A 54,983-nucleotide genomic window follows, 5' to 3' on the forward strand; every position below is an offset into this window, starting at 1 on the left:
GGTCCGCCCCGCGGCCCACGGCACCGACCGGCGGACGCGCGCCGTGTGGACCGGCCGCACCGCGCCTCCCGGCCCGCAGGCGCGAGCGCGCGACGTCCGGTTACGTCCGCGGAACCGGCGCAACGTGTCCGTCACCTGGTTGGGGTATCGTTCCCGGTACGCAAGCGCTCCGGGGTCGGTGCAAGTCCGAACCGGTGGTGACAGTCCACGAACTGATGACGGGTGCGAACCCGGCAGAGGTTGACCCGGTGGGATTCCGGGACCGACGGTGAAAGTCCGGATGGGAGGCGCGCTGGCGGACGACACGTGACCACGCAGGTGGTGCGTCCGTCCGTCGATGCCGACGATCGTCGAACACCCCCGGAGTCCCGTTGAGAGGACACCAGTGTTCACCGGCATCATCGAGGAACTCGGCACCGTCACCGCCGTCGAGCAGCACGGCGACTCCGTCGCGCTCACCGTCCGCGGGCCCATCGTGGTCCAGGACGCCCGACACGGCGACTCCATCGCGACGAGCGGCGTCTGCCTGACCGTCGTCGAGCAGACCCCGGAGACCTTCACGGCCTTCGTGATGAAGCAGACGCTCGACATGAGCGCGCACGGGGCGCTCGCCGTCGGCGACCGGCTCAACCTCGAGCGTGCTGCCTCGGTCGGCGACCGGCTCGGCGGGCACATCGTGCAGGGGCACGTCGACGGCACCGCCACCGTCCTCGAGACCGCGGACGGCGACGGCTGGCGGCGCGTCCGGTTCTCGCTCGCGCCGGACCTCAGCCCCCTGGTCGTCGACAAGGGCTCGATCGCGATCGACGGCGTCTCGCTGACGGTCAGCGCCGTGTCCACCGAGGACACCCCGGCCGCGGACGCCTGGTTCGAGGTCAGCCTCATCCCCGAGACGCTCGAGGCCACGACCCTCGGCGCGCGCGTCCCGGGGGACCGCGTGAACATCGAGACCGACGTCCTCGCCCGGCACGTCCGGCGGATGCTGCGGCTCGACGCCGCGGTGCGGCCGCTCGAGACGGCTGCGCTCGGCCAGGAGGCACGGTGATGGTCGCCGGGGCACGTCCGGTCCCGCAGGCGGCCACGCCCGGCGCCCTCGGGCTGTCGACCGTGGACGAGGCGATCGCCGCCGTCGCGGCCGGGCGTCCGGTGATCGTCGCCGACGACGAGGACCGTGAGAACGAGGGCGACGTCATCCTCTCCGCCGAGCTCGCCACCCCCGAGTGGATCGCCTGGACCGTGGCGCACTCGTCCGGCTTCATCTGCGCGCCGGTGAGCGTCGAGATCGCCGACGCCCTCGACCTCCCCCCGATGGTCGTCCACAACGAGGACGTCCGCGGGACCGCCTACACCGTCACCGTCGACGCCGCGGTCGGCGTCACGACCGGCATCAGCGCGCACGACCGTGCCCGCACGTTGCGTGTCCTCGCCGACCCGGCGTCCGTCCGCGACGACCTGCACCGCCCCGGGCACGTCGTCCCGCTGCGGGCGCGGCCGGGCGGCGTCCGCGAGCGTGCGGGGCACACCGAAGCAGCGATCGACCTCGTCACCGCCGCGGGGCTGCGTCCCGCCGCGGCGATCTGCGAGATCGTCGACGAGGACGGCAGCATGATGCGCCTGCCGGGACTCCTCGGACTCGGGGCACGCGCCGGCGTGCCCGTCATCACCATCGCCGCACTCGCCGAGTGGCTGGACGCGGCAGACCGGGCGGCGGCGGAGTCCGCACCCACGGAAGGAACAGCACGATGAGCGGAGCAGGCGCGGCGGAACGCGACCACGTCGACGGCAGCGGCATCCGGGTGGCGATCGTCGCCGGGCAGTGGCACGACGAGATCGCCGGCGGCCTCCTCGCCGGGGCGCAGCGCGAGGTCGAACGCCTCGGTGCCTCGGCAGAGGTCATCCCCGTCCCTGGCAGCTTCGAGCTGCCCGTCGTCGCCAAGGCCGCCCTCGAGGCCGGCTTCGACGCGGCGGTCGCCCTCGGCGTGATCATCCGCGGCGGCACCCCGCACTTCGAGTACGTCTCGGACGCGGCGACCAGCGGACTCACGCGCGTCGCGATCGACACCGGCAAGCCGGTCGGCTTCGGCGTGCTGACCCTCGACGACGAGCAGCAGGGCATCGACCGAGCCGGGCTGCCCGGCTCGAAGGAGGACAAGGGGGCCGAGGCCGTGCACGCCGCCGTGTCGACGGCGGTGACCCTGCGCCGGCTGCGCGTGCTCGCGTAGCCGACCCGCGCCTCCTGGCCCGCCGGGCCGGTGGGTGATCGAACCACGTTTCCGACATCGAACAGCGGGTCGCGCCCGGTGCGATGTCGGAAACCTGGTTCGACGCTGCACGCCTGGACGACGAACGGCCCCGCACCTCGAGAGGTGCGGGGCCGTTCGTCGTGCGGTGTCGGGTGACTACCGCTTGCCGAACACGTGGATCGGCAGGAAGAAGGAGAGGCACATGAGCAGGACGCCGCCCATGAAGATGAACGCCTGACCCGAGCTCACCTGGAACGCGAAGCCGAACAGGTACATCGAAACCAGCAGCAGCAGGATCGAGAAAACAGCGGCGATGACGCGGCCCACAGTGGTACCTCCGGAATCAGGCGGGTGGATCGGACCCAGTCTATCCCCAGGAGCGGGGATCGCGGTTCACGCGCCGGGGCGGGTGGCGATCAGCCGGTCGACGACGGCGAGGAGCGACTCCATGTCCACGGACGCGCGGTCCGGTCGCACGTCGCTCGCGGCCCCGAGCGACGCCGCGTGGTAGAGCCCGTCGCCGAGGAGCTTGATCGCCTGCGCGGTGGGTGCGTCCCCGAGCGAGTCGACGAGCGTCGCCAGCCAGGCGTTCTCGGTGTCGTCGAGGGTCCGGCCGGCCTCCTCGTAGCCGGCCTGCTGCAGGCGGCTCGCGGCGAGGAGGGCGAGGTCGAGCTCGCTGCCGACGAACTGGCAGTTCCGGACGAAGTAGCGGGCGGCCCCGTCCTCGGCGTCACGCATGCGGTCGACGTCGATGGCGGAGAGGTCGGACAGGCGCTCGCACAGGCCCTCGACCAGGGCGGCCTTCGAGCCGAAGTGGTAGAGCAGTCCACCCTTGGAGACCCCGGCCCGGGCGGCCACGGCGTCGAGGGTCGCCGGACGCTCTCCTTCCTCGCACACGATGGCGACGAAGCTGTCCAGGACACGATCGCGGGCGCTTGCCATGCCGGAAGTCTGCCATGGGACGCGCGCGACGCGTGTGCAGCGCACGGGTGCGCAGGCGCCGCGGGCCATCCTCCGCGGCGCCTGCGGGTCTGGTCAGCCCTTCAGCGCCCCCGCCGCGATGTTCGCGATGAAGTGCCTCGAGCCGATGATGAACACCCCGATGAGCGGGAACACGCTGATCACCGCGCCGGCCATCACCGAGCCGAGGTCGGTCGCGTTCACCGAACTCAGCGAGGCGAGGGCCACCTGCAGTGTCTGGCCCTTCGGGTCGATCAGCACGATGAGCGGCCACACGTAGTCGTTCCACGCCGTGATGAAGGTGAAGATGCCGAGGAAGGCCAGGCCGCCGCGGAGCATGGGTACCGCGATCGACCACCAGGTCCGGAAGAACCCGGCGCCGTCCACGCGGGCGGAGTCGATCACCTCGTTCGGGATGGACCCCGTCGCGAACTGGCGGAGCAGGAAGATGCCGAACGCGTTCGCCGCCCCGGGGACGATGAGCGCCTGGAGCCCGCCGATCCAGCCGAGGTTCGCCATGAGCACGAAGCTCGGCACGAGCGACAGGCTGCCGGGGACGAGGAACGTCGCCAGCATCACGGTGAACAGGGAGCGCTTGAACGGGAACTCGTACTTCGCGAACGCGAACGCCGCCAGCGAGTCGAACAGCATCACGAGGACCGCGGTGCTGCCGGCGACGACGACGGTGTTGCCGAGCGCCCGGAGCATGTCGACGCTGCTGAACACCGTGGCGAGGTTCTGCATGGTGTGGTCGCTGAACCACAGCGACGGCGGGTAGCCGAAGATCTGCGCGTTCGACGACGTCGACATGACGAGCAGCCAGTAGAAGGGGAAGATCGACAGCACGACGCCGACGACGAGGCACAGGTGCGTGACGAGCCGTCCGACCCAACCGTGCCGGAACCCACGGCGGTGGTCGTCGGGCCGGTCGGTGACCGTGTTCGGTCGCCCGAGGGCGGCGGCGGTGTTCGTGGTCCGGGGTGCGGTGTCGGCGCTCATGCGCGGGATCCCTTCGCGCTGGTCGTGACGGTGCGCGGGGTGCGCAGTCGCCGAGGGGTCTTGAGCCCGTCGCGTTCACTGAGCAGTCGCCAGTTGATGATCGCGAAGACCACGGAGAAGAAGAACAGCACCCAGGCGATCGCCGAGCCGTACCCGAAGTCGAACTGGTTGAACGCCTGGTCGTACTGGTAGAGCACGATCGTCATGCCGGCCTCGTCCGGTCCACCGACCGCCTGTCCGTTGAACAGGATCTGCGGCTCCGTGAAGAGGCCGAGCCCGCCGATCGTGGACGTGATCACCGTGAAGAGGATGACCGGCCGCAGCATCGGGATCGTGATCCGCGTGAAGATCTGCCACGTGTTCGCGCCGTCCACCTTCGCCGCGTCGTACAGCTCCGTCGAGATCGACTGCAGCCCGGCGAGGTAGATGATCGCGTTGTACCCGGTCCACCGCCAGATGACCATCACCGCGATGGTCACCTTGATGCCCCAGTACGACGAGAGCCAGCCGACCGGATCGGCACCGACGGCGCGGAGGGCGGCGTTCACGAGCCCGAACCCGTCCGAGAACACCGAGCCGAACACGATGGCCATCGCGACCATGCTCGTGACGTTCGGGATGAAGAACGCGACCCGGTAGAAGCCCTTCGCCCGGATGTTGCCGTGCAGCAGGAACGCGAGCACGAGCGCGAGGAACAGCATCGGGACGGTCGAGATGATCCAGATGATGAAGGTGTTCGCGACGGCGTTCCAGAAGCGCGGGTCGCTGACGAGGTACTGGTACTGCGCGAGCCCGACGAACGCGGGGGAGCCGACGCCGTCCCAGTCGGTGAACGACAGCACGATCGAGAAGACGATCGGGAACAGTCCGAACACGAGGAAGAGCACGTAGAACGGGGCGATCGCCACGTACTGCGGCCAGAAGCGGCGCAGGCTGAACCGGTGCCCGGTCGCCGCGGTGGAGATCGACGCGGTGGGGGCGCCCCCGACGACGGGGTTCGCGGTGGTGGCGGTCTGCTCGCGGATCGGGGCGCTCATGCGGCGACCCCGCGCTTCGCGAGGACGCGGTCGGTCTGGTCGAGCGCGTCCTTCCAGGCGCGCTCCGGGTCCTTGCCGGCGGACTCGACGTTCGTGATCTCGGTCGCGAAGGCGCCGATGAACCGCTCGGAGTTCGAGATGTACGTCACGGGGACCTCCGGGGCCGCCTCGCTGAAGAAGTCGAGCGGGTTCTGGTCCCCGAAGAACTCGCCGGGGTTCCGCATGATGCCATTCGCGAACGACGCGGGGGTCGACGGGAAGAGCTGGATGTCGTTGTAGGTGTGGGACTGGATGTCCGGCCGGGTGATCCACTTGGCGAACGCGACCGCGGCCTCGGGGTCCTTCGACGACTTCGGGACGGCCAGGAACGAGCCGCCGCTGTTCCCGGGTCGCTCGGGCTGGCGGGCGATCCGCCACTTGCCGGAGAGGTCCGGTGCAGTGTCGTGGATGATCTGCGTCCACCACGCGCCCTCGATCTGCCCGGCGACCCGGCCCGCGACCCATCCGGCGTTCTGGTCGGTACCGGACTGCAGGTTGGCGGTGATGCCGGCGTGGATCGACTCGACGGCGTTCTCCCACGCCTTCCGGATCGAGCTGTCGTCGTCGTGGTAGAGCGGCTGGTCGTCGCGGTCGAAGTACCGCGTCGGGCTCGCGGAGACGAACTGGTTGAAGAGCTGTGTCGCGGTGATGATCGTCGCGGCACCGGTCTGCTGCTTGATCTGCTTGCCGAAGGTCCGGAAGTCCGCCCAGGTCTGGATCGCCGCGCTCACCTCGTCCGGGTCGGTGGGGAGGTCGGCCTTCCGCAGGACCTCCTGGTTGTAGAAGAAGCCGGTGGGGCCGGTGTCGACCGGCCAGAAGCACTGCCGCCCGGACGGGGTCCGGCCGAGCGAGAGCTTCCAGTCGTAGTAGGCGGACTGCTCGGTGGCGGAGGGGGCGAAGTCGGTGAAGAGGTCCTCGTCGGGGAAGTAGAGCCAGCAGTTCGAGTTCACCATGAGGACGTCGGGGATGAACGCGTTGCCGGCGAGCGCGGTCCGGAACTTCGTGTCGTAGGACGCCCCGCCGATGAGGTCCGGCCGGAGCCGCATCGGTTCGTGGCCGCTGATGCCCCCGGCGGCCTGCTGCAGGAACTTCGGGTCGAGGGACCGGTTCCAGTACCAGAGGACGAGTTCGTCCGGGTCCTTGGAGATGGCGGTGCCGGTGGAACACCCGGCGAGGAGGGTCGCGGAGGCGAGTGCGCCGAGCGCGCCTGCGCCGGCGAGGAACCCCCTCCTGCTGAGCCTGTGCGTTGGTGCTGTCACTGGAGTACCTGCTCTCGTCGTTGAGATGGTGCAACCGTGGAGCGCTCGACCGTGAACGCTCACGAAGTGGTCAGAGCATGCCCCGGCCGACACGCCGTGTCAAGCATCCACATCGTTGCAGGGGCCGAGGCTGGAGGGTACGGTCGTCGGGACCGTGAAGGTTCACGAGACGATAGGGATCCGCATGTCAGCGCAGACCGCGACCACCGCCAGCAGCAGCTCCACGAGCGAGCACGACACCCCGGGCTGGGCCGTCCTCGGCCCCGGTGGGATCGCCCGCCGCTTCCTCTCCCAGCTGCCTGCGAGCGCGGTCGGCGCCACCCTCGTCGCCGCCGGCAGCTCGTCGACCGAGCGTGCGGGCGCGTTCGCGGCCGAGGCCGGCGACCACGGGTTCGCCGACGTCACCGCGGCGTCCTACGACGAGGTGCTCGCCGACCCGCGCGTCGACGCGGTCTACGTCTCGACCGTCCACACCGGCCACGCCGCCCTCGTCCTCGCGGCGCTGGCGGCGGGCAAGGCGGTCCTGTGCGAGAAGCCGCTCTCGCCGAACCACGGCACCTCGATGGCGCTCGCCGATGCCGCACGCCAGGCCGGGCTGCCCCTGGTCGAGGCGTACATGTACCGCTTCCACCCGCAGACCGCGGCCTTGCTCGACCTCGTCCGCCAGGGCGCGATCGGCACCGTGACGCACGTCGACGCCTCGTTCGCGTTCCGCGCGGGCACCCGGTCCGGCCGGCTGTTCGACGTCGACACGGCCGGCGGCGGGATCCTGGACGTCGGCGGGTACCCGGTCACCATGACGGCCGCGATCGTGCAGGCCGCGACCGGTGTGGCCGTCGCCGAGCCCGTCGAGTTCGTCGCCACCGGCACGCTCGGTCCGACCGGGGTCGACGAGTGGACGACGGCCGACGCCACCTACCGCGGGGTCGGCGACCGGCGGATCACGGCCCACCTCCGCACGGGTGTCCGCGTACAGGACGACAACGCCGTGGTCGTGCACGGCACCACCGGGAAGATCAGGCTGACCGATCCGTGGACCCTCGGCGACGACCCCACCATCGAGGTCAGCACGGTGGACGAGGACCCGCGCACGCTGTCCTTCGCCGGCGCGCACCCCTACGCGCTCGAGGCCGACGCGACGACGGCTGCCCTCGCGGCCGGTCGCGTCGACGCCCCCGAGTTCACGCTCGACGAGTCCCTCGCCACCGCGCGCACCCTCGACCGGTGGCGCGCGGCGATCGGCCTGCGCTTCCCGTTCGAGGCCGAGACCGCCGACATCCCCACCGTCAGCGGCCGTCCGCTCACGGTCGCCGCGCACGAGCCGGACCGCGCGGACAACCCGATGCGCTACGGCGACATCGCCGGTGTCGGCAAGCGGATGTCCCGCCTGGTCATGGGCGTCGACAACCAGCCCGACCTGGCGCACGCGAGCGCCATCTTCGACCTGTTCGTCGAGCAGGGCGGCAACGTCTTCGACACCGGGTACATCTACGGCGGTGGTGTGCTCGAGGGACGGCTCGGCAAGTGGATCCAGAACCGTGGTGTCCGCGAGGACGTCGTCGTGATCACCAAGGGTGCGCACACGCCGTTCTGCGACCCGGAGTCGCTCAGCCGCCAGCTGCTCGAGAGCCTCGAGCGTCAGGGCACCGACTACGCGGACATCTACATGATGCACCGCGACGACGAGGACATCCCGGTGGGGGAGTTCGTCGACGTCCTCGACGAGCACCGTCGCGCCGGACGCATCCGCGTGTACGGCGGGTCGAACTGGACACCCGCGCGCTTCGACGAGGCGAACGCCTACGCCCGGGCGAACGGCAAGCACGAGTTCGAGGTCCTGAGCAACCACTTCGGGCTGGCCGAGGCGTACGACGTCCCGTGGGCCGGGTGCCGCCACGCGACGGACGCGGCGTCGAAGCAGTGGCTCGAGGAGCGTCAGGTGCCGTTGCTGCCGTGGTCCTCGCAGGCGCGTGGGTTCTTCACCGGCCGCGCCAAGCCGGAGGACACGAGCGACGCCGAGCTCGTGCGCTGCTACTACAGCGACGAGAACTTCGAGCGGCTCCGCCGTGCGTCGGAGCTCGGTGAGCGGTTCGGGGTGCCGGCGACGGCGATCGCCCTCGCGTACGTCCTGCACCAGCCCTTCCCCACCTTCCCGCTCTTCGGACCGCGTACGATCGCGGAAGCCCGGTCGTCCATGACCGGCCTCTCCGTCGACCTCACTCCGGAACAGGTGGCATGGCTGGACCTCCGCGACTGACCGAACCCGTTCCCGCACCCGGCGGCCGGGCGACGATCATCGACGTCGCCGCGGCCGCCGGGGTGTCCCGGCAGACGGTCACCCGCGCGATGAACGGCATGTCCGGCATCAGCGCGGCGACGAAGGAGCGGGTGCTCGCCGCCGCCGAGGCGCTGGACTACCGGCCGTCCCGCTTCGGCCGCGGACTCGTCACCGGCGGCGACCACCAGCTCGGGCTCGTCGTGAACGACCTGCGCAACCCGTACACCCCGCAGCTCGCCTCGGCCGTGTTCCGGCTCGCCGCCGAGCAGGGCTGGAACGTCATGCTCGCCGACGTCGACCTGGCGAGCGACGCCGACCGGATGGTGCAGGCGCTCGGTGCGCAGACCGACGTCGTCATCGGGTACCTCGGTTCGCGGCGCGAGCGCTGGCGCGAGCTCCTCGGCAGCGTGCCCATGGTCGAGCTCGACCCCTACTCCGAGCCCGCGACGGGCGCCGTCTGGATCGACCCCGCCGACGCGATCGAGGTCCTCGCCGACCACCTGGTCGCCACCGGCGTCCGGCACCCGGTGGTGCTCGACAACTCGTCGCCGGGGCACACGAGCGTCCGCGGGACCCTCATGATGGACGCCCTCGAGCGGCGCGGGTACCTCCCCGAGCTCGTGCACGCCGACCACGGCACGGCCGAGTGCGGTGCCGAGGAGACCACCCGGATCCTCGCGCGCCGGCGGCGGCAGGACGCGATCCTCGCCTTCAACGACGTCATGGCCCTCGGCGTGCTGCAGGCGTGCCGGCGAGCCGGCATCGACGTCCCCGGAGACGTGCGCGTCGTGGGGGTGGACGGCCTGCCGCTCGGCTCGCTCGTGTCTCCGACCCTCAGCACCCTGGCCGTCGACCTCGACGCGGTCGCGCGCGAGGCGCTCGACCTCGCCCTCGGGATGCTCGCCGGCGAGCTGCCGCGTCAGGGTGACGCGGTGCAGCGCACGGTCCGGCACCGACTGCTCCTGCGCGAGTCGGCCTGACGACCGGGCCCCGACCGGAACGCGACCAGCGACGGACAGGAGGCGCGGTGCGGGCCCGCACCGTCCCTCCTGTCCGGCGGTCAGTTGCATTTGCAACCAACACCGTCCAGACGGTACACTAACGGAGTCCTGACGCGACGCGTGTCCACACCGCGCCCCGTCCGGACCGTTCGTCAGTACCGCCGTCGACCTGGTCCGGCTCGAAGTCCCTGGAGTCACCGTGTCCGCCCTGCTCACCAGCCCCGTCGCCACCGCCGTCACCGGCAGCCGCACCCGCCGGTTCGCCGCCCTCGCGGTGCTCATGATGCCCGTCCTCCTCATCTCGGTGGACAACACCATCCTGAGCTTCGCGCTGCCGTCGATCTCCCGCGCCCTCAACCCGGACGCCACGACGCAGCTCTGGATCGTCGACGCGTACCCGCTGGTCCTCGCCGGACTCCTCGTCGTGATGGGCAGCATCGGCGACCGCATCGGGCGTCGCCGGATCCTCGTCATCGGCGCCAGCGGCTTCGCGCTGTTCTCCGTCGCCGCGGCCTTCGCGACCGACGCCTGGATGCTCGTCGCCGCCCGCATCGTGATGGGCGTCTTCGGCGCGATGCTCATGCCGGCGACCCTGTCGATCATCCGCAACGTCTTCGTGCACGCGGGGGAGCGGCGGATGGCGCTGGCCGTCTGGTCGACCATGTTCGCGGCGGGCAACGCGCTCGGCCCGCTCGTCGGCGGTGCCCTCCTCGCGCACTTCCACTGGGGCGCGGTGTTCCTCGTCGCGGTGCCGATCCTCGTCGTGATGCTCGTCGCCGTGCCGTTCTGCGTCCCCGAGTCCCGCGACCCGAACCCGGGGCCGGTCGACGTGCCGAGCATGTTCCTGTCGCTCGGTGCCCTCGCCCCGATCGCCTGGGCCATCAAGTCCGTCGTGCACCCCGAGGAGCGGGGCTTCGCGATCGCGATGCTCGCCGTCGGCGTGCTGTGCGGCATCGCGTTCGTGCGTCGACAGCTCCGCTCGCGGACCCCGATGCTCGACCTCCGACTGTTCCGGAGCACCGCGTTCACGGGGAGTGTCCTGATGAACATGACGGCGATGTTCTCGCTGACCGGGTTCCTGTTCTTCATCGCCCAGCACCTGCAGCTCGTCGCCGGGCTCGACCCGTTCGCCTCCGGCATCGTGCTCGTCCCGGGGTCGGTCCTCACGATCGTCGCCGGGCTCGCGGTCGTGCCGATCGTCGCGCGGGTCGCTCCGCGCTGGGTCGTCGCGGTGTCGCTGCTGTTCTCGGCGGCCGCGTACGCCATGGTCGCGGCCCTCGGGCACCACGCCTCGATCGTGGCCCTGGCGTTCGCGTTCGTCCTGCTCGGCATCGGGATCGGTGCCTCCGAGACCGTGACGAACGACCTCATCATCTCGACGGCTCCGGCGGACAAGGCCGGTGCGGCCTCGGCGATGTCCGAGACGGCGTACGAGATCGGTGCCGTGCTCGGGACGGCGGTGCTCGGGACGATCCTCGCCACCGCCTACCGCGCGCACGTCGTGGTGCCGGACGGCCTGTCGTCGTCGGCGCACACCGCCGCGCAGGAGACCCTCGGTGGCGCGGTGTCGGCGGCGTCGTCCCTCGGCGGGTCGGCGGGGCAGGCGCTGCTGGAGTCCGCGCGGGCCGCGTTCGACTCCGGCGTCACGGTCACGGCCGGCGTCGCGGCGCTCCTGATGGTCGTCGCGGCCGCCGGTGCGGTCGTGATGCTGAAGCGCCGGTAGCGCCGCGCCGCCGCGCTCGGTGAGCAGCCGCGCTTGGTGAGCAGGAATGGTCGGGTCCCCGCGAGCGACCCGACCATTCCTGCTCACCAAGTCGCGCTCGTGGTGCCGATCGTCACGTCACGCGGGGTCACGCGGCACGCCCGGGATCGGACGAACCTGGGAATCGTTGACCTCAACCTTGGTTGAGGTCATACGTTGGGACGTGGTCGCGCAGCCGTGGCCATCCCCAGCGAAGGAACGACGACGACTCCCATGCCCGACGAAGCCCCGGCGATCATCGCGGACGCCTACAAGGCCGCCTTCCGTGGACACCCTGCCGGTGTCGCCGTCATCACCGCCGAAGGCCCCGACGGCCCGACGGGCCTCACCGCGTCGAGTGTCGCGAGCGTCGCGATCGACCCGCCGGTCCTCGTGTTCTCGCTGTCCACCAACTCCGGGTCGGCCGGTGTCGTGCTGGGGGCGCCGATCTTCGTCGTGCACCTCGTCGACTCGCTCGGCGTCGGCCTCGCCCGTCGCTTCGCCTCCACCGGCAGCCCGGCGGCCGACGACCCGATCTGGGGCACCCTGCCGTCCGGCGACCGCTACCTGCCGAGTGCCGCGAGCGCCCTGCGCTGCCGACCGCTGTCGACCACGCCGATCGGCTCGTCGACCGTCGTCGTCGCCGAGGTCCTCGACATCGTCGTCGGCCTCGAGCGGGGCGAGCCGCTGGTCTACCACAACCGGGAATTCCACTCCCTCACCGATCGTTCCCGGCTCTCGTGAGCCGCGGAGCACCATCCGCACACCACTGATCGAAAGGAACTCACATGGCTGAGTACACCCTGCCGGAGCTGCCGTACGACTACGCCGCACTCGAGCCGCACATCAGCGGCAAGATCATGCAGCTGCACCACGACAAGCACCACCAGACCTACGTGACGGGTGCCAACACCGCGCTCGAGCAGCTCGCCGAGGCCCGTGAGTCGGGCAACCTCGCGAACGTGAACAAGCTCGAGAAGGACCTCGCGTTCAACCTCGGTGGCCACGTCAACCACTCGATCTTCTGGACGAACCTCGGCCCGGACACCAAGGTCCCCGAGGGCGAGCTCGCCGCCGCGATCGACGAGTTCTTCGGCTCGTTCGAGAAGTTCCAGGCCCAGTTCACCGCCGTCGCCACGGGCATCCAGGGTTCCGGCTGGTCCGTCCTCGCCTGGGACACCGTCGGGCAGAAGCTCACGACCTTCCAGCTCTTCGACCAGCAGGCCAACGTGCCCTTCGGTCTCGTGCCGATCTTCATGCTCGACATGTGGGAGCACGCGTTCTACCTCGACTACCTCAACGTCAAGGCGGACTACGTCAAGGCCGTCTGGAACATCGTCGACTGGGAGAACGTCGCCGCGCGCTTCGCGAACGCGAAGTCGCAGCGCTTCGTCACGCTCTGAAGCGGACGGGGCGGGTCACGATGGTGACCCGGTGACGGGCGGGCGGGGGGGGGGGGGGGGGCCCCCCGCCCCCCCCCCCTCCCGTCCGTCGTCGGTGCCGTCGACGGCTCAGGCCGGCTGGAACTGCGTTCGTGCGACCAGCTCGTGGGCGATCGCGCGCAGCGCGGCGTCGGACGCGGTGTGTTCCGGGTCGACGAGCGTGCCCCACTGCACGCCCCGCGCGGCGAGGACGGCGCTCTGCGCCGCGTGCTCGGCGTCGGTGCCGTCGAAGCCGTGCTCAACGCACCAGGCGGCGATGGCGGCGACCTGCGCGCGGTGCAGCCGGTGCTGGTGATCGCGTCCGTCGAGCGACTCGACCGCGCCGAGTTCGAAGGTCAGCCGTGCGGCGAGCGACCGGTCCGGTTCGTCGAGTCCGCCGAACACCGCGACGAGGTGGTCGGCCAGACCGGCGTCGTCGGTGCGGGGGTCGAGCGTGGTGTCGGTGGCGGCTGCCGAGAGGTGGTCGACGACGGCGTCGATGAGCGCGTCGCGTGAGCCGAAGTGGTAGACGATCGGGTACGCGCTCGATCCGAGGACGCGGCCGAGGCTCCGGACCGAGACGTCCTCGAGCTTGGTGTCGTGCAGGTGCTCGACCACCTTCGCGATGATCGCCGGCTTGAGCGTCGGGTCGGGCTTGCGGGGCATGGCGTCTCCAACGAGCGAGATGGGCAGTACGCGACAGTTCACATACGAGTCACGAGTATATCACCGCACCATTCACGTGAGGGCCGCGGATCGGGCCCTGCATGTCCGATCGTGGTCAATAATCGGAGTTTTACTCGATTTCGCGTATGATGTGCGCGATGTCCATGCCTCCAGAGCGCCCTGCGGCCCCGGCACGGCCCGAGGCACCCCGTGCCGGACGGGCGGTCGCAGGCCGTCGTCGCGGCGCGGGGAAGCGCTTCCTCGTCGTCGGCGACGTCCTCGACGGCGTCCTGGTCCAGACCACCGCGGCGAGCATGGGGTCGCACGATCCGGCAGCGGTCATCCGTCACCGCCCGGTCGGCGCCGCGGGCAACGCGGCCACGTGGCTCGGTTGGCTCGGTGCCGAGGTCGACCTCGTCGGCCGGGTCGGTGTCGACGACGTCTACCGGCACGAGCGCTCCCTCGGTGACGCCGGGGTGCGGGCGCACATCCGCTACGACGCGCGGACGGCGACCGGGGCGGTCGTGTCGGTGCGCAATGCGAACGGTCGCACCGCGATGTCCGACCCCGCGGCCAGTGGCGTGCTCTCGGCGGAGGACCTGCCGCTCGACCTCGTCGCTCGGGCCGACATCGTGCACCTGACCGGCTCGGCGATGCTCGGCGGCGGCGGACCCGACCGGATCGCGGCGTTGATCGCCCGGGCCCGGTCCGGTCCGGCGCGGGTGACGCTCGACCCCTCGTCCGCCGCCGTCGTGCGCGCCGTGGGCCCGTCGGAGTTCCTCGAGGCCCTGTCCGGTCTCGACGCCCTCTTCCCGAGCGCCGAGGAGGCCGCGGCGCTGACCGGGGCGCCGACCGTCGACGAGGCGATCGCGGTGCTCACCGAACACGTGCCGCTCGTCGTGGTCACGATGGGGACCGACGGGGTCCTGCTCGGTCGGCGCGGGCGGAGTCCCCAGCCGGTGCCGATCACGCCGGCGACGGTGGTCGACACGCTCGGCGCGGGCGACGCGTTCGCGGCCGGGTTCCTCCGTGCCTGGGCGACGGACCCGGTGCGGGTCGCCGCCGCCGCGCGCGAGGGCACCCGGGTCGCGGCGCGGGCGCTCGGGTTCGTGGGCGGTCGCCCGCCGGTCTGACGTCCGGTCCCGGCGTCGTTCCACGCTGGCGCGTTCCGGCCGTCGCGGGTCAGCGCTCGCTGGGCTCGGCCCGGACCACCAGGGTCTGCACCAACCCGGCCGCGAGGGGCGCCAGCCGGATCTCGACGCGCAGTCGCCCGGTCGTCCCGGGCAGCCACCACCGCAGGTGCGACGGAGCCGACGACTGCTCGTCCACCGGTGCCGCGCCGAGGTCGGCACCGACCTGGGCCACGGCGTCCGCGATCACCCGGCGTCGCCGTTCGTAGGGCACGTCCATCGCCACGTTCGGCGTGCAGATCGCGTCCGCCAGGTCGTCGTCCCAGTCGGCCAGCAGCCGCGTCACGGCCGCCTGCGCCACCCGCGTCGCGTGGACGGTCGGGGCCGTGCCGGGAACAGGCGCGGAGGAACCGTCCGTCCGGGCGGCCAACACGACGTCGAGCGCACGGTCGGCGGCAGCCGAGACCTTCGCCTGCGTCGCGTTCTCGAACGCGACGACACCGATGCCGTCTCGGGCAGACCACCGCATGTGCGCCGAGAACCCCGGGTAGCCACCGGAGTGCGACACGAGTTCGCCGAACACCGGGTCCTGCTCGACGAAGAGGCCGAACCCGTACGCGGTCGCACGGGTCGAGGTCGGGACCACCGCTGCGGGAACGACGCGCATCGCCTGCTGCATGAGCCGGCGGTCGGCGGGGGAGACCGGTCCGGCCTCCGGGTCGTCGGAGAACGCCGACGCGAGGTGGCGTCCCCAGCGGGCGAGGTCGGTGACCGTCGAGAAGAGGCCGCCGATCGACGAGAACGCGCCGGGACCCGTCAGCGGCAGGGGCTCCCAGTCGCCCACACCCGCGCCGTCGCTGGCTGGGCGGACGCCCGTGACCACGTGGCCGTGGGCGTCCTCGGCGCGGAAGACGGTGTCCCCGAGGCCGAGGGGACGCAGCACGAGGTCCGTCGCGACCTCGGTGAACGGCCGCCCGGCGACGACCGCGATCGCCCAACCGAGCAGCGCGTACCCGGTGTTCGAGTAGGCGAACCGTGTCCCCGGGACCGAGTCGAACAGCAGGCCGGCGCGGAGGACGTCGTCGAACTCGGCGTCGGAGAGGGACTCCTGCCGGTCCGCCCAGGGGTCGTCGGTGGGGAAGCCGCCCGACATGGTCAGGAGCATGCGGAGCGTCGGCACGGGGGAGTCGGCGGTCGGGAGCGCGACGTCGGCGAAGGCGGGCACGAAGTCGGTGATGGGGTCGTCCAGTCGAACCCGGCCGTCCGCCACCAGGGCGAGCAGGGTCGCCGCCGTCACGCTCTTCGTGCACGAGGCGATCCGGTGGACGGTGTGCGCGTCCGGGGCGAGGCCGTCACCGCGGTCGCCGTGCCCACCCGACGCCACCAGGCCCGCGCGGTCGAACACGCCCCAGACGCTGCTCGGCGCGACTCCCCGTTCGACCCGTTCGCGGAACAGCGCGTCGACCTCGGCGATCGCCCGCGCGTCGATCCTGCTCACGATCGACGCATCCGGTCGTACGCGTCGAGGGCCCGCTGCCGGGTCTCCTTGAGGTCGAGCATCGGCTCGGGGCGGTCTTCGTCGGCGGGGACCCACCGGTGCACGTACTCACGGTGCGGGTCGAACCGCTCGAGCTGGCGGTCCGGGTTGAACACGCGGAAGTACGGTGCCGCGTCGAACCCGGAGCCCGCGACCCACTGCCAGTTCGCCGCGTTGTTGGCGGAGTCGGCGTCCACCAGGGTGTCCCAGAACCACTGCTCGCCGACACGCCAGTCGACCAGCATGTTCTTCACGAGGAAGCTGGCCGTCGCGAGGCGGACACGGTTGTGCATCGCGCCCGAGTGCCAGAGCTCCCGCATGCCGGCGTCGACGAGGTCGAACCCCGTCGTGCCGTGCCGCCAGCGGTCGACCTCGGCGTCGGGTGCGTCCCGCCAGGGGAACGCGTCGAACTCGCGTCGGACGTTCACCGAGGTGATGTCATCGCAGTGGAAGTACTCGTGCCAGTTGAACTCGCGCCACGCGAGCTGCCGGAGGAACGCCGACGCGTTCTTCCGCTGCTCGGGCTCGAGCTCGCCGTGCAGGCGGTGCCAGACCTGGTACGGGCTGACCTCGCCCCAGCGAAGGTGCGGGGAGAGGTCGCTCGTCGCGGCCATCGCGGGTTCGTCCCGCTGGTCGTAGTCCTCGAGCGCGTGGGTCACGAAGTGCTCGAGCCGCCGGTGTGCACCCCGTTCGCCGGGTTCCCAGGCTTCACGGAGTCCGCCGGCCCAGTCGGGGTGGGTCGGCAGCAGCCCCCAGTCGTCGAGGTCGTCGCTCGCCGTGTCGGCGGGTGCCGGCAGGTCCCGCGGCTTCGGCAGGGGGTGGCGGGGTTCCGGCATGGCCTGGGCCGCACGCCAGAACGGCGTGAACACCTTGTACGGCTCGCCCTGACCGGTGAGGACGGTCCACGGTTCCCAGAGCAGGGCCGCGGCGAAGCTGTGCGCCTCGGTCCCCGCGTCGGTGAGGGCCGACTTGATCCCCGCGTCGAGGTCCCGTTCGGCACGGCCGTAGCGTCGGTTCCAGAACACCGCGTCGGCGCCGGTGTCGGACACCAGCGCGTGGACGACGTCGGCCGCGGGCCCGCGGCGGAGGACGAGTCGTGACCCACGGTCGCGGAGCTCGGCGTCGAGCGCGGTGAGGGAGTGGTGCAACCACCACCGGGCCGCCGCACCGATCGGGCGGATGCCGGCGGACTCCTCGTCGAGGACGTACACGACGGTGACCGCGCCGCCGTGGTCGATCGCGGCACGGAGGGCCGGGTTGTCCGCGAGACGGAGGTCGTCGCGGAGCCAGACCAGGGCGCCGGTCACCGTGCCGCCACGTCGACGTCGGACATCGTCCGGGGGCCGCGACGGGACGTCGACGCCCCGGCGGCGGTGCGGAGCTTCGTGCAGAGTTCGGTGAGCGTCCGGAGCTCGGCTTCGTCGAGCCCGGCACCGACCTGGTCGACGATGGTCTGCGCGTGCTGGACGGCGACCGCCCGGTAGACGTCGAAGCCGTTCGGCGTGAGGGCGACGATGACCCCGCGGGCATCGGCGGGGTCAGGCTGCTTCTCGACGATGCCGCGGGCGGTGAGCCGGTCGACCAGGCGGCTGACGCTCGGCTGGGTGAGCAGCAGGTGGCTGGTCAGTTCCCGCATCCGGCAGCGTCGCCCGGGCTGGGTGGAGAGGTTGAAGCAGACGTCGTACTCGTTGAACGAGATCTCGCCGCCCGGGAAGTCGGCGTTGAGTGCCCGCATGACGGTCACCTGTGCGCGGAAGAGCGCTTCCCAGGCGGCGACGGCAGTCGCCTTCTCGCTGCGGCGTGGCTCGTTCACGGTCCCGCTCCCTCTGGTCGTACGGTCATGCCACACTACCGACGGCGTCGGACACGGGATGCCGCTGACGCGCATCCGTGTCCCCCGCAACGCACGAGGGCCGCCCACCGGTTGCCCGGCGGACGGCCCTCTCCCTTGCACCAAGAGTGTCCTGCAATCACATTCCACAGGCGGTGCCACAGCAAACACTGCCTGCAGGGATGACTGTATAACGAACGGGTAACGGCGCGCTAGCGGACGCGGCGGTCGTTCGCTGCGAGTTCACCAAGAAGCAGCGATCAGGATCAGAAGAGGTCGGGCGACGGCGTCGAGGCGTAGCGCACCGCGACGTCCGCGTGCCGGTCGAAGCGGTAGCCCACCCCGCGCACGGTGCGGACGATCTCCTCGAACGCGCCGAGCTTCGACCGGAGCCGTCGGACGTGCACGTCGATCGTCCGCTCGTTCGGGGTCTCGTCCTCGCCGTCGGACCAGAGCCCGTCGATGATCGCCGAGCGGTCCACGGTCTGGCCCTCGCGCAGCACGAGGAACTGCAGGAGCTCGAACTCCTTGTAGGTCAGGGGCGCGGCCTCGCCGTCGAGGGTGACGCGCTTGCGGGAGATGTCGATGACGACGCCGGTCTCCTCGGGCTCGGGCTTCTCCGCCTGCTTGCGGGCGGCCACGGCGGAGCGGTCCTGCAGGGCGAGCCGGACGACGTCGACGTCACGGCCGCCGGAGCCCTCGGCGGCGACGGCCACGGCGGCGTAGGTCTCGGACGTCGGCACGAGCTGCGCGGTGAGGGCCTTGAGCTGCTCGACGACCGCGGCGAGCGTCGTGCCGGCCGCGGCGGCCTTCGCCTCGTCGATGCCCACGTACAGGGCGAAGCCACGGGCCTCGGTTCCCTCGGGCAGGGCGCGGTTGCGCTGCGGGGCGACGACCGGGCTCGTCGGCACGCCGGCGGCGACGGGCGGGGCGGCGGGCTGGCGACGCGGACGGATCGGGGTGACGGTACCGAGGTCGGTCGGCGCGGGGGCTGCGGTGCGGAGGGTGGTGCGGGGCTGGGCGATGGTGAGCGACATGGCGGTTCTCCGGGCGATGTGGCTGCGGTGTCGAGGTGTGCCGCGGCCGTGTCGAATGCGTCGGTCCGGGTACGGCGAGTGCCGTGGTGCCCTGCGGTCCTGCTGCGGACCGGGGCCGACCCGGGGGTACGGGGACGGACCTCGTGACGTGGTGCGTGTCGTCGACGTGGTCGTCACCCTGGGATCACGCTCGCGCGACGGGGGTGGTGTCGCGGGGGATCCGGCTGGAACGGGTGCCGATCAGGCACACATTCGACAACGCATGACGGCCATGGCCGGCATCATCATGCCGGCGGTCCCCAGTGCCTCGGAGAGGACGCGGGTGGACACGGTTGCAGTCATGGGACGAGTATCGGTGGGATACCAACGTCGTGTCAACCGTCCGCGCGGACGGTGCGTTCTGCGAACCCACGGGGAAGACGGACAGGAGGGGCGGGGGCCCCCCCGCCCCCCCCCCCCAGACCGGGGGGTGGGGGTGGCCACACGTGGTGGGCCACCCCCGCCCGGGGGCGGGGGGTTCACCCCCCGCCCGGGGTCCCCCGGCCCGGGGGGCGCGCCCCCCCCCCCCCCCCCGCCTCCTGTCCGGTGGTGGTCGCGTCTACTCGGCGAGACCGTAGAGGCGGTCGCCCGCGTCACCGAGACCCGGCACGATGTAGCCGTTCTCGTCGAGCTTCTCGTCGAGCGCGCCGAGCACGATCGAGACGTTGCGGTCGCCGACGGCGGCCTCGACCGCGGCGAGCCCCTCGGGGGCGCCGAGGATGCAGACGCACGTGACCTCTTCGGCGCCGCGGTCGAACAGGAAGTCGATCGCGGCCGCGAGGGTACCGCCGGTCGCGAGCATCGGGTCGAGCACGAAGCACTGCCGGCCGGACAGGTCGTCGGGCAGGCGCTCGGCGTAGGTCTGCGGCTCGAGGGTCTCCTCGTTGCGCGCCATGCCGAGGAAGCCGACCTCGGCCGTCGGGACGAGCTTGACCATGCCCTCGAGCATGCCGAGTCCGGCACGCAGGATCGGCACGACGAGCGGGCGGGGCTTCGCGATGGAGACGCCCATGGTGTGCGCCACCGGGGTGTCGATCGGGGTCGCGGTGACCCGGACGTTGCGCGTCGCCTCGTACGCGAGGAGCGTGACGAGCTCCTCGGTGAGGGCGCGGAACGTGGGGGAGGGAGTGGTCCGGTCGCGGAGCACCGAGAGCTTGTGGGTGATGAGCGGGTGGTCGGCGACGTGGACTCGCATAGGGTCGAGCCTACCGTGCTGCCGACCGCCAGGAGGTCCCTGTGGAAGCACCCGCCGCCCGCCCGTTCGTCCCGGCGATGGAGCGCGCGCTCGACGAGGCGCGCGCCTGCCTCGCGACCGGGGACGTCCCCGTCGGCGCCGTCGTGCTCGACCGAGACGGCACGGTGGTCGCGGTCGGGCGGAACGAGCGCGAGGCGCGGCAGGACCCGACGGCGCACGCCGAGGTCCTCGCCCTGCAGGCAGCCGCGGCGGCCGTCGGCGACTGGCACCTGGAGGAGCACACCCTGGTGGTGACGCTCGAGCCGTGCCCGATGTGCGCCGGCGCGGTGATGGCGTCCCGGGTGCCGCGGATCGTGTTCGGCGCGTGGGATCCGAAGGCCGGCGCGAGCGGGAGCGTCTACGACATCGCGAGGGACCGCCGGCTCCCGCACCGGTCCGAGGTCATCGGCGGCGTGCTCGAGGGGGAGTGCGCCGCGCTGCTCGACGCGTTCTTCGCGGCGCGCCGCTGACCGGGCAGAGGGACCGCGGGCCCGAGGAGCCGGGGCGCAGCCCGGCGGCGACTCAGCTCCAGAGCACCGCGATCAGCACGTTGACGATCGCGAGCGCGCCGGCGGAGTGGAAGAACGGCAGGGCGGCCTTCGCCTTCGCCGCGCCGGCGTCCGCCCGCTTCTGACGGGCACGGGCGACGAACGCGAGCACCAGGGCGACGGCGGCGATGACGAGCTTCACGCCGAGCTTGGCGTGGTTCGCGCCGCCGTCCTGGGTGGCGTCGATGATCCCCATCATCCCGAGGCCGGTGACGAGCTGCACGACGAGCCCGGTGATCGGCCAGGCGGTCTGGAAGCCGCCCTTGCGCCGCACCTGCACGAGGAAGGCTCCGATGACGGCCGCGAGGCCGAGGAAGTGCAGGATGAGCAGGATGTTGAAGAGCGCCGACATGTCACCATCGTGGATGACCGGTCCCGGCGCCCGCCAGCAAGGTTCCCCTTAGTCCGCGGCCGGTCCAGGGCCGGTCCGCGGCGAGTCCCCGGCCGGTGCGGGGCTAGTCCGCGGCGCGGATGACGATCGCCTCGGTGGGCGGTCGGGGTCCGGTCCGGAGGACGTCGGGCTCGACGTAGATCACCCGGGCGATCGGCACGGCCTGCCGCACCCGGTGCTCGACCGTGTCGATGCCGGCCGCCACGTCGCCCAGTCGTCGGTCGCCGTCGACCGCGACCTTGACGCCGACCATGAGCTCGTCAGGGCCGAGGTACAGGGTCTTGATGTGGATGATCGAGTCGACCTCGGGACCGTCGAGCACCGCGTGCTTGATGCGTTCGACGTCGGCGGCGGTGGCGCCCTCGCCGACGAGCAGGCTCTTCGTCTCGATGCCGAGCACGACCGCGACGGCGATGAGCAGCGCGGCGATGAGCATCGTGCCGATCGCGTCGAACAGCCCGTTGCCGGTGATGGCGGTGAGGCCGACGCCGAACAGTGCGAAGACGAGGCCGAGCAGGGCCGCGGTGTCCTCGAGCATGACGACGGGGAGCTCCGGTGCCTTGGCACGTCGGACGAACTGCACCCAGCTCTGCCGGCCCTTCTGCGGTCGGGCTTCCCGGAGCGCGGTGCGGAGGGAGAAGCCCTCGAGCCCGATCGCGATGACGAGCACCACCACCGGCAGCCACCAGTTCTCGAGCGGGTGCGGGTGGGTGGCCTTCTCGATGCCCTCGTAGAGCGAGAACACGCCGCCGACCGAGAACAGGATGATCGAGACCACGAAGGCGTAGACGTACCGCTCGCGTCCGTAGCCGAACGGGTGTTCTTCGTCGGCGGCACGGCGGGCGCGGCGGCCGCCCAGGAGCAGGAGGAGCTGGTTCGCGGAGTCGGCGAGCGAGTGGACGCCCTCGGCGAGCATCGACGCCGATCCGCTGATCGCCGCGGCGACGAACTTCACGATCGCGATGCCGACGTTCGCGCCGAGCGCGGCGAGGATCGCCTTCGTGCCTCCTGAAGCGCTCACAGCTGTCCCTTCTCCCGACCTGGAAGACGATCCTAGGCGAGGGCGCTCGGTAGGGTCTGGGGCATGACGATCGAACTGCCCCGCACCGCTCTGCTCGGCGTCGGCTCCATGTCCGGCGCGGTCCTCGACGGGCTGCTCGCTGCCGGTCTGGACCCCGCCACCGTGACCCTGACCACGAAGTCGGAGTCCTCGGCCGCGGCGCACCGGGAGCGTGGCCTCGACGCGACCGCGACCGACACCGACCCCGACGCGAACCGTGCCGCGGTCCGTGGCGCGTCGCTCGTCGTGCTCGGGGTGAAGCCCTACGCGATCGGGGAACTGCTCGACGAGGTGTCGGCCGACCTCGCACCAGGGACGGTCGTCGTGAGCGTCGCCGTCGGGACCACGACCGCCAGCATGGAGGCGCGGGTGCCGGCCGGGGTCCGCGTGGTCCGGGCGCTCCCGAACACCCCGATCGGCGTCGGCCGCGGGGTGACCGGGATCAGCGCCGGCCCGTCCGCCGACGCCGAGGCCGTCGCGCTCGCCTCGTCGGTGTTCGACGTCTCCGGCGTGGTGATCGAGGTGCCGGAGTCGCAGCTCGACGCCCTCTCCGCCGTGTCCGGGTCGGGTCCCGCCTACGTCTTCCTCCTCGTCGAGCAGTGGCAGCAGGCCGCCGAGTCCCTCGGGTTCACGGCCGAGCAGGCCGAGGCGATGGTCCAGGGCACGCTGCGCGGGGCGGTGGAACTCCTCGCCGCGTCCGGCAAGGAGCCGACCGTGCTGCGGAAGGCCGTCACGAGCCCGAAGGGCACCACCGAACGCGCCGTCGCGGTGCTGCAGGAGGCCGACCTCGCCGGGACGTTCGAGCGGGCGTCGCGCGCCGCGATCGCCCGCGCCGAGGAACTCTCCGAGGGCTAGCGGTCGACGGGCCGCCGACCAACAGCCAGCGTCCGGCGGGCCGCCGCCCGACGGGACGTCGGCCCGCGGGCTGCTGGTCCGAGGGTCAGCGACCCGCGGGCTGGTGGTCCGGGGCCCGGCGCTCCGGGGCCACGACATCGGCAGCCGGGGACGGCACGGTCGGCAGCGCGCGCCGGGCCCGGACCATCGCCCAGGCGACGAGGCCGCCCGCGAGCACGGTCAGGACCGATCCGCCGATCGTCACCGCGTCATCGAACGCGGCGCTCTGCGCGTGGCTCCACGGCGTCGCGGTGAGCGACCCGGTGAACACCGCGCCGAGCACCGTCCCGGCGATCGCCACACCGACGGCGGAGGCGACCTCGGACGACGTGTCCACCAGGGCCGCGCCGATGGTCGTGCGGTCCCCGGGCAGACCGCCGAGGACGTTCGTGCCGGCGACGACCCCGACGACCCGCATGCCCGCGGCGACGAGCACGAGTGCGAGGGCGATCCACCCGTAGCCGAGCGGCCCGAGCAGCGTGTACACGGCGAGTCCCACGACCACCGCGGCCGCGCTCGACCAGGCGGCGTGCCCGAGGCCGACCCGACGGACGAACGGCCCGACGAACGCGCTGCCGGCCACGAGCACGGCGACCTGCGGCAGCATGCCGAGCGCGGCGAGGGCCGGCGGCCACCCCCACGCCAGCTGGAGGTGGAGGGTCACCAGGTAGCCGAGCCCGGCGACCGCGATGCCCGTGGCGGCCTTGTACGCGAGGCCACTCGACACCAGCGGCCGGGCGACGAGCGCGAGGTCGAGCAGCGGGTGCGCCACGCGGCGCTGCCGGGCCCCGAACCAGGCACCGCAGCCGAGGGCGCCGACCGTGGCCGCCCAAGCCGTCCAGTCGGAGGGCCCGCCGTCGGCGAAGCGCGTCGGCGCGACGAGGGCGAGGACGATCGTCGCCGTCCCGAGCACCGCGGACGTCCAGTCGACCGGGGCCCGGTGGAGCCCGCCCGGGTCGTCCGCGGCGACGCCGAGCCGGATCCCGAGGAAGGCCAGCGCCGCGATCGGCACGTTGACGAGCAGGAGCACCTGCCACGGCCAGACGGCGAGGACGAGCCCACCGACCGTGGGGCCGACGGCGAGCCCGACGAGCCCCACGGTGGAGATGACCGTGATCGCACGGACCCGCCGCTCGTCGTCGTCGAAGAGCCGGAATGCGAGGGCCATCGAGCCGGGGGTCGTCATCGCGGCCGCGATCCCGGTCGCGACCCGGACGGCGACGAGCCCGCCGACGGTCGTCACGAACGCGGTCGCGAGGCTCGCGAGGCCGAGGAGGACGAGCCCGGAGAGCATCACCCGTCGCCGGCCGTACCGGTCGGCGACGGCACCGGCGGCGAGCATCAGACCACCGAAGACGAGCGAGTACGCCGTCGTGACCCACTGCAGTCCCGTCGCCCCGGTGTGCAGCTCGCGAGAGATCGTGGGGAGGGCGACGTTCAGGACGGAGTTGTCGAGCATCTCGAACAGGAAGACCGCGGCGAGCCCGGCGAGGGCGACACGCGATCCGCGCAGGGATCGGGGAGAGTGGAAGCGACGGGCGTTCATGCGTCTAAGTTAAGTCACTCAACTCAGTCAGTCAACAAGCAAGGAGTCCGCATGCCCAGGAGCGCGCCCCGCGGGGGACCGGAGACCCGGGCCCGGATCGCCGAGACCGCGTCCGGCATGTTCGCCGAGCACGGGTTCGACGGCGTCACCGTCGCCCAGGTCGCGACGGCCGCCGGGGTGTCGAGCGTCACGGTGTTCAAGCACTTCCCGCGCAAGGAGGACCTCTTCCTCGACCGCTCCGCCGAGACGATCGCGCTGTTCGTCGCCGCGGTCGAGGGCGTCGCACACGACGACGTGCTCGACACGCTCGAGGCGCTGACCGTCCGCGTGGCGGACGAGCGCGCGCCCGTCTCGGGACTCGCTCCCGGCGCCAGACGGTTCTTCCGGACCGTCGCGGACTCGCCGGCACTGCGGTCGCGGGCGCTCGAACTCGTGGCCGACGGGCAGCGCGCGCTCGGGGAGGCCGTCGGTGACCGGCTCCTCGCGGCGCTCTTCGTCGCCGGCTACGCCACCGTCTTCGTCCGGACGGCCGAGGCCGTCCTCGACGGCGAGGACGACGACACCGTCGTCGCAGCCCACCGTGCCGGTCTGGCACGGCTCTTCCGCGCCCTCCGGGACGGGGTCCCGTCCGCGACGTGACCGGTCGACGGCCGGGAGGCGCGCTGCGGGGCCGCACCGCGCCTCCCGGCCGTCAGGGGGTCACTCCAGGGCGGCGAAGCGCTCGAGCGCGCGCTCCGTCCCGGAGACGATGATGACGTCGTTCTCCCCGATCACGCTCTCCGGGGTCGCCGGCACGAACGCCTCGCCCGGGGTCTTGATGCCGAGCACGGTCAGACCGAAGCGTGTGCGGATGACGGTGGTGGCGAGGTCCTTGCCGCGCACCGACGCGGGCGGGAACATCTTGACGACGGCGAAGTCGTCGTCGAACTCGATGAAGTCGAGCATCCGGCCGGACACCAGGTGCGCCGTGCGCTCACCCGCCTCGCGCTCCGGGTAGACGACGTGGTTGGCGCCGATCCGGGACAGGATCGTGCCGTGCGAACGGCTGATCGCCTTCGCCCAGATCTGCGGGATGCCGAGGTCGACGAGGTTCGCGGTGATGAGGACGCTCGACTCGAGGTCGCTGCCGGTGCCGACGACCGCGATCGGGAAGTCCTGCGCACCGATCTGCCGCAGCGCGTCGATGTCGGTCGCGTCCGCCTGCACCGCGTGCGTGACCCGGTCCGACCACTTCTGGACGAGTCCGGCGTCGGTGTCGACGACCAGGACCTCGCGGTCCTGGCGCTCGAGCTGCCCGGCGGTGGCGGCACCGAACCGGCCGAGGCCGATGACGAGCACGGGGGCGTCGTGGCTCACGGCGCCGAGCGGGTGCGGGCGGTTGCGGTCAGCCAACGATCGGCCTCTCCTCGGGGCGACGGAACAGTTGCCGGCTCTGGCTGGCGGCCAGTGCAGCGGCGATGGTCACTGTACCGACACGACCGAGGAACATCGTCGCCGCGAGCACGTACTTGCCGGACTCCGGCAGGGACGCGGACACCCCGGAGGACAACCCGCACGTGGCGAACGCCGAGATCACCTCGAAGAGGACGCGGTCGAGGGACTCGTGGGTGATCTGCAGGAGCACGATCGTGGCGACGGCGACGATCGTTGCGCCCCAGAGGACGACGGCGACGGCCACGCGCAGGACGTCGCTCGGGATGCGGCGGCCGAACGCCTCCATGCTCTGCCGTCCGCGCGCCTCGGCGACGGCCGCCAGGAAGAGCACCGCGAGCGTCGTGACCTTGATGCCGCCCGCGGTCGAGGCCGACCCGCCGCCGATGAACATGAGCATGTCCGTGACGAGCAGGCTCGAGCCGTTCAGCTGGTCGAAGTCGACGAGCGAGAAGCCGCCGGAACGGGTCATGGTCGACAGGAAGAGGGCCTGGAACGCCGTGCGCCCCGCTCCTTCGCGGCCGAAGGTCGTCGGGTTGGACGCCTCGAGCGCGATGTACACGGCCGCGCCGCCGAGCAGCAGGACCGCGCTCGTCGCCAGCGTGAGCTTGACGTGGATCGGCCACCGGCGGGGCGTGCGGAGCTGCTTCGTGAGGGCGCGGATCACCGGGAAGCCGATCGAGCCGGCGACGACGCCCACCATCAGCAGGGAGAGGAACCAGTAGTCGTGCGCGAACGGCTCGAGCCCGCTCGCGTTCGGCGAGAACCCGGTGTTCGTGAACGCCATCGCCGCGTAGTAGAACGAGTCGCCGACCGCCGTCCAGAACGGCATGCCGGCGATGAGCACGGACGGCAGCAGGAGCAGCCCGAGGACGATCTCGATCGAGAGCGTGCTCACCGCGACGGTCGCGAGCAGGGTACCCACCTCGCCGAGGCGGACCGCCTGCCCCTCGGGGACGGCGCCGTGGTGGGTCCGGAGCGGGTTCGAGTCGCCGGCGGCCATGAGCTTCGCGCGGAGGCCGAGCTTCCGCGTGACGAAGAGCCCGAGGATCGAGGCGAACGTCAGGACGCCCACCGCACCGATCTGCGTGCCGATGACCACGAGGGTCTTGCCGAACACCGACCAGTGCGTCGCCATGTCGACCGTCGCGAGCCCGGTCACGCAGACCACCGACGCGGCCGTGAACAGCGCGTCCGCGAAGTGCGTCGACCGTCCGTCCGCCGCGGCCCACGGGGTCATGAACAGGCTCGTGAACACGAAGATGAGCGCCACGAACACCACGATCGCCAGGCGGGACGGCGACGAGCGCAGGGCGGTGCCCAGCCGGGAGGGCCGTCGACGCATCGTGTCCGCCGAGCGGGACGGCGGCTCGTGTCGGTCGAGCATCGTATGCCTCCGTGGACATGGGCAGGACGGTTCGTCATGGTACATCCGTGACGCCCCGGCTAGCCTTGCTGCATGGCCGACATCTTCAGCGTCGTGGCGGACCCCACCAGGCGTGAGCTGCTCGGGACGCTCCTGTCCGCGTACGGTTCCGACGTCACCGGCGGCGAGCTCAGCGTCGGCCAGCTCGTCGAACGCCTGGGCGTCAGCCAGCCGACCGTGTCGAAGCACCTCCGCGTGCTCCGCGACATCGGTCTCGTCACCAGCCGTGAAGAGGGGCAGCACCGCTACTACCGGCTCGACCCGGAACCGCTCGTCGGCATCGAGGAGTGGGTCCTGCCGTTCACCGGCGCGGTGGACGCTGACGGCACCCCGGCCACCACGGCCTGGACGCTCGACGGGCAGCCGGTCTCGGTCCGGCGCTCGGGCGCGGCGGGCAAGGCCACCGTCGAGGTCGGCACCGAGCTCGGCCGGGTGATGGCCGAGGCGTCGTACCGCGCGACGGCGGCCCTGTCCGGTGCGCAGCAGGGGTGGGAACGGGTCGTCGACCGGAGCCGCAAGCGGTTCACCCGGCGGGGCGACGAGGACTGAGTCCGGCGGGGCGACGGCGACCGGGTCCGGCGGGGTGGCCGGGCCTGTGTCCTCCCTGGACACCGGGTCGCACCGGCCCCTACAGTTGCCAGTGACCACACAGGTCACACCGAACATCCCGAAGGCGGACCATGACCGGCAGTTTCGACGACGTGCGCTTCCTCACCGTCGCTGAGGTCGCCGAGATGATGCGCGTCTCCAAGATGACCGTCTACCGCATGGTCCACGCGGGAGAACTCCCCGCCATCCGCTTCGGCCGGTCCTTCCGCGTCCCGGAGTCCGCCGTGGCGGACGTCCTGCGCGGCGGCATCGCCGACGTCGGCTAGGCGGGTCCGAACCGCGCCGTTCGACATCGCGTCAGCGCTCCGCTAGACTCGGCGGGGTTGTTTTTCCGCGGTCTCGTTGGCCCGGTGTCCACACAACATCAGTCCGAGTGAGGTCCGTTATGGGTTCTGTCATCAAGAAGCGCCGCAAGCGCATGGCGAAGAAGAAGCACCGCAAGCTGCTTCGCAAGACGCGCCACCAGCGTCGCAACAAGAAGTAAGTCCAGTACTTGCACCCGAAGCCCCGGTTCGCCGGGGCTTTCGTGTCTCCGGGGGCGGTGCGGCGAGGACGGTTAGGGTGGTCCCATGCCCGCCGTGACCCTGTTGACGAAGCCTGGCTGCCACCTCTGCGACGACGCCCGGCCGGTCGTCGAACGCGTCGTGGCGGAACACCCCGGGACGACCCTGCAGGAGCGCTCCATCCTCGACGACGACGCCCTCCGCGAGGAGTACGCAGAGGACATCCCCGTCGTCCTGGTCGACGGGCGTGTCCACAGCAACTGGCACGTCGACGCCGACCGGCTCCACCGTGCCCTCGAGAAGGCCGAGGCCCGCGCATGATCCACCACGTCGTCTCCTGGACCCTGCGCGAGGACGTCGACCGCGACGCCTCGATCGCCCGCGTCCGCGAACTCCTCACGGCCCTCGTCGACACCGTGCCGTCGATCCGGTCGCTCGAGGTCGTCGAGAACGTCGCCTACCCCGAGAAGAACAGCGACCTCGCCGTCGTGGCCACCTTCGACGACCTCGCCGGGCTCGACGACTACCAGGTGCACCCCGACCACCAGGCCGCGGCAGCGGAGATCCGCGGCCTCGTCTCGGGGCGGGCCGCCATCGACTGGCAGAGCTGAGCCGCGCCTCCGGGCCCGCGCCGCGCGCCGCGCTCGCTTCGTGAGCAGAAATGGTCGCCTCCCGACTCGGGAAGCGACCATTTCTGCACACGAAGTGCGGCGGCCTACGGGGTGAGGCGCGTCGGACCGCGGAACAGGTACGTGACCTCGCGGATGGACGGCTCGTGCAGCGCGAGCATGAGCACGCGCGCCAGGCCCATGCCGAACCCGCCGTGCGGCGGCACGCCGTAGCGGAAGAAGTCGAGGTACCAGCCGAGCTCCTCGGGGTCGAGGCCCTTCTCGACGGCCTGCGCCTCGAGGGTGTCCACGCGGTGCTCGCGCTGCGCACCCGTCGAGATCTCGGCACCGTTGAACAGCAGGTCGTAGCTGTTCGTGAGCGTCGGGTCGTCGGCGTGACGCATGTGGTAGTACGGCCGGATCGAGGCGTCGTAGTCGGTGACGAAGACGAACTCGGAGCCGTGCGTCTCCTTCGCCCAGGCGCTCACGCGACGCTCGCCCTCGGGGTCGAGGTCACCGTCGGCACGGACGACCTCGTAGCCGCTGTCGGCCACGATCTTCCGGGCCTCGGCCAGGGTCACGCGAGGGAACGGGGCGGTCGGCACGACGAACTCGAAGCCGAAGACCTCCTCGATCTCCGCGCCGTACTTCTCCTTGACGGCGGTGAAGCCCGCGACGAGGAGCTCCTCGTGCATCGCCATGACGTCCTCGTGCGATTCGACCCAGGAGATCTCGGCGTCGACGCTCGTGAACTCGGTCGCGTGGCGGCTCGTGAACGACGGGTCCGCGCGGAAGGCGTCCGCGATCTCGAACACCGCGCCGAACCCGGCCGGCTGCGCCATCTGCTTGAAGTTCTGCGGCGACTGCGCGAGGTACGCGGTCGTCTCGAAGTACTCGAGCTGGAAGAGCTCGGCACGGGACTCCGACGCCGAGGCCATCAGCTTCGGGGTGTGGATCTCGATGTAGTCGCGCTCCACCCAGTACGTGCGGAACGCGTGCTCCATCGTCGTCTGGACGCGGAAGATGAGGTTCTGCTTGCGGTTGCGCAGGTCGAGGAAGCGCCAGTCGAGCCGCTTGTCCAGCGAGGAGTCGTCCGCGATGGGGGTCTCCGGGATGGCGGCGCTGACGACGGTCAGCTCGCCGACCTTGACCTCGAGCCCGCCGAGCTTGACGCGCTCGTCGTGCTTCAGGGTGCCCTGCACGTGCACGAAGGTGCCGTGGGCGAGGCCGGAGATGGCCTCGGTCGTCGCCAGCGCGGCGGCGGAGGCGTCGTCGCCGTCGACCGCTTCGCGCGTGGCGGGGTTGACGAGCTGTGCGGCGCCGGACTCGTCACGGAGGACGACGAACTGCACCTTCTTCTGGTCTCGGACGGTCTCCACCCATCCGGCGACGGACACGGGGCCGTCGGGGCGTGCGGCGAGGTCGGCGATGCGGGTGCGTTCGATCACGGTGGTCGAGTCTACCGGGTGCGCCTCGGGCGCCGTCGTCGGGTGCGGTCGTCCCTCCACAGCTCGGCTTCCGTCCGGCGGTGTCCACAGGGCGGGCCCGGAGGCGCGGTTCGCCCCCGGCGTTCCGTAGCGTTCTCGACGTGGCCGGGTCGCGAGCTGGAGGGAGGCCCCGCATGACCGCAGGGGTCGAGGGGCTCGCGGCGTGGCCGCCTGCGGCGGTGGCGGCGGTGGTCGCGGCGGTGTCGCCCGTCGCGCTGACCGCGATCGCAGGGTGGCCGGTGGCCGGTGGCCGGTGGCCTGCGGGCGGTGTTGCGGTGGCGGCCGGACGTCGCGCGTGAGGAGCGGGATCGAGCGTGGTCGCGGTCCGTGTGGACGGTCGACCAGGCGTGCGACGGGGACGTGGGTCGGAGCGAGGTCGGGCTCGCGAGCGCCAGAGCGATGTCCAACATGCAGATCCTTCGCGATCACGACGCCGCGTTCGGCACGATCGTGCTCGAACGCATCACGGGAGGGGAAGACGATGACGGCGCGGGACCCGGTCGAGGTGCTCATCGAACGGCGGCGTGAGGAGTGGCGGCAGGAGGTCCGCCAGCGGTACCGGTTTCGTCCCTGGAAGGCTCGTCGGCTCATCGAGATGCACGACGACGTGATCCGTTCCATCGAGGAGACCCGTGCTGCGCGTCGCGAGCGCAGGCGGCTCATCGAGGCGGGGGAGCTGTCACGGGAGTGAGGCGCGCAGGGTGCCGAGCGTGCCGATGAACTCCTCGGCCATGCCCGCGCGCTCGACGAGCTTCGCGTGCCGCGCTCGTGCGTCGGCCAGGAACTCGTCGAGCCGCGCCGCGAGTGCTGGTGCGTGCTCGGGGTCCCGCTCGGCGAGTCCCTCGACGACCCGGAGCAGCTCGGCCATCTCGTCCAGGGTGAAGCCGAGCGGCTTCATCCGGCGGATCACGAGCAGCCGCTCCAGGTCCTCGTCCGTGTAGACACGGAACCCGCCGGTCGTCCGACCGCTCGGCACGAGCAGGCCGACCTCGTCGTAGTGCCGGATCGTGCGGAGGGACATCCCGGCGCGTTCGGCCAGTTCCCCGATGTGCATGGTGCTGCTCACGGCGACGACCCTACCCTCACGCGAGGGTAGGGTTCTGAGCGATGTCCGTGATCACCCACGCTCCCTCCGCGCCCAGCGTCCTCAGCGCCCTGCGCTCGCCCCGTCTCCTCACGCGCGAGGTCCTCGCCGGGGTCGTCACCGCGCTCGCCCTCATCCCCGAGGCGATCTCGTTCTCGGTCGTCGCCGGCGTCGACCCGGCGGTGGGGTTGTTCTCCAGCGTCGTCATCGCCGTCGTGATCTCGATCGTGGGCGGTCGTCCGGCGATGGTCTCCGCCGCGGCGGGGTCGGTCGCCCTCGTGATCGCGCCGCTCGTGCGTGACCACGGGATCGCCTACCTCGTCCCGACGATCGTCCTCGGCGGCCTCGTCCAGATCGTGCTCGGCTTCCTCGGCGTCGCGCGGCTGATGCGGTTCATCCCGCGGAGCGTCAACGTCGCGTTCGTGAACGCCCTGGCCATCCTCATCTTCACCGCCCAGCTCCCGAACCTGTTCGGCCCCGACGTGCCGCCGGTCGTCTGGGCGCTGACGGCCCTCGGCGTCGCCGTCATCATCGGGTTCCCGTTCCTCACGAAGGCGGTCCCCGCGCCGCTCGTCGCGGTGGTCGTGATCACCGCGATCACCATCCTGTTCGGCGTCGCCGTGCCGACGGTCGGCGACGAGGGCGCGCTGCCGACGGCGCTGCCGGGGTTCAACGGGATCACCACGCCGTTCTCGCTGGAGACGCTGCAGATCATCGCGCCGTACGCGTTCGGGGTGGCGATCGTGGGCCTGATCGAGACGCTGCTCACCGCCCAGCTCGTCGACTCGATCACCGAGACCGGGTCGAGCAAGTGGCGGGAGTCCTGGGGGCAGGGCATCGCGAACGTCGCCTCCGCCTTCTTCGGCGGGACCGGCGGGTGCGCGATGATCGGCCAGACCGTCATCAACGTGAAGACGGCGGGGGCCAGGACGCGCATCTCGACCTTCGCCGCCGGAGCGTCGGTGCTCGTGCTGACGATCGTCCTGCACGACGTCGTGGCCGAGATCCCGATGGCTGCGCTCACCGCGGTGATGATCATGGTCTGCGTCGCGACGTTCGACTGGCACAGCATCAGGCCCCGCACCCTCCGCCGGATGCCGCTCGGCGAGACCGCGGTGATGGTCATCACGGTCGTGGTCGTCGTCGTGACCGACAACCTCGCGACCGGCGTGCTCGTCGGGGTGGTCGTCGCGGCGCTCGTCTTCGCCCGGCGGGCAGCACACGTCGTGAGCGTCGCGCGCGAGGTCGTCGACGAGCACACGGTCCGGTACCGGGTCCGCGGAGCGCTGTTCTTCGCGTCCTCGAACGACCTCGTCACCCGGTTCTCCTACGCCGAGGACCCGGAGCACGTGGTCATCGACATGTCCGACGCGCACGTCTTCGACGCCAGCACGGTCGCGGCCCTCGACGGCGTCGAACAGCGCTTCGCGAAGCACGGGTCGAGCGTCGAGGTAGTGCACCTCAACACCGGGTCCACGGCGATCCACGGGCGGCTGTCCGGCGAACTGGGCTGAGTGGTTCCGCATCCGGTGAATCCCCTGTGCGGCCGGTGGGAACGGCTGGGCGACCTACACTGGAATCCATGCCCGCGACCCGAATCCACCTCGTCCGTCACGGCGAGGTGCACAACCCGGACCGTGTGCTCTACGGGCGACTCCCCGGTTTCGGACTGAGCGACCTCGGCAAGCAGATGGCCAGCGCCTCCGCGATCGCGTGGAAGGACGCCGGTGTCGACGTCCGCCGCATCGTCGCGTCGCCCCTGCAGCGCACGCAGGAGTCCGCGGCGCCCTGGGCCGAGGCCTACGGGCTCGACGTCGCCCTCGACGAGCGGCTCATCGAGCCGACGAACCGGTACGAGGGTCAGCCCCCGGGCTTCACGAAGCGCTCGTTGGCGCGTCCGGCCGAGTGGCCGTGGATCGCGAACCCGTTCCGGCCGAGCTGGGGCGAGGCGTACGAGTCCATCGCGAACCGCATGGTCGCCGCGATCGCGACGGCGTGGGAGAGCGTCGACGAGGGCGACGTCGTCCTCGTCAGCCACCAGCTGCCGATCTGGATGGTGCACCGGCGCCTCGCCGGCGAGCAGCTCTGGCACGACCCGAGGAAGCGACGCTGCGACCTCTCGAGCATCACCACCGTCGAGCGTGTGCCCGCCACCTCGTCCGGTCGGTTCACCGAGGTCGGGTACGCGGATCCGGCGCAGGCGTTGCGCGCGACCGCGATCGACGAAGGAGCAGTGTGATCAGCAGCAGGAAGCGGCTCGCGGCCCTCGCGGCGACGGCGGTCGCGGCAGCCCTCGTCCTCACGGGGTGCTCGTCCGACAACGACTCGCTGTCGAAGCAGTACGGCAGCGGGACGACCCAGAACTACATCTCGGGCAACGGCGCGGTGACCGAGGTCGCCACCGACAAGCGCACCGACGCGGTGGACTTCCGCGCGAAGGACATCGACGGCCAGACCCTGTCCTCCAAGGAGCTCAAGGGCAAGGTCGTCGTCCTGAACTTCTGGTACGCCGGCTGCCCGCCGTGCCGAGCCGAGGCCAAGTACCTCAACACGGTCCACGACCAGTTCCAGGGCAAGGACGTCCAGTTCATCGGCGTGAACGTGCGCGACGAGCAGGGCACCGCCGAGGCGTTCGAGCGCACCTTCAAGGTCGACTACCCGACCGTGCTCGACCAGCAGACCGGCACCATGCAGCTCGCGCTCTCCGGGCAGATCGCCCCGAACGCGGTCCCCGCGACGATCGTCCTCGACAAGCAGGGCCGCGTCGCCGCGCGTGTGCTCGGTGCGGTCGACGGCCCGGGCATCCTCAACACGCTCGTCTCCGACGAGTTGTCGGGCAAGGCCTCCTGACCCGTGTCCAGCAACCCCTTCGCCGACGCGATCCTCAGCGGGCAGATGGCCGTGGCGCTCCCCGTCGCGGCCCTCGCCGGCCTCGTGTCGTTCCTGTCCCCGTGCGTACTGCCCCTCGTGCCGGGGTACCTCGGCTACGTCGGCGGCGTCGCCGAGGGCGGGCAGCGGCGGGGTCGTGTCGTGCTCGGGGTGCTGCTGTTCATCCTCGGCTTCACCGCGGTCTTCGTGGCGTACACGACGGTCTTCGGCGCGCTCGGCTTCTGGCTCGTGCGATGGCGTGACCTCATCACGCAGGTCCTCGGCGTCGTCGTGATCGCGATGGGTCTCGTGTTCGTCGGGCGTTTCACGTTCCTGCAGCGCACGATCAAGCCCGGCTGGACCCCCGCGACCGGGCTCGTCGGCGCGCCGTTGCTCGGCATCGTCTTCGGCCTCGGATGGACGCCGTGCCTCGGCCCGACCCTCGCCGCGATCAACCTGCTGAGCGTGCAGTCGGGCAGTGCCTGGCAGGGCATGTGGCTCGGCGTCGCGTACTGCCTCGGGCTCGGCATCCCGTTCGTCCTCGTCGCGCTCGGCGCCGGGTGGGCCACGGGCGCGATCCGCGTCGTGAAGCGCCACATGCGCATCGTCAACATCATCGGAGGAGCGATCCTGATCGTCATCGGTCTGCTCATGGTCACCGGCATCTGGTCGGCCGTCATGTCGAGCGTCGGGGCGGTGATCCAGACCTTTGTCCCGGCAGTCTGAACCGTCCCCCGACGCGGGGGCGTCGTCGCGGCCCGAACCCGACATCGACGCCGGAGCGTCGTCGCGGCCCGAACCCGACATCGACGCCGGAGCGTCGTCGCGGCCCGAAGCCGACATCGACGCCACCGACACCTCGGCGGACCCGCAGCGACCGTCGGACCACGTCGACGGGTCCGGCCCCGAGGCCGCCGCAGGTGGCTCGGGCGACGCCGGGGTGAACCAGCCGAAGCTCGGACCGCTCGGGTACCTCCGCTTCTTCTGGCGACAGCTCACGAGCATGCGCACGGCGCTCTTCCTGCTCATGCTGCTCGCCCTCGCGGCCATCCCGGGCTCGCTCGTCCCGCAGCGCACGGCCGACCCCAACGGCGTCGTGCAGTACAAGTCCGACCACCCGCAGCTCTTCCCGGTGCTCGACAAGCTGCAGGTCTTCGACACCTACACCTCGGTGTGGTTCTCGGCGATCTACCTGCTGCTCTTCGTCTCCCTGATCGGGTGCATCGTCCCGCGCACGAAGCACCATTGGCAGGCGCTCCGCACCCGCCCGCCGAAGACCCCGGTCCGTCTGAGCCGTCTGGCCGGCTACCGCTCGGTCGCCGTCGACGGCGACGGTGTCACCCCGGAGCACGCCGTCACCCGCGCGATGGCGATCCTCAAGCGTTCCGGCTACCGCGTCGAACGGTTCGGCGACTCGGTGAGCGCCGAGCGCGGGTACCTGCGCGAGACCGGCAACCTGGTGTTCCACGCGGCGCTCGTCGGGGTGCTGCTCGCGGTGGGCGTCGGCGGCGGCTTCGGCTACACCGGTCAGCGCCTCCTGGTCGAGGGGCAGACGTTCTCGAACGTGCTCGGCTCGTACGACTCGTTCAACCCCGGTCGCTGGTTCCGGCAGACCGACCTGCAGGGCTACAACTTCACGCTCGACAAGTTCGTCACGAAGTACGAGGAGCGGAACCTCGACGCCCTCGGGCAGGCGCTCGACTACTCCGCCACCGTGACGACCCAGCAGAAGGGCGGCGCGAAGAAGACCAGTCGCCTCGGCGTCAACGACCCGGTGAGCGTCGGCGGCACGAACGTCTACCTGCTGGGCAACGGCTACGCGATGGACGTGACGGTGCGCGACGGCGACGGCAACGTGGCCTTCAAGGACACCGTGCCGTTCCTGCCGGAGGACGCGAACTACACCTCGACCGGCGTCATCAAGGTCCCCGACTCGAAGCCGGACCAGCTCGGCATGGTCGGCTTCTTCTACCCGACGGCCTCGAAGCTCTCGACGGGCGCCTACGCCAGCGCGTACCCCGACGACCAGAACCCGCTGCTGACCCTGCAGGTCTACACGGGTGACCTCGGCTTGAACGACGGCGTCCCGCAGAGCGTCTACACGCTCGACACCAGCGGCCTGCAGCAGATCGCGGGTCGGCAGTCCACGACCGCGAGCGTCGAGCTCAAGCCCGGGCAGACCAAGACGCTGCCGGACGGAGCCGGCTCGATCACGTTCGACGGCGTGAAGCGCTACGTGTCGCTCGACGTCCACCACGACCCGTCGCAGCTGTGGGTCGGCGGGTTCGCGGTCCTGTCCGTGCTCGGCCTGCTCACCTCGCTGTTCGTCCCGCGTCGCCGGGTCTGGGTCAAGGTCGTGGAGCGCCGCGCGGGCGACGGCGTCGAACCGGGCTTCGACCTCGAGTACGCGGGCCTCGCCCGCGGCGAGGACCCGAACCTCGAACGTGCCGTGGCGGACATCGCCCAGCGCCACACGTCGGACCTCGGAGTTAGGATGCCCCAGTGAACGACATGACCACGAACCTCGCGACCTACTCGGTCGTGCTGACGTACTCCGCGATGGCGGTCTACGTCATCGCGTTCATCGCGTTCGCCCTCGACATGGCCAAGCGGGCCGGCAACGTGGCGGCGGCGTCCGACGCGTCGAGCAGCGCCCCCGCGGTCCAGGCGGAGCGGACCGTCGCGACCGTCCAGGGCGGCACCGTCGTCCTCGAGAAGGTCGCGACCACCGATGCACCGTCCGGTCGTCGCGGCACGAAGTTCGAGCGCGTCGGCATGGCGATGACGATCCTCGCGCTGGTGCTGCACGTCGCCTCGGTCGTCCTGCGCGGCATCGCGGCCGACCGTGTGCCGTGGGGCAACATGTTCGAGTTCTCGCTGACCGGCACGGCGCTGATCGTCCTGATCTTCCTGCTCGTGCAGTTCTGGCAGAACCTCAAGTTCCTCGGCGTCTTCATCACCGGCCTGACGATCATCCTGCTCGGCATCGCGACCGTGAACTACTGGGTGCCCGTGGTCCCGCTGCAGCCCGCGCTGCAGTCGTACTGGCTCGTCATCCACGTGTTCGTGGCCATCGCCGGCACGGGCTTCTTCGCCCTCGGTGCCGGCCTCGCCGTGGCGCAGCTCGTGCAGACGTACCGGCAGGGCCGCACCGCCTCGGGCAAGCTCCGCTTCATGGAGACGCTGCCGGACGCCGACCGCCTCGAGGTCCTCACCTACCGCGTCCTGCTCGTCGGCTTCGTCCTCTGGACCTTCACGCTCATCGCCGGTGCGATCTGGGCCGAGCGAGCCTGGGGACGGTACTGGGGGTGGGACACCAAGGAGGTCTGGACCTTCATCATCTGGGTGGTCTACGCCGGGTACATCCACGCGCGGGCGACCCGCGGCTGGCGCGGTGCGCGCTCGTCGTGGCTGGCCCTCATCGGCTTCGCCGCGGTGATGTTCAACTTCTCCGTCGTCAACGTCTTCTTCAAGGGCCTGCACAGCTACTCGGGGCTCTGATCACCACCGGTCGCTGACGCGACCACGTGCGGACGGGAGGCGCGGTGCCAGCAGGCACCCCGCCGCCCCTCCGTCGTCCGGTCACGCGGCGGCGAGCACGGCGTGCACCCGCTCGAGCCGTCGGAACCACCAGTCGGTCCGTTCCGGCGACGCGGCGTTCCGGTCGAGCAGCTCTGGCGAGACGTCCGCCCGCCGCACCGGCACGCGACCACCGACCGGCAGCAGCGGCGTGGTCGTGACGTCCGAGGTGAACATGGCCGCGGTGCCGAGCCCGGCGGCGTACCCGGGCGACATCGCACGTGCCGCGAGGAACGCGCCCATCCCGAGCCCGACGGACGTGTCGAGCGCACTCGACACCACGCAGGGCAGCCCGGCGTCGGCGACGATCGCGTGGGCAGCGGTGATCCCGCCGAGGGGCTGCGCCTTCACGACGAGGACGTCGGCGGCACCGGCACGGGCGACGGCGAGCGGGTCGGAGGCGCGGCGGACGCTCTCGTCGGCGGCGATCGGCACGCCGAGGCCCGCGATCCGCTCCCGGAGCCGGGCGAGCTCCGGCACGGTCCGGCACGGCTGCTCGGCGTACTGCAGGTCGAGGGGCGCGAGGCGTTCGAGGGCCTCGACGGCCTGGTCGACGCTCCAGAGGCCGTTCGCGTCGACCCGGACCGCGGCGGAGGGACCCATCACCCGACGGACCTCGGCCACCCGGGCCACGTCGTCGTCGATCGTCGTGCCGGGCTCGGCGACCTTGACCTTGGCGGTCCTGCAGCCCGGGTACCGCGCGAGCAGGTCCGCGACGGCGTCCGGTGCGATCGCCGGCACCGTCGCGTTCACCGGCACGCTGTCCGCGGCGGGGTCGTGCTCGGACCAGCCGAAGTCGACGGCCGCCCGCAGCCACGCCGCGGCCTCGGTGTCGTCGTACTCGACGAAGGGCGAGAACTCGGTCCAGCCCGCCGGGCCCCGCAGGACCAGTGCCTCGCGCACCGTGATGCCGCGGAACCGCACCCGCATCGGCAGGGCGACCACGTGCGCGTCGGATCGGAGGTCGGCGAGGTCGGGGAGCACCTGGCCATCATCCCAGGAGCACCCAGGGCACCCCACGGTTCCTCGGAGGGGACCGCCAGCACCGCGCACTAGCATGCATCGGTCGGCCACGGTCGGCAGCAGCCAGGACGAGCACCGAGGACGAGGGAGGGCCTGTGGCGCGGGAACCGCAGCAGCGTGTGTCGCAGCGATCCGCAGCACCCTCCGCGGCGCGGGCCGACGCACCCGGTCGTGACACCGGCGAGTTCGCCCGGCTCATGCAGCGCAACACGGTCGACGTCCGGCAGCAGGCCCAGGGAGCGCGGAAGCGCCGCAACCCGGTGGTCGGCAAGATCGCCCTGGGACTCGCGGTCGTCTCGGCCGCGGTCGACGCGAGTGCGTTCGCGGTCTTCATGGGCGGCGACACCGACTTCGCGTTCGGCATCTGCTTCGTCGTGGTGTTCCTCACGCTCATCGCGGCCGTGCTCGGTTTCGTGGCGGCGGTCGGGTCGTTCGGTCGCTGGTACGGCGCCGTCGGGGTCGTCGTGGCGTTCTTCGCGAACCCGGTGATCCTCATCGTGCTGCTCGTGATCGTGGCGCCGGAGCTGCTCACCGACATGGGCGGTTCGGCCGCCACCAGCGGCACGGGGCTGTAGCCCGCGGCGGTAGCGTTGGGGCATGGCTGCCGAAGTCTCCGACCTGTTCGACCCCGACGTCTGGACCGCGGCTCCGATCGCGGAGCGGTTCACCGACATCACGTACCACAAGCACGTCTCGAAGGGGATCGTCCGGGTGGCCTTCGACCGGCCCGAGGTGCGGAACGCCTTCCGCCCGCGCACCGTCGACGAGCTGTACCGCGCGCTCGACGACGCCCGGCAGGACCCCCGCGTCGGCGTCGTCCTGCTCACCGGCAACGGCCCGAGCCCGAAGGACGGCGGCTGGGCGTTCTGCTCCGGCGGCGACCAGCGGATCCGCGGGCGCAGCGGCTACCAGTACGTCGGTGACGAGGGCGCTCCGCCCGAGGGTGTCGACCCGGCCGCGGCCGAGGCGTCGATGGGACGGCTGCACATCCTCGAGGTCCAGCGGCTCATCCGGATGATGCCCAAGGTCGTCATCGCCGTCGTCCCGGGTTGGGCGGCCGGCGGCGGCCACTCGCTGCACGCGATCTGCGACCTCACGATCGCGAGCGCCGAGCACGGCCGGTTCAAGCAGACCGACGCCGACGTCGGGTCGTTCGACGGCGGGTACGGCAGCGCCTACTACGCCAAGCAGATCGGCCAGAAGTTCGCGCGTGAGGTCTTCTTCCTCGCCCAGGAGTACTCGGCCCAGCGTGCGTACGAGATGGGTGCCGTGAACGCCGTCGTCCCGCACGCGGACCTCGAGCGCGAGGCGATCCGCTGGGGCGAGATCGTCCTCGGCAAGTCGCCGACCGCGATCCGGATGCTGAAGTACGCCTTCAACGCCGTCGACGACGGCATGGTCGGGCAGCAGGTCTTCGCCGGCGAGGCCACGCGCCTCGCCTACGGCACCGACGAGGCCGTCGAGGGCCGCGACTCCTTCCTCGAGAAGCGCGCCCCCGAGTGGACCGCGTTCCCCTGGCACTACTGATGACCCGTCCGCTGGTCGCGACCGGCACGTCGGACCCGTCGGCCGTGCTGCGCGGCCTGGAGGCGGCACTCGCCGGCGGCCCCGCCCTGCTCCCGGTCGCGGACGGCGCCCCGGCGCTGCCGACACCGGCTCCGGCCACCGTCCCGCAGCGGGTCGCGCTGGTCGTCGAGACGAGCGGGTCCACCGGGACCGGCAAGCGGGTGGCGCTGTCGTCGGAGGCGCTCCTCGCCGGGGCCGCCGCCGCGGACGCGGCGCTCGGCGGCCCGGGCGGCTGGGTGCTCGCACTGCCCGTGCACTACATCGCGGGGCTCAACGTCCTGACCCGCTCGATCACCGCGGGGACGTCGCCCGTCGTCGTCGCCGGCGGGCACTTCACGGCGGCGGCGTTCGCGGACGCCGCCGACCGGCTCGCCACCGGCCCCTCTGCCCCGCGTCGCTACACCTCGCTCGTCCCGGTGCAGCTCGCCCGGATCCTCGACGACGACCGGGCCACCGGAGCCCTCGCCGGCTTCGACGCCGTCCTCGTCGGCGGGCAGGCGACACCGCCGACCCTCCGCGACCGTGCCCGGTCCGCAGGCATCCCGATCGTGACGACGTACGGCGCGAGCGAGACGAGCGGCGGGTGCGTCTACGACGGGGTCCCGTTCGGCACCGTCCGCACCGACCTCGACGACGGCGAGCTGCTGCTGTCCGGGCCGATGCTCGCCGACGGCTACCTGGGCGACGACGCGCGCACCGCCCGGACCTTCACCGAGCGGGACGGACACCGCTGGTACCGGACGGGGGACGCCGCCGAGCTCGTCGACGGCGTCGTCCGCGTGCTCGGCAGGCTCGACGACGTCGTGATCTCGGGCGGCGAGAAGGTCCCGCTCGGCGCCGTCGAGCGGATCGTGCGCGGCCTCGACGGGCAGGAACAGGCCGTCGTGACCCGTCGGGCCTCGGGGGAGTGGGGCGAGGTGCCCGTCGTCGTGACCGACCGGCCGCTCGACCTCGACGCCGTCCGCCGCGCCGTCGGCGACGCCCTCGGGCGTGCGGCGCGGCCGGCCGAGGTCGTCGTCGTCGAGCGCCTGCCGATGCTCGCGTCCGGCAAGCCGGACCGACGGGCCATCCGGGCGATCGCCGACCCCACCCACTGACCGACGCGGGTCGACCGCCGAGCGCGATCCGTTCCTCCTGGACCGACGTGCCGGACGCACGGCCGACGCCGATACCATGGACGGTCGTGGCACGCACGAAGAACACGAACCGGTCCAGGAACCGCTCCGGCAACCCGGCGAAGGCCGCGGCACCCCAGCGCACGAAGCGCCGGGCGACCGCCCGCGACTGGATCGGCGGGGCACGTCTGCGCACCCTGACGCTCGGCGTCGTCCCCGTGGTGCTCGGCACGACCGTCGGGTTCGTCGACAGCGGCGAGGCGGGTGACTTCGGCGACTGGATCGCCAAGGACCACCACCTCCCGGTCGCGATCCTCGCGCTGCTCGTCGCCCTCTTCCTGCAGATCGGCGTGAACTACAGCAACGACTACTCCGACGGGGTGCGCGGCACCGACGAGTTCCGCGTCGGACCGGCCCGACTCACGGGTGCCGGGCTCGCGAAGCCCCGCACCGTGCTGACCGTCGCGCTGACGTTCTTCGGACTCGCCGCCGTCGCCGGGATCGTCATCGTGCTGCTCACCGGGCTGTGGTGGCTCCTGCTCGTCGGCGCCGCCGCCATCGTCGCGGCCTGGTTCTATACCGGTGGCAAGAAGCCCTACGGGTACAACGCCCTCGGCGAGGTCTTCGTGTTCGTCTTCTTCGGCCTGGTCGCCGTGCTCGGCACCCAGTTCGTGCTCATCGACCAGGTCACCCCGAGCGGCTGGGCGGCAGCGATCGCCGCCGGGTTCTTCGCCTGCGCGGTGCTCATGGTGAACAACATCCGCGACATCGACGAGGACCAGCTCGCCGGCAAGCGCACCCTCGCGGTCGTGGTCGGGCGGCCCGTCGCACGCGTGCTCTACGGCCTGTTCCTGATGCTGCCCTACGTGGTGCTGCTCTGGTTCGTGCTGCTCTACTTCCGCACCGGCTTCACGTACTTCTCGCTGCTGCTCGCCCTGCCGGCGCTCGCGATCGGGGTGTCGTCGCGGAAGCCGCGGGAACTCATCACGGCACTGCAGCTCTCGTCGTTCGCGTCGCTGGTGTTCGGCGTGGTGCTCGGCATCACGCTCGCCGTGCAGCCGTAGCCCGCGGGGATCAGCCCTCGCGGTGCTCGCGGCGCGCCGCGTGACGGTCGGCGTCGGAGACCGCCTGCCCGGTCGGTAGGTCGGTGTCCGCCGCGTCGACGAAGTCGTCCTCGAAGTCGGAGTCGACGTCGTGCTCCGGGGCCGGGCGGCGGTTCGCCAGGCTCTCCGTCACGCGACCGCGCAGCTTCGGCAGGGCGATGTACGAGATGAGCAGGGCCACGAGCGCAGCGACGATCGTCGCCCAGGCCGCCGTCATCGGCGTCAGGAGCAGGAGCAGTGCCAGCACCGCGGCGAAGATGCCGAGGCGGGCCAGGGTGTACACGAGCCACGCTTTCACCTGCGCAAGTCTACGGAAGCGCAACCGGCAGGGACCCCACAGGCTGCCGACCTAGACTCCCGGCCATGATCCGACTGTGGCTGATCGTCGTCGTCGCCGCCGTGGCGTTCACGGTGTACGCGGCCATCGACTGCGCCACGATGCCCCGGGAACGTGTCCGTTCCCTCAGCCGTGGCGTCTGGGTCCTCCTCGTCATCGTGCTGCCCGTGCTCGGCGGCGTCCTCTGGTTCCTGCTCGGCCGGGCACCGGCGACCCGTCCCGGCGGCGGCTCCGGGTACCGTGGACCCGAAGACGACCCGGACTTCCTCGGCGGCCCCAGCGGCCCCGATCAGCACCGCACGGACAAGGACCAGGACGACGAGACCCTCCGAGACCTCGAACAGCAGTTCCGCGAGCGGGAACGACGCGCCGACCGTCACCGCCGCGACGACGACGGCCGCGCCGATCGCTGACGGTCCAGCGGGGTCCGGCAGCCCCGCGACCGACTTCTCCGTCGCGCTCCTGACCGAGCTCGCCCGGGCCGGTGTGACCGACGTCGTGGTGAGCCCCGGCTCCCGGTCGCAGGCGCTCGCACTCGCCGCCGTCGCGCTCGAGCGGGTCGGCGGCACCACCGTGCACGTCCGGCTCGACGAGCGCACGGCCGGGTTCTTCGCGCTCGGGCTCGCCGTCGAGTCCGGTCGTCCCGCTGCCGTCGTCACGACCTCGGGCACGGCGGTCGCGAACCTGCACCCCGCGGTGCTCGAGGCGCACCACTCCGGGGTGCCGATGATCGTCGTGAGCGCGGACCGGCCCGGCGAACTCCGCGGGATCGGCAGCAACCAGACCACCGTCCAGCCCGGACTCTTCGGACCGGCCGTCACGGTCGTCCGCGACGTCGAGGCGCCGACCGCCGCCGGTGTCGACGCGGACGCCGTCCGGGGACTCGTGCGCGAGGTGGTCGCCGCGGCCGCCGGGCACACGGGGCAGCCCGGTCCGGTGCAGCTCAACGTCGCGTTCCGCGAGCCGCTCTCCGCCGGGCTCGGCGAGGGGGCGGTCCAGCCGGTGCCCGACGACGAGGTCGACCTCGCCTTCGCCACCCGGCGGGTGCACACGGGTCTGCCCGTGGTCGACCTCTGGCCGGACGACGAGCCCGCGACCATCGTCATCGCCGGGCACGACGCCGGGGCGGACGCCGAACGGATCGCCTGGGAGCTCGGTGCGCCGCTCATCGCCGAGGTGTCGAGCGGTGCGCGGTTCGGGCGGAACCTCGTCGTCGCCTACCGTGCGCTCCTCGGCGACCCGGACTTCGGCGGCGCGGTCCGCCGCGCGGTCGTGCTCGGGCACCCCACCCTCAGCCGCGAGGTCCCGGCCCTCCTGCAGCGCGCCGACGTCGAGACGTTCGTGGTCCGCGGACCGGGGGCCGACCCGTACGACCCGGCCCGCGCCTCCCGGCCGGACGCCGCGACCACCGTCGTGTCCGACGTCCGCGTGACGGGCCGCACCCGGCCGGAGCACCGTGCGTGGGTCGGCCGGTGGGTCTCCGCGAGCCGCGCGCTGCTCGGCGGGGGCGACGCCGGACCCGACCTCGACGCCAAGCGGTCCAGCGACCGTGCCGAGCGGAACAAGTTCCTCCGCGACGAGGTGGCGCTCCGCCGCCGCGCGGTCGACCGCACGATGCTCGCGGACGCCGTCTGGGGTGCGACCTGGCCGCACGACCGCCTGGTGCTCGGCGCCTCGCAGATCATCCGCGCCGCCGACGGGCACGTCCCGGGCAAGGCGATCCGGGTGCACGCGAACCGGGGGCTGGCGGGCATCGACGGGACGATCTCGACCGCGCTGGGGATCGCCGCCGCCCTCGAACGGTCCACGGCCTCGGTCGGCACCACCCGTGTGCTGCTCGGCGACCTGACGCTCCTGCACGACCTCGGGGCGCTCGTCACCGGCACCGAGGAGCACCGGCACCGCGTGCAGGTCGTCGTCGGGAACGACGGCGGGGGAGCGATCTTCCGCGGGCTCGAGGTCGCGGCGACCACGCCGGAGGCCGACATGCGCCGGATGATGACCACCCCGCAGCACGTCGACGTCGAACCGGTGGTGACCGGGCTCGGGTGGACCTACCGGCGTGCCGAGACCTGGGGCGACCTCGAGCGGGTGCTGACGGACCCCGCCGAGCGCGTCGTCATCGAGGTGCCGTTGGCCGACTGAGCGGACCTGTCGGACCGGCACCGCGTCGAGCGGCGGCCGACGTGCCGGGCCGGCACCGCGCCTCCTGGCCCGACTAGGCGAGTGCGTCGGTGACCGGGCGGAACTTCAGGGTCGTCTCGGCGACCTCGCGGGCCGGGTCGGATCCCGCGACGATCCCCGCGCCCGCCCATGCCCGCACGGTGCCGTCCTCGGTGATCCGTGCGCTCCGGAGGGCGAGCATCCACTCGCCGTCACCGTTCGCGCCGAGCCAGCCGACCGGTCCGGCGTAGCGCCCGCGATCGACCCCCTCGAGCTCGGCGACGAGCCGGACGGCCACGTCGGTCGGGGTCCCGGCGACGGCGGCCGTCGGGTGCAGGGCGTCCGCGACGTCGAGCGAGGTCGTCCCGACGGGCAGCGTGGCCTGCACGTCGGTCGCGAGGTGCCACAGGTTCGGCAGCTGCAACCGGAACGGCTCCGGGTCGGCGCGCAGCTCGGACGCGATCGGGGCGAGCGCGGCGAGCAGGCTCTGGATGGCGAACCGGTGCTCCTCGACGTCCTTCGTGCTCGCGGCGAGGGCCTCGGCGGCGGCCCGGTCGGACACCGGGTCGGTGCCGCGCGCCGCGCTGCCGGCGAGCACGCGAGCCGAGAGCCTGGTGCCGTCGGTCCGGGCGAGGGTCTCCGGTGTGGCACCGATGATCCCGTCGACGGCGAACGTGACGCACTGCGGGTACGCCTCGGCGAGGTCGAGCAGGATCGCCCGGCGATCGGCTCCGTCGGGCAGCGTCCCGACGAGGTCGCGCGCGAGCACCACCTTCTCGGCGTCGCCGGCCGCGATCCGGCGGACTGCGTCGGCGACCTTCGCGGCGTAGGCGTCCTCGTCGACGGCGCCCGGGCCGAGCGTCACGGACACGTGCGGCCCGACGTGCGGGACCGGCACCGAGGTGCGGGTGAAGGCGAGGGGCTCCGGGGCGAGCGTGGTGTCGACGGCGGTGAGCCAGGCCTTCCCACGGCGCCGACCGATCACGACGCGCGGGACGATGAGCACGCTCGTCTCGGCCGAGTCGTCGGCGAAGGCGAAGGACCCGAAGGCGACGAGTCCGGTGCCGCGCAGCTGCACGGGGTCGTCGACGACGGCCTCCTGCACGAGCGACCGCCACGCCGCCGAGGCCTCGCGCATCCGGTCCGGGCCGCTGAACGTCCACCGCACCGCCTCGCCGATCCCGACGATGCCGTCGCCGTTCCGGACGAACGCGAGCGGGCTGTCCCGGAGGGTGTGGCGGAGGACGGCGCCCGGATCGTCGAGGATCCGGGTCGAGACCGTCAGCGGTGGGGCCGCCGTGGTGGTTCGGGTCACGCCACCGATCGTACGCGCCACGCGGGGAACGTCCGGGCGCGACCTCTAGGATGTTGTGGGTGAGCAGAGCGGACCTGAACAAGCGGCCGGACGAGGTGGCGGCCATGTTCGACGACGTCGCCGCGAAGTACGACCTCACGAACGACATCCTCTCGGCGGGCAACGCTCCGCTGTGGCGTGTCGCGACGGTCCGCGCGGTCGATCCCCAGCCCGGCGAGAAGGTGCTGGACATCGCCGCGGGGACCGGCACGAGTGCGGCGGCGTTCGCGAAGAAGGGCGCCGACGTCACGGCGCTCGACCTCTCCGCCGGCATGATCGCCGTCGGTCGTGAACGCCACCCCGAGATCACCTTCGTCGAGGGCAACGCCGAGCAGCTGCCCTTCGACGACGACACCTTCGACGCCGTGACGATCTCCTTCGGGCTGCGCAACGTCAACGACCCGATGCAGGCCCTCGGCGAGATGCTCCGGGTCCTGAAGCCCGGCGGCCGCGTCGTCATCTGCGAGTTCTCCACGCCCCCGCTGGCGCTGCTCCGCTTCGGGTACGGCACGTACCTCAAGCGCGTGCTCCCGGGCGTGGCCCGGCTGTCCAGCAGCAACCCGGCGGCCTACCGCTACCTGGCCGAGTCGATCGAGGCGTGGCCCGACCAGCAGGTCCTCAGCCAGTGGCTGCGCGGCGTCGGGTTCTCGGTCGTCGCCTACCGGAACCTCACGGCGGGTATCGTCGCACTGCACCGTGGTCGCAAGCCGGTCGCGGGCGAGGTCCGTGAATCCGTCGCACGACGCGCCAAGGCCCGTCGTGCGCACCAGCACACCGGTGAGCAGCCGAGCGTCGACCCGACCGACGCCTGACCGGTCCCTCCACCCCCGAACACGGAGCAGCACTTGAATCCGAGCGTCCCGGTCGCACGTCGCGCACCGAGTCTCCGCGCATCGCTGGGCATCGGCGAGCGACTGTTCGCAACGCCCGCGGAACGCCGGTTCATCGCCGCGGTCGACGACGGTCTCGAGCTCGTCGAGCGGGGGCTCGAGGACGCCATGCGCTCCACCGACACCCTCGCCGACACCACGAGCCGGTACCTGCTGTCGGCGGGTGGCAAGCGGATCCGTCCGACGCTGACGCTCCTCATCGCCCAGCTCGGCGACGGCGTCACGGACGCGGTCGTCAAGGCCGCCGTGAGCATCGAGACGACGCACCTGGCGTCGCTGTACCACGACGACGTGATGGACGAGGCGCCGGTCCGGCGCGGCGTCCCCGCTGCGCACGTGACCTACGGCAACAACGTGGCGATCCTGACGGGCGACCTGCTGTTCGCGCGCGCCAGCCTCATCACGGCGGACCTCGGCACCGAGGGCATCCGGATGCAGGCCGAGACCTTCCAGCGGCTCTGCATGGGCCAGCTCCACGAGACGACCGGCCCGCAGCCCGAGGACGACCCGGTCGAGCACTACATCCAGGTGCTCAGCGACAAGACCGGCTCCCTGATCGCGACGGCCGCCCGCGCCGGCGTCATGTTCTCCGGAGCGGACCGCGCGTACCTCGACGCCGTCGGCACCTTCGGCGAGAAGGTCGGCGTGGCGTTCCAGCTCGTGGACGACGTGATCGACCTCGCCCCCGCGAAGGACAAGACCGGCAAGATCGCCGGCAACGACCTGCGTGCCGGCGTGGACACCCTCCCGCTCCTGCAGCTCAAGCGGCTCGCCGCGACCGGTGCGCCCGACGCGGTGGACCTGCTCGAGCGCATCGAGCGTGACGTGAACGCCGCGCCGGACGACGTCGTCGACTCGACGCCGTACCTGTCGGCGGTGGCGGCACTGCGCGAACACGAGGCCACCGCCGCCACGCGCGCCGTCGCGGTCCGCTGGGCGATGGACGCCGTCGACGCCCTCGAACCCCTGCCGGACGGCACGGTCAAGCGGGCCCTCGTCCGCTTCGCCGAGTCCGTCGTCGAACGCAGCCGCTAGCGCGGCACCACCGCGGTGGCCGACGGCCCCGCCCCTCGACCCCCTCGACCACCTCGGGAGCACCGCACCCGAACGAACTGGAGACGATCAGTGCCCACCCTCCGAGTCGCCATCGTCGGCGCAGGCCCCGCTGGCATCTACGCCGCCGACATCCTGCTGCGCGAGGCCCACGGCCACGACGTGTCGATCGACCTGTTCGAGCAGCTGCCGGCCCCCTACGGTCTGGTCCGCTACGGCGTCGCCCCGGACCACCCGCGCATCAAGGGGATCATCAACGCCCTGCGTGACGTGCTCGACCGCGGTGTCGTCCGCCTGTTCGGCAACGTCCGCTTCGGCGAGGACATCACCCTCGACGACCTCAAGCAGCACTACCACGCGGTCGTGTTCTCGACCGGCGCGATCAAGGACGCCGATCTCGACGTCCCCGGGGTCGAGCTCGACGGGTCCTACGGGGCCGCCGAGTTCGTCAGCTGGTTCGACGGGCACCCCGACGTCCCGCGCACCTGGCCGCTCACCGCCTCGAGCGTCGCGGTCATCGGCAACGGCAACGTCGCCCTCGACGTCTCGCGCATCCTCGCCAAGCACGCCGACGACCTGCTGCCGACCGAGATCCCCGCGAACGTGTACGAGGGCCTCAAGGCGTCCCCGGTCACGGACGTGCACGTCTTCGGTCGCCGCGGTCCGGCGCAGGTGAAGTTCACGCCGCTCGAGCTCCGCGAGCTGGGCGAACTCCGCGACGTCGACATGATCGTCTACGACGAGGACTTCGACCACGACGAGGCCTCGAAGACCGCCATCGCCACGAACAAGCAGGTCATGGTGATGAACCGCGTGCTCGAGCAGTGGCGCACCCGCGAGACGGGCCAGGCGAGCCGCCGGCTGCACCTGCACTTCTACGCGAAGCCCCTCGAGATCGTCGGGGAGGACGGGTTCGTCACCGCGATCCGCTACGAGCGCACCCGGCCCAACGGCCAGGGCGGCGTCGAGGGCACCGGCGAGGTCCGCGAGATCCCGGTCCAGGCGGTCTACCGCGCGGTCGGCTACTTCGGATCGCCCCTGCCCGGCGTCCCGTTCGACGAGCGGCACGGCGTCATCCCGAACCACGAGGGCCAGGTCCTCGGCGACGACAACCAGCAGATCCCGGGGGTCTACGCGACGGGCTGGATCAAGCGTGGACCGGTCGGGCTCATCGGCCACACCAAGTCCGATGCGATGGAGACCGTGCAGCACATCGTGAACGACCAGGCGAGCTGGTGGACGCCCGCCGACCCGTCCGAGGGCGCCATCCCGGCGCTGCTCGCCGAGCGCGGTGTCGAGTACACCGACCTCGACGGCTGGCACAACCTCGACGCCCACGAGCTCGCCCTGGGTGCACCCGAGGGTCGCGAGCGCATCAAGGTCGTCCCGCGCGACGAGATGGTCGACGTGTCCCTCGGTCGCGTCGACGCGCGCACGGGCTCGGCGACGAGCTGACCGGCACGACGCGCACGCCATGACGACCGCACGCCCCGCACCGCCCACCGCGCTGCGGGGCGTGTCCGCGTCCGGGGTCCGGCTCGACGGTGTCGACGTCGCGCGCGCGCTGGCGCTCCTCGGGATGATGGCGACCCACGTCGGCGGGATCGCCGACCAGGTCGACTGGTCCGACCCCGGCACCTGGGCGGCCGTCGCACACGGCCGGTCCTCGTCGCTCTTCGCCGTGCTCGCCGGCGTCTCGATCGGCCTGACGAGCGGTCGGACCGCACCGCCCGGCCCGCCGAGGATCGGCCGCGTCCGCGCCAGGCTCGCTGTCCGCGCGGTCGTGGTCGTCGCCGTCGGGCTGCTCCTGATGGCCCTGGGGACCCCGGTCTACGTGATCCTCCCCACCTACGGCGTCCTGTTCCTGCTCGCCGTCCCGGTGCTCCGGGTCCGCGCCCGCTGGCTGCTCGTGCTCGCCGCGGTGTGCGCCGTGGCCTCGCCGGTGGTCGCGATCGGCATCGCCCCGCTCTACGCCGGCGCGGGCACCTGGGAGGTCCAGCTCGGCCTCGTCTACCCCGTGGTCACCTTCCTGGCGTACGTCCTGGTCGGTCTTGCCCTCGCCAGGGCAGGACTGGAGGCGCGGCGCACCCAGGTGGTCGTCCTCGCGTCCGGCACGGTGGCGGCCGTCGTCGCGTACCTGGTCGGCAACGCGGTCGCGCCGGTGCCCGCCGATGCCGGGTTCGCATTCCCCGGTGTGCCGTACGCGGGGGAGGGGAGCACCGCCGCCGAGGCCGCCGCGCAGCTGTTCCTGTCGCCCCGGGACCACTCGTCGTCGATCGTCGACGTGGTGGGCACCGCGGGGGTGGCCGTGGCCGTCATCGCGCTCTGCACGCTCGTGTTCGACGGTCGGGGTGAGGTCGTGCGCCGCATGGGGTACCCGCTGGCGGCGGTCGGGTCGATGCCGCTCACGGTGTACGCGGGGCACCTCGTCGTGCTCGCGGCGCTGCCCGAGTACCCGGAGTCAGCGGCCGCGTGGGGGTGGTTCGCGATCGGCTCGGTCCTGTTCGCGATGTTCTGGCGGCGGTTCTTCGGGCGTGGCCCCCTTGAACGTCTGACCGCCCGGCTCACCCGCATGGTGCCCGAGCCGCGCTGACCGGCCGCGCTGGCGGCCGACCTCGCACGCGGTGGCCAGCTCCGCACGGTGCGGCTTCGGCGATCCGGTGCGCCGTCGGTTGCCCGGTGCGGCGTTGTAGCTCCGCACGGCGCGGTCACCGGCGCACGGCTTGGTCGACCTCGCACCGGCTGGTCGACTCCGCACGGTGCGGTCACCGGCGCACGGCGTGGCCGACCTCGCACCGGCTGGTCGACTCCGCACGGTGCGGTCACCGGCGCATGGCTTGGTCGACCTCGCACGGGCTGGTCGACTCCGCACGGTGCTGCTTCAGCGATCCCGTGCCCCGGCGATCGCTCGGTGGTGCGTTGTAGCTCCGCACGGTGCGGTCAACGGCGCACGGCTTGGTCGACCTCGCACGGGCTGGTCGACTCCGCACGGTGCGGCTCCGGCGATCCGGTGCCCCGTCGGTGGCTCGGTGCGGCGTTGTAGCCCCGCACGGTGCGGTCACCGGCGCACGGCTTGGCCGACCTCGCACGGGGTGTCCAACTCCGCACGGTGCGGGTTCGGCGATCCCGTGCCCGGGCGATCGCTCGGTGCGGCGTTGTAGCTCCGCACGGTGCGGTCATCGGCGCACCGGCCGAACAAACTCGCACCGTGCTGGGCGCGAGACGCCCCCGCGCCCAAGCCGCGCCCCGCGCCCCAGCCGCGCCCCGCGCCCCCGCGCCGGGGCCGACCCGCGCCTCCTGGCCCGCCCGCTACTGCAGCGCCGCCGTGAGCCGCGCGACGTTGTCGAGCACCTTCGACCGCCGCGGCCGGTCCTCCCACGCGTCCAGCGTCAGCTCGAAGCTGTGCTCCTTGTAGGCGGCCTGGACCTCGCGCAGGGCGTCCACGAACCGGCTGCCCCGCACCATGACCGAGACCTCGAGGTTGAGGCTGAACGACCGCATGTCCATGTTGCTCGACCCGATGACGGCCACGTCGTCGTCGATCGTGAAGTGCTTCGCGTGCAGGATCGTCGGCGCGCGGTACAGCCAGATCTTCACGCCGGCCCGGAGCAGCCCCTCGTAGTAGGAGCGCTGTGCGTGCCACGTCATCGCGTGGTCGCCCATCTCGCCGACGAAGAGCTCGACCTCGACCCCGCGCTGCGCCGTGGTGGTGATGGCGTAGAGCATCGAGTCGTCCGGCACGAAGTACGGCGAGGTGATCGACACCTTCTGCTGCGCCGAGTAGAGCAGCGCGTTGAAGAGGCGCAGGTTGTTCTCGCCGTCGAACCCGGGGCCGGACGGCACGACCTGGCAGTCGAGTGCGTCGCCGCGGTCGGCCCGCTGCACGGGATCGCTCTCGCGGAGGAGCAGTTCGTCGGTCTCGCTGTACCAGTCGGTCACGAACAGCGCGTTCAACCCGGCGACCACCGGCCCCTCGAACCGGGCGAAGAGGTCCTTGTACTGCATGCCCTTGTCGATGTGGGACTTGAGGTCGTACGACTTGTCGATGAGGTTCTGCGACCCGGTGAACGCCACCCGGCCGTCGATGACCATGATCTTGCGGTGGTTCCGCAGGTCGGGGCGTTGGAACTTCCCCTGCAACGGCAGGAGCGGCAGCATGAGGTGCCACTCGATGCCGGCGCGGTCCATGAACGCGAGGGTGTCCTTGTAGCCCGGGTAGCCCCGGCTCGCCCAATGGTCGAGCAGGAAGCGCACGGTGACGCCGCGGGCCTGGGCCCGGGCGAGTGCCTCGAAGAACGGCCGCGTGGTGTCGTCGAGCGTCGCGATGTAGAACTCGACGTGCACGAACCGCCGGGACTCGTCGATCGCCCGGGTCATCTCGGCGATGGACTCGTCGTAGTCGGGGTAGAGCTCCGCGGAGTTGCCGCCGACGAGGGGCATGGCGCCCAGCTCGCGGTTCAGACGGGTGACGCTGTCCAGCCAGGCCGGCCACGGGTGGTCCCGCCGCACGCGCTCGATCCCCTCGGTCTGCTCGAGGATGTACGCGTTGATCTCGGTCTGCTTCTCACGCCGGGCGTGCGGGAGCTTCGTCGACCCGATGACCAGGAAGACGATGAACCCGATGTAGGGGATGAGGAAGATCGCCAGGAGCCAGGCCGTCGCGGTCTGCGGCTTGCGGTTGATCGGGACGTAGATGATCGAGAAGACGCGGATCGCCAGGTCCAACAGGACGAGGAGGACCGTGATCAGGACGCTGAGCCAGTGCTCCACGACGACGGTCGGCGGATCAGCGGAAGTTGATGAATTGCAGCGGCACGTCGAACTCTTCACCCTTGAGGAGCTGGATCGTGTTCTGCAGGTCGTCGCGGCTCTTCGAGGAGACGCGCAGTTCGTCGCCCTGGATCTGGTTCTTCACGCTCTTCGGGGCGTTGGCCCGGAGGAAGGCGCCGATCTTCTTCGCGACGTCCTGCTCGATGCCGTTCTTGAACTTCACCTCGATGCGGTACTCCTTGCCGGACGGGTAGGGGTCACCGGCGTCGAGGCTCTTCAGGCTGATGTTGCGCTTGATCGCCTTGCTCTGGAGGACGTCGAGGACGGCCTTGGCGCGCTCCTCGGAGTTCGCCTTGATGAGGACGTCCTCGCCGCTGAAGGCGATCGACGCGTCGGCACCCTTGAAGTCGTACCGTTGTTCGATCTCCTTGGAAGCCTGGTTGAGGGCGTTCTCCGCCTCCATCTTGTCGACCTTGCTGACCACGTCGAAGGAGCTGTCTGCCATGCGGGACAGCCTATCGGCGGACGGGAGGCGCGGTTCGGCACCCACGGACCGGCCTGCGGTGGTCACGAGCACGGTCCCGGATCGGCTATGCTTTCTTGCGCGCCTCCGGTTGGTGACCACACCGGCTGGGAGCGCACACGGCAAGTTACCCAAGCGGCCAAAGGGATCTGACTGTAAATCAGCCGGCGTAGCCTTCGGGGGTTCGAATCCCTCACTTGCCACCATCGGAACGGCCCCGTCCACATCGGACGGGGCCGTTCCGTTTCCGCGAGGATGGTCGCATGCCCTCCGACCTCACCCCCGCCCGGTTCGCCGACCTCGCCGAGTCCATCGCCCGCGAAGCAGCAGCGCTCGCCGCTCGCCGCAGGGCCGAGGGGGTCGAGGTCGCCGACCGGAAGTCGAGCGTCGTCGACGTGGTGACCGCGGCGGACCGCGAGGTCGAGGCGCTCATCCGGGCGCGGATCGCGACGGCCCGGCCCGACGACGCCTTCTTCGGGGAGGAGTCCGGCACCGGCTCCGGGACCTCCGGGGTCACCTGGGTCGTGGACCCGATCGACGGGACCGTCAACTACCTCTACGGCAGCGCCGAGTACGGGGTGAGCATCGGCGTCGTCCGCG

General features: G+C 71.8%; 57 protein-coding genes, 1 tRNA gene, 1 pseudogene and 1 riboswitch (1 of these 60 running past the window's edge). Of the genes and pseudogenes, 36 read left to right on the forward strand and 23 right to left on the reverse strand.

What is annotated here, in order from left to right; genetic code table 11:
• Window positions 1–161: 161 nt before the first annotated feature.
• Window positions 162–296: riboswitch (FMN riboswitch) on the forward strand.
• 89 nt (window positions 297–385) lie between these two features.
• The 3 genes and pseudogenes from ACNQOV_RS11740 (at window position 386) to ribH (ending at window position 2,222) form a co-directional block, all read left to right on the forward strand.
• Window positions 386–1,045, forward strand: coding sequence for a riboflavin synthase (locus tag ACNQOV_RS11740; RefSeq protein WP_022906227.1), 660 nt, complete (start codon window positions 386–388; stop codon window positions 1,043–1,045).
• Window positions 1,045–1,713: pseudogene (ribB, locus tag ACNQOV_RS11745) on the forward strand (3,4-dihydroxy-2-butanone-4-phosphate synthase); the annotation flags it as partial. The gene ACNQOV_RS11740 and the pseudogene ribB, both read left to right, overlap by 1 nt.
• 29 nt (window positions 1,714–1,742) lie before the next feature.
• Window positions 1,743–2,222 carry a 6,7-dimethyl-8-ribityllumazine synthase gene (gene ribH / locus ACNQOV_RS11750; protein ID WP_022906225.1) on the forward strand — a complete coding sequence of 160 codons (480 nt, stop codon included), beginning with the start codon at window positions 1,743–1,745 and terminating at the stop codon, window positions 2,220–2,222.
• 177 nt (window positions 2,223–2,399) lie between these two features.
• Here ribH and ACNQOV_RS11755 read toward each other — a convergent pair whose 3' ends face one another.
• The 5 genes from ACNQOV_RS11755 to ACNQOV_RS11775 all read right to left on the reverse strand — a co-directional run bounded on the left by ACNQOV_RS11755 (window position 2,400) and on the right by ACNQOV_RS11775 (window position 6,537).
• The gene (locus ACNQOV_RS11755; RefSeq protein WP_022906224.1) at window positions 2,400–2,570 is read right to left on the reverse strand and encodes a hypothetical protein; all 171 of its coding nucleotides are present in this window, start codon (window positions 2,568–2,570) and stop codon (window positions 2,400–2,402) included.
• A 66-nt stretch (window positions 2,571–2,636) separates the two neighbouring features.
• The gene (locus tag ACNQOV_RS11760) at window positions 2,637–3,185 is read right to left on the reverse strand and encodes a TetR/AcrR family transcriptional regulator (protein WP_022906223.1); all 549 of its coding nucleotides are present in this window, start codon (window positions 3,183–3,185) and stop codon (window positions 2,637–2,639) included.
• A 93-nt stretch (window positions 3,186–3,278) separates the two neighbouring features.
• Window positions 3,279–4,202, reverse strand: coding sequence for a carbohydrate ABC transporter permease (locus tag ACNQOV_RS11765; protein ID WP_022906222.1), 924 nt, complete (start codon window positions 4,200–4,202; stop codon window positions 3,279–3,281).
• Window positions 4,199–5,239, reverse strand: coding sequence for a carbohydrate ABC transporter permease (locus ACNQOV_RS11770; protein ID WP_416394613.1), 1,041 nt, complete (start codon window positions 5,237–5,239; stop codon window positions 4,199–4,201). Before ACNQOV_RS11770 ends, ACNQOV_RS11765 begins: the two co-directional genes overlap by 4 nt.
• On the reverse strand, window positions 5,236–6,537 hold the full coding sequence (locus tag ACNQOV_RS11775; RefSeq protein ID WP_416394615.1) for an extracellular solute-binding protein: 1,302 nt from the start codon (window positions 6,535–6,537) through the stop codon (window positions 5,236–5,238). The genes ACNQOV_RS11770 and ACNQOV_RS11775 overlap by 4 nt, the downstream gene beginning before the upstream one ends.
• Before the next feature lie 184 nt (window positions 6,538–6,721).
• Between ACNQOV_RS11775 and ACNQOV_RS11780 the strand changes: the two genes are divergently transcribed.
• The 5 genes from ACNQOV_RS11780 (at window position 6,722) to ACNQOV_RS11800 (ending at window position 12,960) form a co-directional block, all read left to right on the forward strand.
• Window positions 6,722–8,794: an aldo/keto reductase gene (locus tag ACNQOV_RS11780; protein ID WP_416394617.1), complete on the forward strand. Its 2,073-nt coding sequence runs from the start codon at window positions 6,722–6,724 to the stop codon at window positions 8,792–8,794.
• Window positions 8,773–9,795: a LacI family DNA-binding transcriptional regulator gene (locus ACNQOV_RS11785; protein WP_416394619.1), complete on the forward strand. Its 1,023-nt coding sequence runs from the start codon at window positions 8,773–8,775 to the stop codon at window positions 9,793–9,795. Before ACNQOV_RS11780 ends, ACNQOV_RS11785 begins: the two co-directional genes overlap by 22 nt.
• A 220-nt stretch (window positions 9,796–10,015) precedes the next feature.
• Window positions 10,016–11,539: an MFS transporter gene (locus tag ACNQOV_RS11790; RefSeq protein ID WP_402269228.1), complete on the forward strand. Its 1,524-nt coding sequence runs from the start codon at window positions 10,016–10,018 to the stop codon at window positions 11,537–11,539.
• A gap of 252 nt (window positions 11,540–11,791) precedes the next feature.
• Entirely contained in the window at window positions 11,792–12,301 is a 510-nt protein-coding gene (locus ACNQOV_RS11795) for a flavin reductase family protein (protein WP_416394621.1), read from the forward strand.
• Between the two features lie 44 nt (window positions 12,302–12,345).
• Entirely contained in the window at window positions 12,346–12,960 is a 615-nt protein-coding gene (locus tag ACNQOV_RS11800; RefSeq protein ID WP_079236628.1) for a superoxide dismutase, read from the forward strand.
• 108 nt (window positions 12,961–13,068) lie between these two features.
• Here ACNQOV_RS11800 and ACNQOV_RS11805 read toward each other — a convergent pair whose 3' ends face one another.
• Complete coding sequence (locus ACNQOV_RS11805) at window positions 13,069–13,644, reverse strand: TetR/AcrR family transcriptional regulator (RefSeq protein ID WP_022908643.1); 576 nt, start codon at window positions 13,642–13,644, stop codon at window positions 13,069–13,071.
• A gap of 158 nt (window positions 13,645–13,802) precedes the next feature.
• Between ACNQOV_RS11805 and ACNQOV_RS11810 the strand changes: the two genes are divergently transcribed.
• Window positions 13,803–14,777 carry a carbohydrate kinase family protein gene (locus ACNQOV_RS11810; RefSeq protein WP_416394624.1) on the forward strand — a complete coding sequence of 325 codons (975 nt, stop codon included), beginning with the start codon at window positions 13,803–13,805 and terminating at the stop codon, window positions 14,775–14,777.
• 49 nt (window positions 14,778–14,826) lie between these two features.
• Here ACNQOV_RS11810 and ACNQOV_RS11815 read toward each other — a convergent pair whose 3' ends face one another.
• From ACNQOV_RS11815 to upp, 5 genes are all read right to left on the reverse strand, one after another.
• The gene (locus tag ACNQOV_RS11815) at window positions 14,827–16,272 is read right to left on the reverse strand and encodes a serine hydrolase domain-containing protein (protein ID WP_416394626.1); all 1,446 of its coding nucleotides are present in this window, start codon (window positions 16,270–16,272) and stop codon (window positions 14,827–14,829) included.
• Entirely contained in the window at window positions 16,269–17,618 is a 1,350-nt protein-coding gene (locus ACNQOV_RS11820; RefSeq protein WP_416394628.1) for a cryptochrome/photolyase family protein, read from the reverse strand. The genes ACNQOV_RS11815 and ACNQOV_RS11820 overlap by 4 nt, the downstream gene beginning before the upstream one ends.
• Window positions 17,615–18,124: a MarR family winged helix-turn-helix transcriptional regulator gene (locus ACNQOV_RS11825; RefSeq protein ID WP_416394630.1), complete on the reverse strand. Its 510-nt coding sequence runs from the start codon at window positions 18,122–18,124 to the stop codon at window positions 17,615–17,617. The genes ACNQOV_RS11820 and ACNQOV_RS11825 overlap by 4 nt, the downstream gene beginning before the upstream one ends.
• Before the next feature lie 284 nt (window positions 18,125–18,408).
• A complete protein-coding gene (locus ACNQOV_RS11830) occupies window positions 18,409–19,179 on the reverse strand; it encodes a winged helix-turn-helix domain-containing protein (protein ID WP_022906561.1) in 771 nt (256 codons plus the stop codon).
• Window positions 19,180–19,777: 598 nt separating this feature from the next.
• Complete coding sequence (upp, locus tag ACNQOV_RS11835; protein WP_070418346.1) at window positions 19,778–20,413, reverse strand: uracil phosphoribosyltransferase; 636 nt, start codon at window positions 20,411–20,413, stop codon at window positions 19,778–19,780.
• A 77-nt stretch (window positions 20,414–20,490) separates the two neighbouring features.
• Between upp and ACNQOV_RS11840 the strand changes: the two genes are divergently transcribed.
• On the forward strand, window positions 20,491–20,922 hold the full coding sequence (locus ACNQOV_RS11840) for a nucleoside deaminase (RefSeq protein WP_416394682.1): 432 nt from the start codon (window positions 20,491–20,493) through the stop codon (window positions 20,920–20,922).
• A 52-nt stretch (window positions 20,923–20,974) separates the two neighbouring features.
• On the opposite strand, the gene ACNQOV_RS11845 is transcribed toward ACNQOV_RS11840, so the two are convergent.
• A complete protein-coding gene (locus ACNQOV_RS11845; protein ID WP_416394632.1) occupies window positions 20,975–21,352 on the reverse strand; it encodes a hypothetical protein in 378 nt (125 codons plus the stop codon).
• Between the two features lie 103 nt (window positions 21,353–21,455).
• Window positions 21,456–22,412 carry a cation diffusion facilitator family transporter gene (locus ACNQOV_RS11850; protein ID WP_402269244.1) on the reverse strand — a complete coding sequence of 319 codons (957 nt, stop codon included), beginning with the start codon at window positions 22,410–22,412 and terminating at the stop codon, window positions 21,456–21,458.
• 63 nt (window positions 22,413–22,475) lie between these two features.
• On the opposite strand from ACNQOV_RS11850, the gene proC reads away from it, so the two are divergent.
• The gene (gene proC, locus ACNQOV_RS11855; protein WP_416394634.1) at window positions 22,476–23,306 is read left to right on the forward strand and encodes a pyrroline-5-carboxylate reductase; all 831 of its coding nucleotides are present in this window, start codon (window positions 22,476–22,478) and stop codon (window positions 23,304–23,306) included.
• Window positions 23,307–23,391: 85 nt separating this feature from the next.
• Here proC and ACNQOV_RS11860 read toward each other — a convergent pair whose 3' ends face one another.
• Complete coding sequence (locus ACNQOV_RS11860) at window positions 23,392–24,891, reverse strand: MFS transporter (RefSeq protein ID WP_416394636.1); 1,500 nt, start codon at window positions 24,889–24,891, stop codon at window positions 23,392–23,394.
• Window positions 24,892–24,942: 51 nt separating this feature from the next.
• Here ACNQOV_RS11860 and ACNQOV_RS11865 point away from each other — a divergent pair, with 51 nt between their 5' ends.
• Complete coding sequence (locus ACNQOV_RS11865; RefSeq protein WP_416394638.1) at window positions 24,943–25,530, forward strand: TetR/AcrR family transcriptional regulator; 588 nt, start codon at window positions 24,943–24,945, stop codon at window positions 25,528–25,530.
• 60 nt (window positions 25,531–25,590) lie between these two features.
• Here the strand turns inward: ACNQOV_RS11865 and ACNQOV_RS11870 are convergent, their stop codons facing one another.
• Together ACNQOV_RS11870 and ACNQOV_RS11875 are read right to left on the reverse strand one after the other, a co-directional pair.
• A complete protein-coding gene (locus ACNQOV_RS11870; RefSeq protein WP_022906569.1) occupies window positions 25,591–26,283 on the reverse strand; it encodes a potassium channel family protein in 693 nt (230 codons plus the stop codon).
• Window positions 26,276–27,709: a TrkH family potassium uptake protein gene (locus ACNQOV_RS11875; protein ID WP_022906570.1), complete on the reverse strand. Its 1,434-nt coding sequence runs from the start codon at window positions 27,707–27,709 to the stop codon at window positions 26,276–26,278. Before ACNQOV_RS11875 ends, ACNQOV_RS11870 begins: the two co-directional genes overlap by 8 nt.
• 72 nt (window positions 27,710–27,781) lie before the next feature.
• Between ACNQOV_RS11875 and ACNQOV_RS11880 the strand changes: the two genes are divergently transcribed.
• The 5 genes from ACNQOV_RS11880 to ACNQOV_RS11900 all read left to right on the forward strand — a co-directional run bounded on the left by ACNQOV_RS11880 (window position 27,782) and on the right by ACNQOV_RS11900 (window position 29,471).
• The gene (locus ACNQOV_RS11880; protein ID WP_083857910.1) at window positions 27,782–28,297 is read left to right on the forward strand and encodes an ArsR/SmtB family transcription factor; all 516 of its coding nucleotides are present in this window, start codon (window positions 27,782–27,784) and stop codon (window positions 28,295–28,297) included.
• A 131-nt stretch (window positions 28,298–28,428) separates the two neighbouring features.
• Window positions 28,429–28,623 (forward strand): helix-turn-helix domain-containing protein, encoded by a 195-nt coding sequence (locus ACNQOV_RS11885; RefSeq protein ID WP_022902482.1) that lies wholly within the window; start codon window positions 28,429–28,431, stop codon window positions 28,621–28,623.
• A 119-nt stretch (window positions 28,624–28,742) separates the two neighbouring features.
• Window positions 28,743–28,841: a 30S ribosomal protein bS22 gene (locus ACNQOV_RS11890; RefSeq protein ID WP_003792170.1), complete on the forward strand. Its 99-nt coding sequence runs from the start codon at window positions 28,743–28,745 to the stop codon at window positions 28,839–28,841.
• A gap of 85 nt (window positions 28,842–28,926) precedes the next feature.
• Complete coding sequence (locus ACNQOV_RS11895; RefSeq protein ID WP_022906572.1) at window positions 28,927–29,181, forward strand: glutaredoxin family protein; 255 nt, start codon at window positions 28,927–28,929, stop codon at window positions 29,179–29,181.
• A complete protein-coding gene (locus tag ACNQOV_RS11900; RefSeq protein ID WP_022906573.1) occupies window positions 29,178–29,471 on the forward strand; it encodes a Dabb family protein in 294 nt (97 codons plus the stop codon). Before ACNQOV_RS11895 ends, ACNQOV_RS11900 begins: the two co-directional genes overlap by 4 nt.
• A 104-nt stretch (window positions 29,472–29,575) precedes the next feature.
• Here the strand turns inward: ACNQOV_RS11900 and aspS are convergent, their stop codons facing one another.
• Window positions 29,576–30,916 (reverse strand): aspartate--tRNA(Asn) ligase, encoded by a 1,341-nt coding sequence (gene aspS, locus ACNQOV_RS11905; protein WP_416394654.1) that lies wholly within the window; start codon window positions 30,914–30,916, stop codon window positions 29,576–29,578.
• 520 nt (window positions 30,917–31,436) lie between these two features.
• Here aspS and ACNQOV_RS11910 point away from each other — a divergent pair.
• Window positions 31,437–31,646 (forward strand): hypothetical protein, encoded by a 210-nt coding sequence (locus ACNQOV_RS11910; RefSeq protein WP_416394656.1) that lies wholly within the window; start codon window positions 31,437–31,439, stop codon window positions 31,644–31,646.
• Here the strand turns inward: ACNQOV_RS11910 and ACNQOV_RS11915 are convergent.
• Window positions 31,635–32,009 (reverse strand): MerR family transcriptional regulator, encoded by a 375-nt coding sequence (locus ACNQOV_RS11915; RefSeq protein WP_416394684.1) that lies wholly within the window; start codon window positions 32,007–32,009, stop codon window positions 31,635–31,637. The two genes, ACNQOV_RS11910 and ACNQOV_RS11915, sit on opposite strands and share 12 nt — an antisense overlap.
• Before the next feature lie 53 nt (window positions 32,010–32,062).
• Between ACNQOV_RS11915 and ACNQOV_RS11920 the strand changes: the two genes are divergently transcribed.
• The 6 genes from ACNQOV_RS11920 to ccsB all read left to right on the forward strand — a co-directional run bounded on the left by ACNQOV_RS11920 (window position 32,063) and on the right by ccsB (window position 38,408).
• Window positions 32,063–33,553, forward strand: a complete 1,491-nt coding sequence (locus ACNQOV_RS11920) for a SulP family inorganic anion transporter (RefSeq protein ID WP_416394658.1) — start codon at window positions 32,063–32,065, stop codon at window positions 33,551–33,553.
• A 68-nt stretch (window positions 33,554–33,621) separates the two neighbouring features.
• On the forward strand, window positions 33,622–34,278 hold the full coding sequence (locus ACNQOV_RS11925; protein ID WP_022908133.1) for a histidine phosphatase family protein: 657 nt from the start codon (window positions 33,622–33,624) through the stop codon (window positions 34,276–34,278).
• Window positions 34,275–34,889 (forward strand): TlpA family protein disulfide reductase, encoded by a 615-nt coding sequence (locus ACNQOV_RS11930; RefSeq protein WP_022908134.1) that lies wholly within the window; start codon window positions 34,275–34,277, stop codon window positions 34,887–34,889. Before ACNQOV_RS11925 ends, ACNQOV_RS11930 begins: the two co-directional genes overlap by 4 nt.
• Before the next feature lie 45 nt (window positions 34,890–34,934).
• Complete coding sequence (locus ACNQOV_RS11935; RefSeq protein WP_402269313.1) at window positions 34,935–35,633, forward strand: cytochrome c biogenesis CcdA family protein; 699 nt, start codon at window positions 34,935–34,937, stop codon at window positions 35,631–35,633.
• A gap of 115 nt (window positions 35,634–35,748) precedes the next feature.
• Window positions 35,749–37,413, forward strand: coding sequence for a cytochrome c biogenesis protein ResB (resB, locus tag ACNQOV_RS11940; RefSeq protein WP_402269315.1), 1,665 nt, complete (start codon window positions 35,749–35,751; stop codon window positions 37,411–37,413).
• A 5-nt stretch (window positions 37,414–37,418) separates the two neighbouring features.
• Entirely contained in the window at window positions 37,419–38,408 is a 990-nt protein-coding gene (gene ccsB / locus ACNQOV_RS11945) for a c-type cytochrome biogenesis protein CcsB (RefSeq protein WP_031262425.1), read from the forward strand.
• 81 nt (window positions 38,409–38,489) lie between these two features.
• On the opposite strand, the gene ACNQOV_RS11950 is transcribed toward ccsB, so the two are convergent.
• Window positions 38,490–39,470: an o-succinylbenzoate synthase gene (locus ACNQOV_RS11950; protein WP_416394660.1), complete on the reverse strand. Its 981-nt coding sequence runs from the start codon at window positions 39,468–39,470 to the stop codon at window positions 38,490–38,492.
• A gap of 134 nt (window positions 39,471–39,604) precedes the next feature.
• Here ACNQOV_RS11950 and ACNQOV_RS11955 point away from each other — a divergent pair, with 134 nt between their 5' ends.
• From ACNQOV_RS11955 to ACNQOV_RS11970, 4 genes are all read left to right on the forward strand, one after another.
• Window positions 39,605–40,084, forward strand: a complete 480-nt coding sequence (locus tag ACNQOV_RS11955) for a hypothetical protein (protein WP_416394662.1) — start codon at window positions 39,605–39,607, stop codon at window positions 40,082–40,084.
• Between the two features lie 22 nt (window positions 40,085–40,106).
• Window positions 40,107–41,036, forward strand: a complete 930-nt coding sequence (locus tag ACNQOV_RS11960; RefSeq protein WP_022907206.1) for a 1,4-dihydroxy-2-naphthoyl-CoA synthase — start codon at window positions 40,107–40,109, stop codon at window positions 41,034–41,036.
• On the forward strand, window positions 41,036–42,172 hold the full coding sequence (locus tag ACNQOV_RS11965) for an AMP-binding protein (protein ID WP_416394664.1): 1,137 nt from the start codon (window positions 41,036–41,038) through the stop codon (window positions 42,170–42,172). The genes ACNQOV_RS11960 and ACNQOV_RS11965 overlap by 1 nt, the downstream gene beginning before the upstream one ends.
• An 86-nt stretch (window positions 42,173–42,258) precedes the next feature.
• Window positions 42,259–43,254 carry a 1,4-dihydroxy-2-naphthoate polyprenyltransferase gene (locus tag ACNQOV_RS11970; RefSeq protein WP_416394666.1) on the forward strand — a complete coding sequence of 332 codons (996 nt, stop codon included), beginning with the start codon at window positions 42,259–42,261 and terminating at the stop codon, window positions 43,252–43,254.
• A 10-nt stretch (window positions 43,255–43,264) separates the two neighbouring features.
• Here the strand turns inward: ACNQOV_RS11970 and ACNQOV_RS11975 are convergent, their stop codons facing one another.
• Window positions 43,265–43,591: a DUF4229 domain-containing protein gene (locus tag ACNQOV_RS11975; protein WP_022907203.1), complete on the reverse strand. Its 327-nt coding sequence runs from the start codon at window positions 43,589–43,591 to the stop codon at window positions 43,265–43,267.
• A 65-nt stretch (window positions 43,592–43,656) separates the two neighbouring features.
• Between ACNQOV_RS11975 and ACNQOV_RS11980 the strand changes: the two genes are divergently transcribed.
• Window positions 43,657–44,043, forward strand: a complete 387-nt coding sequence (locus ACNQOV_RS11980; RefSeq protein WP_416394668.1) for a PLDc N-terminal domain-containing protein — start codon at window positions 43,657–43,659, stop codon at window positions 44,041–44,043.
• Entirely contained in the window at window positions 44,036–45,775 is a 1,740-nt protein-coding gene (menD, locus tag ACNQOV_RS11985) for a 2-succinyl-5-enolpyruvyl-6-hydroxy-3-cyclohexene-1-carboxylic-acid synthase (RefSeq protein ID WP_416394687.1), read from the forward strand. The genes ACNQOV_RS11980 and menD overlap by 8 nt, the downstream gene beginning before the upstream one ends.
• Window positions 45,776–45,848: 73 nt before the next feature.
• Here menD and ACNQOV_RS11990 read toward each other — a convergent pair whose 3' ends face one another.
• A complete protein-coding gene (locus tag ACNQOV_RS11990; RefSeq protein WP_031261816.1) occupies window positions 45,849–47,108 on the reverse strand; it encodes an isochorismate synthase in 1,260 nt (419 codons plus the stop codon).
• Between the two features lie 59 nt (window positions 47,109–47,167).
• Here ACNQOV_RS11990 and ACNQOV_RS11995 point away from each other — a divergent pair, with 59 nt between their 5' ends.
• The 4 genes from ACNQOV_RS11995 (at window position 47,168) to ACNQOV_RS12010 (ending at window position 51,683) form a co-directional block, all read left to right on the forward strand.
• Window positions 47,168–47,959, forward strand: coding sequence for a demethylmenaquinone methyltransferase (locus tag ACNQOV_RS11995; RefSeq protein ID WP_402269276.1), 792 nt, complete (start codon window positions 47,168–47,170; stop codon window positions 47,957–47,959).
• Between the two features lie 33 nt (window positions 47,960–47,992).
• Window positions 47,993–49,072 (forward strand): polyprenyl synthetase family protein, encoded by a 1,080-nt coding sequence (locus ACNQOV_RS12000; RefSeq protein ID WP_416394670.1) that lies wholly within the window; start codon window positions 47,993–47,995, stop codon window positions 49,070–49,072.
• A gap of 90 nt (window positions 49,073–49,162) precedes the next feature.
• Window positions 49,163–50,545, forward strand: a complete 1,383-nt coding sequence (locus tag ACNQOV_RS12005) for an FAD-dependent oxidoreductase (RefSeq protein ID WP_416394672.1) — start codon at window positions 49,163–49,165, stop codon at window positions 50,543–50,545.
• Between the two features lie 19 nt (window positions 50,546–50,564).
• Window positions 50,565–51,683: a heparan-alpha-glucosaminide N-acetyltransferase domain-containing protein gene (locus ACNQOV_RS12010; RefSeq protein ID WP_416394674.1), complete on the forward strand. Its 1,119-nt coding sequence runs from the start codon at window positions 50,565–50,567 to the stop codon at window positions 51,681–51,683.
• A 716-nt stretch (window positions 51,684–52,399) separates the two neighbouring features.
• On the opposite strand, the gene cls is transcribed toward ACNQOV_RS12010, so the two are convergent.
• Both cls and ACNQOV_RS12020 read right to left on the reverse strand, forming a co-directional pair.
• Entirely contained in the window at window positions 52,400–53,860 is a 1,461-nt protein-coding gene (gene cls, locus ACNQOV_RS12015; protein ID WP_402269283.1) for a cardiolipin synthase, read from the reverse strand.
• 16 nt (window positions 53,861–53,876) lie between these two features.
• Window positions 53,877–54,365, reverse strand: a complete 489-nt coding sequence (locus ACNQOV_RS12020; protein ID WP_416394676.1) for a YajQ family cyclic di-GMP-binding protein — start codon at window positions 54,363–54,365, stop codon at window positions 53,877–53,879.
• Window positions 54,366–54,504: 139 nt separating this feature from the next.
• Between ACNQOV_RS12020 and ACNQOV_RS12025 the strand changes: the two genes are divergently transcribed.
• Window positions 54,505–54,589 (forward strand) — tRNA-Tyr (locus ACNQOV_RS12025).
• Window positions 54,590–54,646: 57 nt separating this feature from the next.
• Window positions 54,647–54,983, forward strand: partial view of an inositol monophosphatase family protein gene (locus ACNQOV_RS12030; protein WP_416394678.1) — the start only. Its footprint extends 485 nt past the window's final position; only the first 337 of its 822 coding nucleotides appear in the window; the start codon lies at window positions 54,647–54,649; the stop codon falls past the right edge of the window.

Origin of the sequence: Curtobacterium sp. LFS084 (assembly GCF_047977705.1) — a bacterium.
Taxonomy (GTDB): domain Bacteria; phylum Actinomycetota; class Actinomycetes; order Actinomycetales; family Microbacteriaceae; genus Curtobacterium.

Excerpts from the sequence above, each read along its gene's own strand:
- ribH (WP_022906225.1), top strand. The coding sequence starts at position 1,743 with ATGAGCGGAGCAGGCGCGGCGGAACGCGACCACGTCGACGGCAGCGGC.
- ACNQOV_RS11760 (WP_022906223.1), bottom strand. The coding sequence starts at position 3,185 with ATGGCAAGCGCCCGCGATCGTGTCCTGGACAGCTTCGTCGCCATCGTG.
- ACNQOV_RS11765 (WP_022906222.1), bottom strand. The coding sequence starts at position 4,202 with ATGAGCGCCGACACCGCACCCCGGACCACGAACACCGCCGCCGCCCTC.
- ACNQOV_RS11770 (WP_416394613.1), bottom strand. The coding sequence starts at position 5,239 with ATGAGCGCCCCGATCCGCGAGCAGACCGCCACCACCGCGAACCCCGTC.
- ACNQOV_RS11780 (WP_416394617.1), top strand. The coding sequence starts at position 6,722 with ATGTCAGCGCAGACCGCGACCACCGCCAGCAGCAGCTCCACGAGCGAG.
- ACNQOV_RS11785 (WP_416394619.1), top strand. The coding sequence starts at position 8,773 with ATGGCTGGACCTCCGCGACTGACCGAACCCGTTCCCGCACCCGGCGGC.
- ACNQOV_RS11795 (WP_416394621.1), top strand. The coding sequence starts at position 11,792 with ATGCCCGACGAAGCCCCGGCGATCATCGCGGACGCCTACAAGGCCGCC.
- ACNQOV_RS11800 (WP_079236628.1), top strand. The coding sequence starts at position 12,346 with ATGGCTGAGTACACCCTGCCGGAGCTGCCGTACGACTACGCCGCACTC.
- ACNQOV_RS11805 (WP_022908643.1), bottom strand. The coding sequence starts at position 13,644 with ATGCCCCGCAAGCCCGACCCGACGCTCAAGCCGGCGATCATCGCGAAG.
- ACNQOV_RS11810 (WP_416394624.1), top strand. The coding sequence starts at position 13,803 with ATGTCCATGCCTCCAGAGCGCCCTGCGGCCCCGGCACGGCCCGAGGCA.
- ACNQOV_RS11830 (WP_022906561.1), bottom strand. The coding sequence starts at position 19,179 with ATGTCGCTCACCATCGCCCAGCCCCGCACCACCCTCCGCACCGCAGCC.
- upp (WP_070418346.1), bottom strand. The coding sequence starts at position 20,413 with ATGCGAGTCCACGTCGCCGACCACCCGCTCATCACCCACAAGCTCTCG.
- ACNQOV_RS11840 (WP_416394682.1), top strand. The coding sequence starts at position 20,491 with ATGGAGCGCGCGCTCGACGAGGCGCGCGCCTGCCTCGCGACCGGGGAC.
- ACNQOV_RS11845 (WP_416394632.1), bottom strand. The coding sequence starts at position 21,352 with ATGTCGGCGCTCTTCAACATCCTGCTCATCCTGCACTTCCTCGGCCTC.
- proC (WP_416394634.1), top strand. The coding sequence starts at position 22,476 with ATGACGATCGAACTGCCCCGCACCGCTCTGCTCGGCGTCGGCTCCATG.
- ACNQOV_RS11860 (WP_416394636.1), bottom strand. The coding sequence starts at position 24,891 with ATGAACGCCCGTCGCTTCCACTCTCCCCGATCCCTGCGCGGATCGCGT.
- ACNQOV_RS11865 (WP_416394638.1), top strand. The coding sequence starts at position 24,943 with ATGCCCAGGAGCGCGCCCCGCGGGGGACCGGAGACCCGGGCCCGGATC.
- ACNQOV_RS11875 (WP_022906570.1), bottom strand. The coding sequence starts at position 27,709 with ATGCTCGACCGACACGAGCCGCCGTCCCGCTCGGCGGACACGATGCGT.
- ACNQOV_RS11880 (WP_083857910.1), top strand. The coding sequence starts at position 27,782 with ATGGCCGACATCTTCAGCGTCGTGGCGGACCCCACCAGGCGTGAGCTG.
- ACNQOV_RS11885 (WP_022902482.1), top strand. The coding sequence starts at position 28,429 with ATGACCGGCAGTTTCGACGACGTGCGCTTCCTCACCGTCGCTGAGGTC.
- ACNQOV_RS11890 (WP_003792170.1), top strand. The coding sequence starts at position 28,743 with ATGGGTTCTGTCATCAAGAAGCGCCGCAAGCGCATGGCGAAGAAGAAG.
- ACNQOV_RS11895 (WP_022906572.1), top strand. The coding sequence starts at position 28,927 with ATGCCCGCCGTGACCCTGTTGACGAAGCCTGGCTGCCACCTCTGCGAC.
- ACNQOV_RS11900 (WP_022906573.1), top strand. The coding sequence starts at position 29,178 with ATGATCCACCACGTCGTCTCCTGGACCCTGCGCGAGGACGTCGACCGC.
- ACNQOV_RS11910 (WP_416394656.1), top strand. The coding sequence starts at position 31,437 with ATGACGGCGCGGGACCCGGTCGAGGTGCTCATCGAACGGCGGCGTGAG.
- ACNQOV_RS11915 (WP_416394684.1), bottom strand. The coding sequence starts at position 32,009 with ATGCACATCGGGGAACTGGCCGAACGCGCCGGGATGTCCCTCCGCACG.
- ACNQOV_RS11920 (WP_416394658.1), top strand. The coding sequence starts at position 32,063 with ATGTCCGTGATCACCCACGCTCCCTCCGCGCCCAGCGTCCTCAGCGCC.
- ACNQOV_RS11925 (WP_022908133.1), top strand. The coding sequence starts at position 33,622 with ATGCCCGCGACCCGAATCCACCTCGTCCGTCACGGCGAGGTGCACAAC.
- ACNQOV_RS11935 (WP_402269313.1), top strand. The coding sequence starts at position 34,935 with ATGGCCGTGGCGCTCCCCGTCGCGGCCCTCGCCGGCCTCGTGTCGTTC.
- ccsB (WP_031262425.1), top strand. The coding sequence starts at position 37,419 with ATGACCACGAACCTCGCGACCTACTCGGTCGTGCTGACGTACTCCGCG.
- ACNQOV_RS11960 (WP_022907206.1), top strand. The coding sequence starts at position 40,107 with ATGGCTGCCGAAGTCTCCGACCTGTTCGACCCCGACGTCTGGACCGCG.
- ACNQOV_RS11965 (WP_416394664.1), top strand. The coding sequence starts at position 41,036 with ATGACCCGTCCGCTGGTCGCGACCGGCACGTCGGACCCGTCGGCCGTG.
- ACNQOV_RS11980 (WP_416394668.1), top strand. The coding sequence starts at position 43,657 with ATGATCCGACTGTGGCTGATCGTCGTCGTCGCCGCCGTGGCGTTCACG.
- ACNQOV_RS12010 (WP_416394674.1), top strand. The coding sequence starts at position 50,565 with ATGACGACCGCACGCCCCGCACCGCCCACCGCGCTGCGGGGCGTGTCC.
- ACNQOV_RS12020 (WP_416394676.1), bottom strand. The coding sequence starts at position 54,365 with ATGGCAGACAGCTCCTTCGACGTGGTCAGCAAGGTCGACAAGATGGAG.